The sequence below is a fragment of the Capnocytophaga sp. oral taxon 336 str. F0502 genome, assembly GCF_000411575.1.
In the GTDB taxonomy this organism is placed as follows: Bacteria; Bacteroidota; Bacteroidia; order Flavobacteriales; family Flavobacteriaceae; genus Capnocytophaga; species Capnocytophaga ochracea.
This window is the reverse complement of record NZ_KE150492.1, coordinates 40,349-97,501: the sequence shown is the minus strand read 5'-3', so window position 1 is coordinate 97,501 and position 57,153 is coordinate 40,349. Positions and strand designations below refer to the sequence as shown.

Genomic DNA, 57,153 nt, shown 5'->3' with positions numbered 1-57,153 from the left:
GCACGTGAGCAACGCCGAGTACAATACGAACAAGAACGTTTGCGCAAAACTGAAGAAATGAAACAACAGCGCGAACAGCTCAAAGCGAAACGCGAGAAAGAGCAAGCTGAGCGCCAGCAGAAATTCCAACAAGAACGAGACGCCCTTAAAGCGCAACGTGAGAAAGAACAAGCTGAACGTGTACAGAAATTCCAACAAGAGCGCGATGCTCTTAAAGCACAACGCGAGAAAGAGCAAGATGAGCGTCAGCAGAAGTTCCAACAACAGCGCGATTCTATAAAGGCACAACGCGACAAAGAGCAAGCCGAACGCCAACAGAAGTTACAAGAACAGAAAGAACAGCGTGAGAAGGAAATAGCTGAACGCCAAAAGAAACTTGAAGAGCAAAGGGTGCAACGTGAAAAAGAACAAGCCGAGCGCCTTAAAAAACAACAAGAGGCAAGAACACAAACGCCTACAACAAATCAGTAAAAATTTTTAAATAACTAATATTACAAACAGATGATGAGAAACATTAGAACGTTGATGATTGCATTGGCTCTATTCTTAGGAGCTACTACAATGCTTACTGCACAAGTGAAAATCGCTCATATTGATGTGCAAAAACTTTTAGAAGAAATGCCTGAAAGAAAATCAATAGAGTCACAATTAAAGAAAATGGAGCAAGGATATATGAACGATATTCAAGCAGCTATTAAAGAATTGCAAGCTAAGGCTCAAAAGTATCAGAATGAAGCTGCTGCTCTTACAGAGGCACAACTTAAAGCTCGTGAAGCAGAATTCCTCAAAAAATCAGAGGAAATTAAAACTATGGAAGAAAATATCCGTAAAACACAACAAACTGCTGCTGAGAATTTACAGAAAAAGCAACAAGAATTGGTAGAGCCATTGCTTAAAAAGGTAAAAAGCTCTATTGAGAAAATTGCTAAGCAAAGAGGACTTCAGTACGTATTGGATTCAAGTGCAGGCTCAAGCGTGATTGTAGCTACAGGAGATGACCTTTACAGTACAGTTAAAAAGGACTTAGGATTTTAGTTCGTAGGTTTTTAAAATTATTAGATATTTTTTCTTATGAAAAGTGTTCGCTAAGTGAACACTTTTTTTTATTTTTGCAACTGAAAAGAACCTTATTTTAAAATGACTCACTCAACATCGCGCACAGCACCTATTGGTTTGTTTGACTCTGGAGTAGGGGGGACTACTATCTGGAAAGAAGTAAACGCACTAATGCCTAATGAGAATACCCTGTTTATAGCAGATAATAAAAATGCTCCTTATGGTGAGAAGACTAAGGAGGAAATCATTGCATTATGCGATGCCAATACGCGTTTTCTGTTAGAAAATAATGCAAAAATTATAGTAGTAGCGTGCAATACGGGTACTACCAATGCTATATCGTATTTGAGGAATAAATATAAAGAAGTACCTTTTATAGGAATAGAACCTGCTATAAAACCTGCGAGTTTGCAGAGTGTTACTAAGAAAATAGGGGTATTAGCAACCCGCAGTACACTTGCCAGCGACCTTTTTGCTAAAACCAGTGAGCACCTTAAACAGGAAGAGCAAGTGGAAATTATAGAGCAAGTAGGGGAGGGGCTAGTAGATCTTATAGAAGCGGGACGTATAAAGAGCCCTGAAATGACGCTATTATTACGCAAATACCTCTTACCTATGGTTGCCGAAGGGATTGATTATTTGGTGTTAGGTTGCACTCATTACCCTTATTTGTTACCACAAATACAAGAGCTCATTCCTCCACACATAAAGGTAATAGATTCGGGGTATGCGGTAGCTAAACAAACGCGCAATATACTTTCTCAACATCATTTACTGAACGATGATGCTACTGCAGAGGCACAACACCTTTGGCTTGCTAATGGCAAGGTAGAAGTATTGCAACAGTTTGCACCCAAGAATGTCGAACACTTGAAAATTTCTACTTTCTAATATTTATTCTTAAAAACTATTTCTTGGGAATCCTGATATAATACGCTTTACCATCTATATTATCTAGCCTTTTATCGCGTAGCCAAGGATTATATAGTTTTAGGTCTTTATAAGTAATGTTCTGGCTCTTGGCGAATTGGGTGAGATTTTCAATGGTAGAATCTACCATTACATTGTAAGTGGGCAGTTCGTTATACAAATGTTTCTTCTCGAAGATGAAGCCGTACTTCTTAGGGTGCTTCATTATCTCTTTTAGGGCTAAAATACGAAATACATAGCGTGAAGTTTCGGGGCTTAGCCATAAATCATAATAATTATTAGTTTCTTGAAAAGAAGTTTGCTTATTCATTCCTGAGATACCGGCATTATAAGCAGCGGCAGCCATCGTCCACGAACCTGTACTGCGCTTGGCTTTGTTTAAATAATCGCAGGCAGCTTGGGTAGCTTTTTCTATGTGATAACGCTCATCTACTTGGTCGGTTACTTCTAAGCCGTATTCTTGAGCGGCGGGTTTCATAAGTTGCCAAAAGCCACTTGCACCGGAGGGTGATACCGCATTGGTGAGTCCGCTTTCTATGATGGCTAGATATTTGAAATCATCGGGGATATTATTGCGTTTGAGAATAGGTTCGATGATAGGGAAGTACTTATTAGCACGCTTGAGCACCAACAAAGTATTGGATTGCCAATAGGTATTTACGATAAGCTCTCGGTCTAAGCGCTCGTGTACATCGGGGTCTTCCAAAGGTACTCTTTCGCCAGCAAAGTCTAATTTTTCGGGTAAATCGATGGCAAAAACTCTGTAATCATTAGAGAAATCGCTTTTATGATGAGTTTCTTGAGCTGAAAGAGGGTTCTGGGCTACTTCGGCTTCTGCTTGTTCGTAGATATTGTTTTCTTCTTTTTTAACTGACATTGCATTGACCAAAAAACCAGAGAGCAAAACTACTCCTCCACCTGTGAGCAAATATTGTATCGTTCTTTTCATCATTTTTTCTTTTGTATAGATTGGGGCAAAGATAGTAAATAATTCTTTAATACCAAATAGTGTTAGAAATGAGAAAATTAGAGAATTAGAAAATTAGCAAATGAGGAAATGAGGCGTGAGCTTGAGTTAGAGGAATGAGGCTGTGCCTCAGAAATTAAACAAATTTTAAACAAAATCAAGGTTGCGCCTTGTGAAATGGGGAGAGAGATTCGTCGGAGTTTTTGGAGAATCTTAAAGAGGTTCTGAACTTTCGGAAGATATCGGAGAGATTCGGAAGAAGGTTAAGAGGGTTTTTGGTGAAAAAAGGGTGTAAGATGGGTGGGGTTAGCTTATAGAGAGCTTATAGGAAGCTTATACGAATCTTGGACGATTGGTATAGAAAGGGTATGTAAATAGTTGGTTCATAATATAATACAACAAGGCTAAAAACGGTAAAAATGGGGTTTCGAGGCGAAAGAAAGAGGAAGAGGCACTAGGCCTTAGGCCATAGGCACTAGGGGATAACCTCCCCCTAGCCCCCTCGGGGAGGGGGAATGTAGCGACGGAAAAAGGGAGAATGTAGCGAAGGAAAAGAGGAGAAATGACGAATGATGAGGGACAAAGGACGAATGTGAAACTTTGTTAAAGTAAAACAATAAAATAAGTTAATTCTTTTTGCGGAGTGTGTTTTTTATTTTACATTTGCACCATTATTCACCATAAACAATATTTTAATGAAAAGTTTTATTTTCTTTCTTGCTCTTTTTTGTGAGCTTACCCTTTCTGCTCAAGCACAATACACTGTAAAAGGCTTCGTCCATAACGCTTCGCTTGAGGGAATTCCCAAAGTAGCTATTAAAGTATTAGATGCTGATACGAACCTTATTGTAAGCGAACCTCTTACGGGAGCTAACGGACTCTTTAGCTTTACTTCTCCTCCTCGTAAGTTGCGCATTTATATTGAAAGTATGGGTGATTATTTGTCGTATACGGGAGAGCCTTTTCTGTTAGACAAGAATATTGATATGCTTGCTATTGCCCTGAGCACTGCGGTAGATTTGGAAGAAGTAGTACTTACAGCTCCTCAGAAGAAAGCAGCTGTGTATATGGAGCAAGGCAAGATAGTGTTTTCACCTAAAAACAGCCTAACGCACTCTTCGGGTACGGCACTTGATGCACTGAAAAGTACGCCCAATGTGGTGGTAGACAGCCAAAATCACTTGAGTATTGGCGGGAAAAGCAATGTGTTGGTGCTCATTAATGGGAAGCCTACTTATATGCAACCCGACGATTTGGCGAACTACCTGAAATCTATTCCAATGGCTCAAATTAAGAAAACGGAATTATTACTTAATCCGCCAGCCGAATATGAGGCACAGGGAGGAGCAGGAGCGGTGAATATAGTATTAGACAAAAAGACGGTGGAAGGCACGTTCTTCTCTTTAAATAACGGGGTGTCGTATTGGTGGAATCTGCGACAGAACACAGAACTCCAATTGCAACACAGCGTGAAGAAGGGTATTTTGCGTTTGGGTTATAATCATCAGTTGGGGCATTACGCAATGGATTACGGCAGTGAGCGCCTACAAAATGGCTTGCGCTATGAAAGTCCTACCGATGATACCGAAAAGCGCAAAACGATTGCAGGGCATATTGGTTATGACTATTTGCCCGATGAACAACATACCTTAGGGGTGCAACTTTCTGCCAACACGTTATTTGGCAAAGGAACTACCAGCACGACTACCCGCTTTTTCAATGCTGCTAATGTATTGGAAAAGACGCTATCGGGCTATAACGATTACTTTATGCAAAAAGCCAATCGATACAGTGCCAATGCTTACTACACGTTTACTCCTTCGGATAACGAACGCTATCAGTTGGACATAGATTACGCTTTCTTTGATGGGGGCTCGGGCAATTGGCAACCCAACACTTACCGTTCGCCTGAGGGTACTATACTTTCTCACGAGATGTACCTCTCCGAAAACGACCGTAAGATACATATCTTTGCTACTTCTTTTCGTTCGGAGCTACCGTTATGGGGAGGAAGTCTTACAGCAGGTGCTAAATATTCACAAGTATTTTCGGATAATAGTTTTCATTTCTTCAAGCACTTGCCTATCCACAATATCATAGATGTAAACCGCTCCAATGCTTTCGACTTCAAAGAACGTATTTTTGCCGTATATGCCCAGTATCACTACCCTATTACCGAACGCTTGAATGCTGAGGTGGGTGTGCGTAACGAGACCACTTTTTCTAAGGGAGTACTATTGCCCGTTGTGGGCAGTGCAAATAGCCAACAAGAACACAAAAAGCACTATACCAATTTCTTTCCTACCCTGAGTTTGCAATACCAATGCAACGATGACCTACAACTATTTGCAGGTTATAGCACGCGTATCAACCGACCTGAATACCAGAATCTCAATCCGTTTGAATACCTATTAGACGAATTATCGTATTGGAAAGGGAATCCGTTTTTAGCCCCTGAGAAGATACAAAAACTCACTTTTTCGGCTTCGTATAAAAAGACATCTTTTACAATGGCTTACAGCTATTCTACTGATTTTTTTAGCAGTATCAGTGAACCTTTTCAGCATAATAAGATTATTTCTATCCCTCAGAACATAGGTAGCCAGCACCATTTACTTTTTTCGCTTTATCAAGAACTCAACTGGGGCAAAGGCTATCAGACGACTATTACCCCTAACCTCAGTTATATGGAGAACAAAGGCACTGTGTTGGAAGGCACTGAGTTACATCTCAATCGTTGGCAGTACAGCCTAACGATGCAAAATTACTTTCGCTTGCCTTGGCAACTGAAAGGCGAACTCACGGCGGTTTACAATTCACGCAGATTAGCAGGCATCAACGAGATAGCTAAATCGTCAGGAGGTATAGACCTCGGTTTGCAACGCCTTTTCTTAAATAATCGTCTTACGGCTACCTTTAGTTTTACCGATATTTTCCACACCCAACGTTGGGACAGCGAGAGCCATTTGCCTAACTTAGACCTTTATGCTTACGGCAATAGCGAAAGCCGACAGCTTAAACTGAACTTCACTTACCAATTTGGAAAAGCTAAAGAGGCACACGTAAATGAACTGGAAGAAGTACAACGTTTGTGATTTTTTGGTGTTTTATTTCGCTATAATGGCAAAAAGCTATATCTTTGCATTTGAAATTATCCCTTGGAAATATATTTTTCAAGGCAATAAAATAAGCTAATGAAAAAAACACTTTTTACTATTATTGCCCTGTTACTTTCGGGCTACACTTTTGCACAGACGGATACTTCGGGGCGAAGCCTCTATCGTGCTACTCCTGAGAAGAAAACTGCCTTAAAGCACACGAAATTGAAGGTAGATTTTAACTTCACTAACCAAACACTCAATGGCGAAGAATGGCTTACTGCTTCTCCTTATTTCTATGCTACCGATAGCCTTATCCTCGATGCAAAGGCTATGCTTATCCACAAGGTGGCTTTGGAACAGAACGGCAAGCAACAGCCTCTTTCTTATAGCTATAAGAACGATATGTTGAGAATAAAACTCAACAAAACTTACCAAAAAGGAGAGACCTATACCGTGTACATTCGCTATACGGCACAGCCTGAAAAGGTAACCGATAAGGGCAGTCGTGCGATTACCGATGCCAAAGGGCTTTACTTTATCAACCCTAACGGAGAAGCCGACAAGCCTATGCGCCAAGTATGGACGCAGGGTGAAACGGAAGGCTCTTCGTGCTGGTTTCCTACCATCGACAAGCCCAACCAAAAGACTACTCAAGAAATAGAAATGACAGTGCCCGATAGCTTTGTTACCCTCTCTAACGGGGTGCTAAAAAGCAGTGATAAGAAAGGCAATATGCGCACCGACTATTGGGTGATGGACAAGCCTCACGCACCTTATCTTTTCTTTATGGGGGCAGGAGAGTTTGCCGTAGTAAAAGATACGCCTTGGCGCGGTAAGGTGCCTATTGAATACTATGTAGAAAAGGAATACGAGCCTGTTGCAAAACAGATATTTGGAAATACTTCCGAGATGATTACGTTCTTCTCTGAGCGTTTTGGCTATGACTATCCGTGGGCTAAATACGCCCAAATGGTAGTGCGCGACTTTGTGAGTGGAGCAATGGAAAACACTACGGCTGTAAGCCACGCCGAGAGTGCTTATCAGAGCGCAGAAGCTTTGGCTGACCAAAACTATTGGGAGCCTATTATCGCACACGAATTGGCACACCACTGGTTTGGCGATTTGGTAACTACCGAAAGCTGGTCGAATCTCACCGTAAACGAGTCGTTTGCCAACTACAGCGAATACTTGTGGTTGCTACACAAATACGGCAAAGATGCCGCAGAATACCACCTTAGCAATAACACCCTTCAATACCAACACCGCGCCAATGATTTTGCAAAAGATTTGGTGCGCTTTGGCTATGATTCACGTGAGGATATGTTCGATTTGGTATCTTACAACAAAGGCGGGGCTATCTTGCATATGTTGCGCAATTATCTTGGTGATGAGGCTTTCTTTGCAGGGCTTACCGATTACCTCAAAACGAATGAATACGGCACGGGGGAAGCTCACCAATTACGTCTTTCGTTAGAAAAAGTGAGCGGTAAAGACTTGAACTGGTTCTTCAACCAATGGTACTTTGGCAATGGTAATCCTACTGTGAATGTAGAAAAGACGTTTAGCAATGGTAAATTGACCTTAAAAATCATTCAAACACAAAGCGAAGACCTCTTGTTTCAGTTTCCGTTGGATATAGATATTTACAGAAATGGCAAGGCAGAGCGTCATAGTGTTTGGGTAGATGCTCGTAAAGAAAATACTTTTACTTTCGCAATGAAGAAAGCCCCAGAGTTGATAGATATCAACCCCGAAGGTGTGGTGCTGATAGATGAGCAATACCATAAAACGTGGGCAGAGTATTTGTACCAAATGCAACGCGCTAAATCGCTCAAGAGCAGAATGCAAGCGGTAAGTGCCCCAATGGCTCCTGACGGCAAAGATATTTTGCTCGCTGCTCTTAAAGACCCCTTTTTCCAAGTACGCATACAAGCATTGCAAAAACTCGCTAGTTATGAACTGAATGCCAAAGAAATGGCAATGGTAGAAAAGATTGCGTCTTCTGACCCTGAGAACTTAGCTAAATCGGCAGCGATATGGGTATTAGCTACCTCAAAAGACAAAAACAAATACGTTTCTTTATTTGAAAAATACCTTGGAACTCCTTCGGGGGCTATCAAGAATGCTGCTATCAACGGGATAGCTCGCACTGAGCCCGCACGCGCTAAGAGTATACTTGAAAAAGGAAGTGTTAAAGACTTTGATACCGACCAATTAGCGGGATTATCAGGAGTAATTGTAGACAACCAAATGGAGCAGTATCTCCCTGCGATACTTCCTTATTTTATATACTATCCTTTCTTTGAAAAAGACAATCCTGAAACAGCTGTCAACTTCAAAAAAGGCTATGAGTGGGCAATGCACTTAGACAATACTTCACACGTGGAGCTATTAGCTGAATCACTCAAAGAAATCGCTAAAGATATGGAGAACCCTGCTGCTAAAGAGATGCTCAAAAACGTATTGGACGAAGGTATTACTATCAAACGCGGCTTAAACCAAACTGAATCGGTAAAGAAACAGATTAAGATGTTGGAAGAGATTAAAGAAATGTTTAAGTAGTGGTTAGTGGTTAATGATTAGTGGTTAATGGTTAATGATAAACTTTGCCAAGTTATTTGCCCGTGCGGCTCGCACCTTTGGCAAAGTCTATTTATAAAATATTTAAGTTTATGGAAGCACTTCACACAATGCGTCTTTTGCTTCGTCCTTGGGAAATTACCGATGCCGAAGCCTTATACGCACAAGCGCACAATCCTATTATAGGCAAGAGGTGCGGTTGGAACCCTCACAAAAGTGTGGAGGAGAGCCGAGAGATTATTGAGGTTGTCCTTAGCAAGTCTCATAGTTTTGCTATTTGTTTAGCAAACAACATTCCCATAGGAAGTATAGGCTTGCTTTTACAAGGAGAGAGCAATCTTCCTGTAAGCGAAAATGAAGCTGAAATAGGCTATTGGCTTGGAGAAGACTTTTGGGGTAAGGGCTATGTTACTGAAGCTACCCTAAGAGTACTGCAATATGCTTTTGAAGAGTTGCACCTTACCCAGCTATGGGCAGGCGCATACGAGGAAAATATTGCCTCACAGCGAGTACTTGAAAAATGTGGCTTCCGTTATCATTATACCCTTGAAGATTTCTTGTTTCCACTTATAGGAGAAAGACATACAAGTTTGATATATACATTAAACAGAGAAAATTGAAGATGAATACTCAAGAAATCGACGCGCAAAGTTTACAAAATGCCTATCGTCTTTTTGAGAGTGGGACTATAGAGCAGATAGAAGTAGGTACCACTAAAGGATTATGCGAGATACATCGCTATCTTTTTGAGGGGCTTTACGATTTTGCAGGTGAGATACGTCGGCTAAACATCAGCAAGGGTGGTTTTAAGTTTGCCAATGCGATGTTTTTGCACGCTATCCTACCCGTAATAGACCAAATGCCTGAAAATACTTTTGAAGAAATTGTAGCCAAATATGTAGAGATGAATATAGCCCACCCTTTTATGGAAGGCAATGGACGTGCTACTCGTATATGGCTCGACTTGATACTCAAAAAACGCTTAGGCAAAGTAGTGAATTGGCAACTAATAGATAAAGCTCCTTACCTCCAAGCAATGGAGCGTAGCCCTATCAACGATTTGGAATTGCGCTTTTTGTTGCAACCTGCCCTTACTGATAAAGTAAACGACCGTGAAGTAATTTTTAAAGGTATAGAGCAATCATATTATTATGAAAGTAATGACTAAAACAATGAAAAGACTTCTATTGATAACTATTCTTTCTTTGGTAGCAATTTCTTGCCAGCAGAAGAAAGCAACAACTGAAAAAACAGCAGTTACTCTCACTTATTCTAATTTAGTAGATGCCGCTACCCAAGATGAAGTGCAAAAAGCCCTTACAGCAGCGGGGGTCTCTTCACAAAATGTAGCCTCTTTTTTGGAGAGTGTAGCCCTTTTCAACCAAACCGTAGGCGATAAAGCAGGCTTAGTACCCAAAGGATTTGTTACTATTGACAGCTTGCTACCTAAGTATGATGAGGTTGCTATACAAAACATTTGGACGGCTAAATACCCTATGTTTCAAGGCTATAATTGTCGTCTTACCTCTTTCACCCTCTTGCGTGATTTAATTTCTTTCCCTACGGATAAAAAGTTTGCTAGCAAAGAGGAAGATGAGGTGCTTTTTATAGACCGTGAGTCCTTGCACAATACCCCTAAGAAGTTCTTTATCCCTGAGGAAGAAAATAACTTTTTTACCCTCTTTACTGAGGTGCCCACTACTAATACCAAAGATATAAATACCCATTTGCAGGTGATGCAACAAGCGTGGAAAGAGCGCGGTATCAATTTCCGTTATAAAAACGACCCGACTAAGGCATCGCTTATCTCAGCAGTCTTCCATTCCCAAATCACCCCAGAGGAGAACACTCTTTTTGTAGGACACGTAGGGGTACTAGTACCTTTTGACGGCAAGCTACTCTTTATAGAAAAACTCGCTTTTCAAGAACCCTATCAGGCAATAAAATTAGAGAATCGCACCCAGCTCAGTGATTACTTAATGAACCGATATGATGTAGAATGGGAGCAACCCAATGCCATTCCGTTTATAATGGAAAACGATGCTTTAATGGACGGCTATCGCCCCAATCCATATAAAAAAGAACAGCGATTGTAAGAAGATAATTGCCATTTGTCAATTAATTTTTATCTTTGCAAAAAATAAGTAGGTGTATTATGAGTGCTATAGTAGCCATTGTGGGACGACCGAATGTAGGTAAATCCACTTTTTTTAACCGTTTGATAAAACGCCGTGAGGCTATCGTGGACGCTGTAAGTGGCGTAACACGCGATCGCCATTATGGTAAAACCGACTGGAACGGGGTCTCTTTTTCTGTTATTGATACAGGTGGTTACTTAGCGGGAGGCGACGATTCTTTCGAGAAAGAAATCAACAAACAAGTTGCCTTAGCCATAGACGAAGCCGATGCGATTATCTTTATGGTAAACGTAGAAGAAGGGCTTACTGGTATGGACGAATCAGTGGCTGAGTTGTTGCGTAAATGCCGTAAACCGATATTAGTAGCGGTAAACAAAGTAGATAGCAACAACCGTCGCAACGATATGCACGAGTTTTATGCCTTAGGTTTTGAACATCTCTACGCCCTATCAAGTGTAAATGGTAGTGGTACAGGAGAGCTACTCGACGATTTGGTCGCTCTCTTGCCCGAAAAAGAAAAACAAGAAGAAAATCCCTTGCCTCGCTTTGCTGTAGTAGGGAGACCTAATGCAGGTAAATCATCATTTATCAATGCTCTTATAGGTGAAGACCGCTATATTGTTACTGATATTGCAGGCACTACACGCGATGCGATTGACACTAAATATAACCGCTTTGGATTTGAATTTAATTTAGTTGATACAGCAGGTATCCGTCGTAAAGCCAAAGTGAAAGAGGACTTAGAGTTTTACTCGGTAATGCGTTCTATTCGCGCCATTGAACACTCCGATGTGTGTATTTTGATGCTCGATGCTACACGTGGTTTTGAAAGCCAAGATGCTAATATCTTCTGGTTGGCACAACGCAATCGCAAAGGCATAGTGATATTAGTAAACAAATGGGATTTGGTAGAGAAGGAAAACAATACTGCTAAACAGTACGAAGCAGCTATCCGCAAAGAAATAGAACCTTTCACCGATGTGCCCATCTTGTTTGTATCGGCATTGAATAAGCAACGCATCTACAAAGCCATAGAAACTGCGGTAGCAGTGTATAACAACCGCACCAAGCGTATCCCTACTCGCAAACTCAATGAGGTGATGTTGCCTATCATTGAGAACTATCCCCCTCCCGCTATCAAAGGAAAATACATCAAGATAAAATTTTGTACCCAGTTGCCTACACCTATGCCACAGTTTGCTTTCTTTGCTAATTTGCCTCAGTATGTAAAAGACCCTTATAGACGTTTTATCGAGAACAAACTCCGTGAGAACTTTGATTTTAACGGTGTGCCTATTGACGTGTATTTCAGACAGAAATGATACTATTGAAAAAAATGAAAAAGAATATAGCAATCATAATGGGAGGTTACTCTAATGAAGCTCCCGTTTCTTTAAAGAGTGCTGCAGTAGTAGCCAAACACCTCAACCAAGATAAATATGTACCCTACCCAGTGCGTATCGACCGTGATAAATGGGTGTATGTAGATACTCAAAACAACGAACATCCTATTGATAAAAACGACTTCTCGGTAACAGTAAACGGACGTAAAATTACTTTTGATGCTGTTTTCAATGCCATTCACGGTACCCCAGGTGAAGACGGTTATTTACAAGCCTATTTCAATTTGATTGGCTTACCGCTCACAGGATGCAGTATGTATGCTTCGGCTCTTACGTTCAACAAACGCGATATGCTATCAGTACTCAAACCTTTTGGCATTCTTTCAGCCCCTTCTTACTATCTCAACAAAGGTGAAGACTACAACACTGCTGATATTGTAGCCAAAGTAGGCTTGCCTTGCTTTGTGAAGGCTAATAAATCAGGGAGTAGTTTTGGAGTGTATAAAGTATATGAAGAGGAACAACTGCCTATGTATATAGACAAAGCATTTGAAGTAGACGACGAAATCCTCATCGAAAGTTTCTTGAAAGGTACTGAAATCTCTATCGGGGTAATCAACTATCGCGGGAAAATAAAAGTTCTTCCAATGACTGAGATTGTATCCGAGAATGATTTCTTCGATTATGATGCCAAGTATAACGGCAAGTCGCAAGAAATTACCCCTGCGCGTCTTTCTGCCGAAATGACGGCTAAAATCAATGCTTTGGCAGAACGTGTATACCGATTGTTAAAAATGGAAGGCTTCAGCCGAAGTGAGTTCATCATCGTAGATGATACACCTTATTTGCTCGAAATGAATACCACTCCAGGGCTTTCAGAAGCTAGTTTATTGCCTCAACAAGCTAAAGTAGCAGGCATCAGCCTTGAAGAACTATTCGAAAGCGAAATAGAACGAGTATTGAATCACTAACCATTAATCGTTAATCATTGAAAAGAGCTTTATTTCCAGGGTCGTTTGACCCCATTACCTTAGGTCATTACGATATTATCAAACGCGCTTTAGACCTATTCGATGAAATTGTGGTTGCCATAGGTGTTAATGGCGACAAGAACTATATGTTTACGGTAGAACAACGCAAAGAGTTTATCGAAAAAGCCTTTGCCGATGAACCCAAAGTAAAAGTTACTACTTACCAAGGACTTACGGTAGACTTCTGCAAAGAAATCGATGCTCAGTTCATCCTCAGAGGTTTGCGCAACCCAGCCGACTTTGAGTTTGAGAAAGCTATTGCACACACTAATCGTAAATTATCTCAAATAGAAACTGTCTTTTTACTTACGGCAGCACGAACTTCTTTTATATCATCGTCTATTGTGCGCGATGTTATTCGCAATCACGGTGATTATACCGTATTAGTGCCCGAAAGTGTAAGAGTTTAGAGATTAAGTCCTATAACTCAAATAATAATAAAACTTAAAAATATGTGTGGAATTGTAGGTTATTTAGGCAAACGTGCCGCTTTTCCCATCGTGATTGATGGGTTAAAACGCTTAGAATACCGTGGATACGACAGCGCAGGTTTTATCTTAAACGCTGAGAGTTTTTACGGAGAAAAAACCAAAGGCAAAGTATCCGATTTGCTAGCCAAGGCAGGAGAAAATGTTCCTACTTATGGCTGCGGTATGGGGCATACCCGTTGGGCTACTCACGGAGTGCCTAACGATATTAATTCACACCCTCACCGTTCTAACTCTGGCAAGATTGCTATTGTACACAACGGTATTATTGAGAATTATGAAAGTATCAAGCAAAACCTTATCAAAGAGGGGTTTGTATTTCATTCTGATACTGATACCGAAGTATTAGTAAACTTCATCGAATACTTCAAAGAAAAAGAAAACGTCAATTTAGAGACTGCGGTGCGCTATGCGCTCAACGAGGTGGTTGGTGCTTTTGCCATTGCTGTAATGGAGGAAAGTAAACCTGAGGAAATAGTAGTAGCCCGCTTGGGTAGTCCGTTGGTAATAGGGGTAGGTGATGGTGAGTTTTTCATCGCTTCCGATGCCTCTCCTTTTATAGAGTATACCCAAGACGCTGTGTATTTAGAAGATGGCGAAATGGCTACCATTCACCTCAACAAACCGTTGAAAGTGATTAAAATAGGCAGTAATGAGCAGGTGAGTCCGTTTGTACAACAACTCAAACTCAACCTCGAAGCCATTGAAAAAGGCGGATACGACCATTTTATGCTCAAAGAAATCTACGAGCAGCCTAAGTCTATCCAAGACACGATGCGCGGTCGCCTCTTGCCCAACCATACTACCAAACTATCAGGAATAGATAATCATTTAGAGACCTTCCTCAATGCCAAACGCATTGTTATTGTAGCGTGTGGCACTTCGTGGCACGCAGGCTTGGTAGGTGAATATCTGTTAGAAGAATACGCTCGCATTCCTGTGGAGGTAGAGTACGCCTCAGAGTTCCGTTATCGCAACCCTATTATCAATAAAGGGGATATCGTCATTGCTATTTCACAATCAGGCGAGACTGCCGATACCTTAGCAGCCCTCAAATTAGCGAAAGAAAAAGGAGCTTTTATCTATGGCATTTGCAATGTCGTAGGTTCATCAATTGCGCGTATCACCCATTCAGGTACTTACACTCACGCAGGTCCTGAAATAGGGGTAGCTTCTACCAAAGCCTTTACTACCCAACTCACGGTGCTTACTCTTATCGCTTTGCATTTAGGACATAAAAAGGGTACCCTCAGTACGGAAACCTATCACCGCCTTTGCAAGGAATTAGAACGTGTGCCCCAGTTGCTCGAAACCACTATCGAAACAGTCGATCACAAGATAGCCGAGATAGCCGAAAGCTATAAAACAGCTACCAATTGCTTGTATTTGGGTCGTGGTTTTAACTTCCCTACCGCTTTGGAAGGGGCTTTAAAACTCAAAGAAATATCCTATATTCACGCCGAAGGCTATCCAGCTGCCGAGATGAAACACGGACCTATCGCCCTTATCGATGAGAATATGCCGGTGATATTCATCGCACCGTCTAAAGGACATTATGATAAGGTAGTTTCCAATGCGCAAGAGATAAAGGCGCGCAAAGGTAAAATTATAGCCGTAGTAACCGAAGGCGATACCCAAATGGCGGGCTTAGCAAACCACGTGATTGAAATACCCGAAATCAGTGAGGCGCTTACCCCTATTTTAGCCTCAGTTCCTTTGCAGTTGCTGTCCTATTATATCGCTATTAAGCGCGGTTGCAATGTCGATCAACCTCGTAATTTAGCCAAATCAGTAACCGTAGAATAATTTGGTAATTTCCCAATTTCTCAATTAGAAAAAGAGTCAATTTGTATACTTACAAATTGACTCTTTTTTTGTTTGAAGTGAGCTCGATATAACAAAATTCTCTTTTTTATTTGCTTTTGTACTATATACCTTGCCAAAGTTTCTAACCGCTTTTTGCGCTACGCCCCTTACCAAAATAGAAATCCCTTAACTACCTTCTTTTTAGTTTTATCTTAGCTTTAACTTACTTCCTATTTAGGTTCGTCTTTTGTTCGTTGTAGACCCACTGTAGACCCACTGTAGACCCACTGTAGAGCCACTGTAGAGCCACTGTAGAGCCACTGTAGAGCCACTGTAGAGCCACTGTAGAGCCACTGTAGAGCCACTGTAGAGCCACTGTAGAGCCACTCTTCGTTCATCTTACTGCCGTTATACCTTGCTAAAGTTTCCGTTCCCCGTATAGCTCACGCCCTGTTGTGCTATGGCTTTTTCAAAGTTGGAATCATTGATAGTCAATCTCATTGGTATCACATTTATAGGGGCGCTTGTAAATGCCCCTATAAAAATAAAACTTTTTGAACAGCTTCTTTTTTGTGTTTTACTATTCAGTAAATTCGATTACGTCAGCTGAAACAGTTACTGTGTATTGGATTCCTACCCATATAAAAATCCAATGTGACTCAACGGTTTCATTGATAACGGCTCTTGAAGAGCCTACCAAATTGGCTTTTTGAAGCATTTTAGCTCTTGCTTTTTCCACCAAAGCACGTTTTCCACCTCCTATAATCAATAGAAAATATTGATTAGAAGCTTCTCCTTTAACGTGTTCTATTACTTTAAAGTTATTTTTAGCCAGTACCACTTGAGTAGTATGGTTGTTTACATTGTGTGATAACTCTCTTGTTACACCACAACTTGCTAACAGTAGTGCTAAAACACTGAATAATACGATTTTTTTCATTTGTTATTGATTTAATTTTGATGTTACGATATGAGTAAGGGCAACTTTTAGAGCATAAAAAAAGCGTGAATGTTTTGTTCACACTTTAAAAAGGCTCTGGTATGCCCGAAACAGGTATGTAACAAAAACAGTTCACGCCCTTATGAGGCGAGAAACCATTTGTTAAATTACCTCTGTTTCTATTGAATTTACCAGATTCTTTTTAAAAGGAATATTAACAACTTTCTCTTTAAATCTTATGTGTATTTTTCTATTCTTCTATATCTCAATTGTTTTTATTTGGTGCAAAAGTATGAATTAATTGTAAATTACAAATGATAAAAGACAATTTTTTTGCAGAAAAATAAAGTTTTTCCCTTTTTTCCTCATTCGTATTTCGTATTTCGTAATTATTTATTACTTTTGCCCTCTGTAACAAAAATTTAAACCAATGAATACCATAAATCGTTTATTCGATATACCTTATTATCAACAATCTAAACACCCTTTAGAGGTCGCTTTTGCTACCAAATACAACGGAGAGTGGGCAAAAACCTCTACCGCTGAATATATCCAAAAAGTGAATACCGTAAGCCGAGGCTTATTGCGCTTAGGTATTGAAAAAAATGATAAAATAGCAGTCATTTCAAGCACTAACCGCACCGAATGGCACGTGCTCGACATCGGGATTTTACAAGTAGGCGCACAGAATGTACCTATCTATCCCACTATCAACTTAGAGGATTTCGAGTATATCCTCAACCATTCGGAATGTAAATACTGTGTCGTTTCCGATAAAGAACTATGGGAGAAAATCTCTTCTATCCAAGATAAATTGCCTCATCTAAAAACTATTTTTACCTTCAACGATGTACCTTATGCCCACCATTGGCAAGAAATCCTCGATTTAGGTGCCGATGAGAGCAATCAAACAGAAGTGGAAGCGCGCAAAGATAGCATACAGAAAGACGATTTAGCGACTATCATCTACACTTCGGGCACTACCAGCCGCCCGAAAGGGGTAATGCTCTCCCACTGGAATATCATCTCTAACATACTGAACTGCCAAGACCGTTTGCCTATTACCGAAGGCTCTACAGCACTCAGTTTTTTGCCTGTGTGTCACGTGTTTGAGCGTATGCTTACCTATTTGTATCAGTACGATTGTCTAAGCATTTATTTTGCCGAATCTCTCGATAAAATCAGTGATAACTTACGCGAAGTAAAACCGCATATCATTACAGTAGTACCCCGACTTATAGAGAAGATTTACGACAAAATCTTCGCAAAAGGGGCAGAACTTAAAGGCATTAAACGCAAACTCTTCTTTTGGGCACTCAATTTGGGCTTTCAGTACGAACCTTATGGTGCTAATGGTGCTTGGTATCAGTTCAAACTGAAAATTGCACGCAAACTCATTTTTAGTAAATGGCGTGAAGCCTTAGGCGGACGCATACAGATGATTGTCTCAGGTAGTGCTGCCCTCTCATCGCGTTTGGCTAAGGTGTTCTCTGCCGCAGGACTCAAAATAATGGAAGGTTATGGTCTTACCGAAACCGCTCCCGTAATTGCTGTGAACCGTGAATCGGGTAGATTTTGGAAAATAGGTACCGTAGGGAAACCTATTGTCAATATAGAAGTGAAAATTGCCGAAGACGGTGAAATACTTGTGAAAGGCGAGAACGTAATGTTAGGCTACTATAAAGACCCCGAGCAAACGGATCAAAACATCACCGATGGTTTCTTCCACACAGGCGATATAGGTGAGCTTGACGCTGATGGCTTCCTTAAAATCACCGACCGCAAGAAGGAAATCTTCAAAACTTCAGGCGGTAAGTACGTATCGCCTCAGCTGATAGAAAACCAGTTGAAACTCTCTCGTTTTATTGAGAATGCGATGGTAGTAGGCGAAGGTGAAAAGATGCCAGCGGCTATTATTCAGCTGAACTTCCCGTTTGTAAAAGAATGGGCGCGCCGTCATAAAGTAAAATTAGGAAAGACCAACGAAGAGATTATACAAAACCAAGCCGTTCACGATCGTATTGCCAAAGAGGTAGAAAAGGTAAACAATCATTTAGGCAAGTGGGAACAAGTAAAACTTTTTGATTTCACCCCCGATGAATGGACGATAGACGGCGGTCATCTCACTCCTACTCTCAAACTCAAACGACGTGTGATTAAAGAAAAGTATATAGATATTTACAATAAGTTCTACAATAAGTGAGAGAAATAACCGATATTACTACTTTTACTACCCAACAACCTACGGTGCTCACCATAGGCACATTCGATGGTGTGCATTTGGGACATCAGGAAATCATTGAAAGGGTAGTAACAACAGCTCGCCAAGAAGGACTTTTAGCAACAATATTCACTTTCTTTCCGCATCCGCGAATGGTAGTGCAGCACGACAAAAGTTTGAAACTTATTCACACTTTGGAAGAGAAAAAGCAACTACTCCAGCAATTAGGCGTCGATTTGCTCGTGGTGCAACCTTTTAATGAGGCTTTTGCTCAACTTACTGCCGAGGAGTTCGTAAGTACTATTTTGGTACAGCATCTCAATGTGAAAAAGGTGATTATTGGTTACGACCACCGTTTTGGGCGCAATCGTACCGCAAATATAAGCGATATGCGTTTATTTGGTGAAAAGTATGGCTTTGCTGTAGAAGAAATATCGGTGCAAGAAGTAGATGAAGTATCGGTGAGTTCCACCAAGATAAGAGAGGCGTTGAATAAAGGCGATGTTACCACTGCTGAGCATTATCTCGGGGCTCCTTACAGCCTTACAGGCATTGTGGTACACGGACTCAAATTGGGGCGTACCTTAGGCTACCCTACTGCTAATATACAAGTAACTGAGGACTATAAGCTCATTCCCAAAGATGGCGTATATGCCGTGTATAGCTACATTGGCGCACAAAAAGTTTATGGAATGATGAGCATTGGCAAAAACCCTACTATCGAAGGTAAAGGAGCGTCTATCGAGGTGTATTTCTTTGACTTCAACGGCGACCTTTACGACCGTGAACTCACAATATATTTTGTAAAATATCTACGTGAAGAACGAAAGTTCTCTTCGGTAGCACTTCTTAAAAAACAATTACAAGATGACGAAACAACAGCGAGAAAAGCAATTGCGTTATGACAAAGCTTATATGCGTATGGCGATGGAATGGGCAAAATTGTCTTATTCACAGCGAAAGCAAGTAGGAGCTATAATAGTAAAAGACCGTATGATTATTTCTGACGGTTATAATGGTACACCCACTGGTTTTGATAACTGTTGTGAAGATGAGGAAGGCAATACTCATTGGTACGTGCTTCACGCCGAAGCTAATGCGATAATGAAAGTTGCTTCGTCTACACAATCGTCGGAAGGAGCGACGCTCTATATCACAATGTCACCTTGCAAAGAGTGCAGTAAGCTCATCTACCAATCGGGGATTAAGCGGGTGGTGTATAAGGAAGGCTATCGCGACAACGAAGGGTTAGCTTTTCTCGAAAAAGCAGGTGTAGAAGTCGTCCATTTAGAAGAGGTAAGTCAATAATCTTCTTTACTTAAATTTAATATTTACTCCAAGTAGCTGATATCCTTCCCAAGTGTTGGAGGTACAGAATTCCCAACTATATTTTACTTTATTAACTAAAAAAGTTTCTTCTTTTCTTATTTTGGTGATGCGTCTGTTAGCAATCGTTTTACCGGTGATATAGCCCACAAATAGGGCAATAGGGTAATCGGAAGCCCAGTGTACTTTACTTTGCATCATCTCGTAGCACATCAAACCTAAAGCTGTGTAACCTACGGGCTTTATCCATTTGTAGTCGGGGTAGTTTTCGGCAATCACTGTGAGTGCCGACATTGCAGTAGTGAGGTGTCCAGAGGGCATAGCGTCATACATAGGGGTATCCTCTTGGTAAGCTTTAAAGCTGGGAGCAAACGTCCACTGACTGTGCCAACGCCCATCGCCTGCGGTTATAAACGGACTCTCGCGCCCTGTAAGTCGCTTGATGGGTTGTACAAATGCCCCCGATACAATGATGCTTTCTAATATCTGCATAGCAGTACTTTTGGCACGATAATCACCTGTGATAAGACCATAAGTAGCCATTCCCCCACTGATGATGATAAAAGTCGTACCATTGCCAATAAAGTACATTGCTGAGTTTACATCGGCGGGAATAATCTTCAAAAAACCTAATTTTTTATAGGTATGTGCTTCATTTAGACCTAAATTCTCTCCCAAATTTCTACTCTCTCTAATGAGCCAAGGGTCAGCGGGTATAAGAGCAGCAGTTGCTCCAATAGCTGCCAATCCGTAAGGATAATTCGGTTTAGACACCATCTCCACTGCCGATTTACCTATGTTGCGTGGTATTTTGTTGAAGATATCCACAAAACGCGGTTTTTGGTATACATAGGTTAGATTATCATTGATTTTGTATTGTTTGCCTGATAAATCTGCTTCAGATGGGTGTGAGCCTTGCAAAGCATTTGCAATGCTATCCAATGTAGTTTGTGGAATAGAGTCGTTTTCCTGCGCTGTAACAGGATATAGGGAGAAAAGGAGAAAGGATAGTAAAAAGTATTTCATCGAATGAGTTCTGTTAAAAAGCTATCGGTGTTTTTGTTGTTATAGAAGGCTTTGATTTCTTCGGCGTTTTCTTTGAGCAATTGGCGAATGAAAGCATCGTAGGTAGTTTTACGGTCTTCTAAAAAGCCGTTGAAATAGCGTTCACTTACTTCCAAACCATTGGCTTTTTCTATCTTTAAAAGACGTTCGTACAAAGGGATTATATGCTCGCTGATGAGAGTTTTAGGCAATGCTTTGCGGTGTGAAACAAAGGCAGTAATTTCATCTTGCTCATTGCGTACTATTTCAAAATTAGTAATCACCCAATAATAGCGCCCGCCTTTAGAGAGGTTCTTGATGATAGCGTGGAAATTATTATGCCCTTTGAGGTTTTCCCACAGTATTTTGAAAACTACTTTGGGCATATCGGGGTGGCGGATAAGGCTATGAGGCTGGTCGTATAACTCAGCCTCAGTATAGCCTGATACTTCTTGAAATGCCTTATTGGTTTCCATTATATGTCCGTGCTTGTTGGTACGACTCATCAGGGTAGTGGTTTTATCCCACAACACTTCTTCGTCTATGGGCACGGGACGTTTGATTGTTGGATTTTCAGTCATTGTTACCTATTACTTGTTACTTAGTTTGTGAAGCCAATTGCGCATATCCACTTCTTTGGCAATAGTGTTGCGCAATTCGGGAATGGCAATGCGCACTTGCTCCATAGTGTCGCGGTGGCGCAAAGTAACGGTGTTGTCTTCCAAAGTTTGGTGATCGACGGTTACGCAGAAAGGTGTGCCTACGGCATCTTGGCGGCGATAACGGCGACCTACGGCATCTTTTTCGTCGTAAGCTACATTGAAATCGTATTTTAGCTCGTTCACGATTTGTTCGGCAACTTCTGGAAGTCCGTCTTTTTTGAGCAATGGCAATACAGCTACTTTGGTAGGTGCCAACACAAAAGGTAAACGCAATACGGTGCGAGTGTCACCTCCTTCTAAGGCTTCTTCTTGCAATGAGTTCGAGAATACCGCAAGGAACATACGGTCGAGCCCGATAGAGGTTTCGAGTACGTAAGGAGTATAGCTCTTATTTTCTTCGGGGTCGAAGTATTGCATTTTTTTGCCTGAATACTTTTCGTGGTTACCGAGGTCGAAATTGGTACGAGAGTGGATACCTTCTAATTCTTTGAAACCAAATGGAAAACGGAACTCAATATCGCAAGCAGCATCGGCGTAGTGAGCGAGCTTTTCGTGTGGGTGGTAGCGATAGTTTTCTTCACCCATTCCTAAGGATAAGTGCCATTTGAGGCGGGTTTCTTTCCAGTACTCATACCATTGCTGTTGGGTACCTGGTTTGATGAAGAATTGCATTTCCATTTGTTCGAACTCGCGCATACGGAAAATAAACTGACGCGCCACAATCTCGTTGCGGAAGGCTTTACCCGTTTGGGCGATACCAAAAGGAATTTTCATACGTCCGGATTTTTGCACGTTTAGGAAATTAACGAAAATACCCTGAGCGGTTTCGGGACGTAGGTATAAATCCATAGAGGCATCGGCAGAGGCGCCGATTTTGGTGCCGAACATTAGGTTGAACTGCTTTACATCTGTCCAGTTGCGTGAACCTGTTTCGGGGTCGGCAATTTCGAGTTCTTCAATAAGGGCTTTTACATCGGCGAGGTCTTCTTTCTCAAGTGATTTACCCAAGCGGTGTAATATTTCTTCGCCACGTTTTTTGTATTCTAACACACGAGGATTGGTAGTTATAAACTGCTCGCGGTCAAAAGCATCGCCGAAGCGTTTTTGAGCTTTAGCGATTTCTTTTTCAATCTTATCGTCGAGTTTGGCTACGTAATCTTCTACGAGCACATCGGCGCGGTAGCGTTTTTTAGAGTCTTTGTTATCAATCAGTGGGTCGTTGAAAGCATCGACGTGCCCAGAAGCCTTCCACGTAGTAGGGTGCATAAAGATAGCAGCATCGATACCCACAATGTTCTCGTTCATTTGCACCATTGCGCGCCACCAATATTCGCGGATATTCTTTTTTAGTTCAACGCCATTTTGCCCATAATCGTATACGGCACCGAGTCCGTCGTAGATTTCACTTGAAGGGAAAATAAAGCCATATTCTTTGGCGTGAGCAACAACTTTTTTGAATTGATCGTCTGTATTTGCCATATATTCAATTGATTTTCAGTTATAAAATATAGATTAAAGTTTGTTTGAGATTGAAAATAATTTGACAAAGATACTATTATTTTTTGGAAAAAGGAGTATATTTGCCGAAAAAAATTAGATTAATGGTTAGAGGTTAATGATTAATGGTTAATAGTGAAATTGGGAGAGGATTATACAAAGCTTATAGGATAGATGGACAAAGAGTGGGTCTACAGTGGGTCTACAGTGGGTCTACAACGAACAAAAGACGAACGATGAACGAAGGAACAACGAACCTAAGTAGAAGGAAAGTTGAAGCTAAGGCAGAGATAAAAAGAAGGTAATTAATCGATTTCAACTTTGCCAAAGATTCAAACTTTGGCAAAGTTCATACATATAAACCAATAAACAACGGTGCGAGCCACACGGGCAGGTGCGAGCCGCACGGGCAGATAATGAACAAAAGACGAATAAAAAATCCTCTCCTCAATCACATAGTTTCCTATTCGGAGACTACTCCCAAGGAGAGGGAGTGTAGTAACGGAAAAATAAGACGAACAATGAACGAACAATGAACGAGGAACGGAAGGAGAGAAGGTGGATTTAAGAGGAAGATATTAACGACCTATTAGCTAAAAGAATTATGATTTTATCGGATATACTTTCGGTGTTATCACCTGCTTATTGCAGGGGTTGTGGAAAATTATTGGTTACAGGCGAGCATTTTTTGTGTGTAAATTGTAGAGAAAAGTTGGAAGAAACGAACTTTCATTTGCAGGCGGAAAATTTGTTTACCCAGCGATTGACAGAAGAGTGCGAAGTGTTTGCGGCTACTGCATTATTTTACTTTAAAAAGGACAATATGGCACAACATTTGATACATTCTTTAAAGTATAAAGGAGAAGAGCAGATAGGGGAGTGGTTAGGACAATGGCTCGGTGAAAAGATAAAGAATGCGCCCCTATTTCAGCAGGCTGAGGTGGTGTTGCCTGTGCCTTTGCACAAAAGCAAAGAACGCAAGCGAGGATACAACCAAGTAGCCTTGTTTGGCAAGACATTGGCTTCGGTATTACACCTTAATTATATAGATGATGTATTGGTGAAAATTGAAGCTAATACTACGCAAACCCGAAAGGTAGTGTGGCGACGTTTGAAGGAGAGTGAACATATATTTTCTCTTCAAAACACTCATAGAATAGAAGGCAAGAAGGTGCTTTTGGTAGATGATGTGGTGACCACAGGAGCTACGCTCACAAACTGTTATGAGCTACTGAAAACCGTACCCAATGTGGAAATAGGCGTTGCTACAATGGGGTATGCGATGTTGGGATAAGAATGGAAATATATTGATAAATAGAAAATTAATAACTAAATATAAAATTGTATGAAGAACACTTTTAAATTAATTGTTGCAGCATTTGTAATGTTTGCATTTAGTACTAATGTAGGGGCTATGACCCTTAATGTAAATCAAATCGCTAAAAGCCTTATCGTAGACCAAGATGGTAACGGAGGAGTGAAAGTGAAGAAATCTTGCGATAAAGACGGCGAGAAAAAAGAGTGCAATAAAGATGGCAAAAAGAAATCTTGTTGCAAAAAAGACGGTAAGAAAGATGCTAAAAAGTCTTGCCACGAAAAAGGTGGTGAGAAAAAAGAAGTGAAAGCAGAAGAAAAACCTGTAGAATAATTTTTCACCCATTATAAAAACTTTTTTACACTGAAAAACCTTAGCATAAGTGGCTGAGGTTTTTTGGTATTAGTGTGATGTATGAAAAAACTTATTTATAGTCTGTTGAGTAGCGTAGTGCTATTGTTAGTAGCTTGTGGTACTGATATATTGCCTAAGCCTAAGGGAGTATTGCGATTGGAATACCCGCAAGCATCGTATCAGAAAGTAACCGAATTGCCTAATTGTCCGTTTACTTTTGAGGTAAATACGCTATCGGAATTGAAATACAAACCCCATTCGTGTGATGTTAATATAGAATATCCTGCGATGAAGGCTACGGTTTATCTCACTTATAAAAATGTGAATGGCAATATTCGTCAGTTGCTGAGTGATGCACAGAAGTTTACTTATGACCATACGATTAAGGCAGATAATATTGCTTCGACAGTATTTATGAACGATACGACCAAAGTGTACGGTATGTTTTACCAAGTGTATGGCAATGCGGCTTCGCAAGCACAGTTTTACGCTACCGATAGTGTGCGTCATTTTATATCAGGTTCGGTGTATTTTAGGGTAGTTCCTAATTACGATTCGGTACAACCTGCGAGTAATTATTTAGAAAAAGATGTGAGGAGGATAATGGAAAGCCTCCGTTGGAAATAAAAAACAGGGGTAAAAGTTGGCAGTTTACAAATATAGCATTACTTTTGCCCCACAAAACACTGGAAAATTATGAGTTTACAAACTAAAGTAATGGAGGCTCTCAAAGAAGCGATGAAAGCCAAGGACACAGTGGCATTAGAATCGTTGAGAGCTATTAAATCGGCTATTTTGTTAGCCAAAACAGAAGCAGGGGCTGCCGAAGAACTTTCGGAAGCTGATGAACTTAAACTGTTGCAAAAATTAGTAAAACAGCGCAAGGACAGTGCGGCTTTGTACACACAGCAAGGTAGGAATGACTTAGCTGAGCCTGAATTAGCCCAAATGGCGGTGATAGAGAAGTTCTTACCGGCTCAACTCAGTGAAGCAGAAGTAGAAACTGCTCTGAGAGGGATTATTAACCAAGTGGGCGCTACTACGCCTAAGGATATGGGCAAGGTAATGGGTGTAGCCACCAAACAATTGGCAGGTAAAGCTGATGGCAAGCTCATTTCGGAGATTGTAAAGAGATTATTGTCTTAGTAATATATAGTTTAAAAGAGGCCGCATAGTTCAACTGGATAGAATATCAGATTCCGGTTCTGAAGGTTGGAGGTTCGACTCCTCTTGCGGTCACGGAAAAAAAGCAGGTTGCTATATAGCAACCTGCTTTTTTATATACCTTATAAATATACTCTATAAAATGAAATCGGTGTTGATGAAGTTAGAAGCGCCAGTGCGGAGGAGGTTCTCTACTATCCTATCGTTGTAGTCGTTGTTTTGGAACGATACAAAGGTGCGGATAGAGAACGAGCGTAAGGCATCGTGTACGCTTAGGGTACCCACAGCTGAGTCTTTTCTACCAGTGAAAGGGAATACATCGGGGCCTCGCTGACATAAGCTGTTGAGGTTCACACGGCAGAGCATATTTACCAACATATCGATGAGAGGAGAGAGCTCGTGTGGGTCTTCGCCAAACAGGCTGATTTGCTGTCCGTATTTAGAATCGGAAATCTCATCTATAATCTCGTTGATATTGGAGAACGGTTTTACTGGAATAAGAGGCCCAAACTGCTCTTCGTTATACACTCGCATTTCCTTGGTAACGGGATAAAGTACCGCAGGGAAAATGAAGTTATCAGTGCGCTGACCACCTTTTTTATTCTGAATAGTAGCGCCTTTGGCAAGAGCATCATCTATGAGTTCTTGTAAGAAAGCAGGTTTATCGACCTCGGGTAGGGGAGTGAGAGCTACTTTTTCGTCCCACGGATTACCGAACTTCAGCGCATCGACCTTTTCGGCAAAACGCTTGAGAAACTCATCTTTTATCTTGGCGTGTACGTAGAGGATTTTTAGTGCTGTACAACGCTGTCCGTTGAAAGACAAGGCTCCTTTCACGCATTCGTTTACTGCCAAATCAAGATTGGCGTCAGGAAGTATTACCCCAGGGTTTTTAGCTTCCAACCCAAAGACAAGGCGCAAGCGGTTCTTCTTAGGGTGCTGGTCTTGCAGTGCAATAGCTGTCTTGCTGTTGCCTATGAGTGCCAATACATCTACCTTGCCACTCTCCATAATGGGTGGTGCAACGGTGCGACCGCGTCCGTAAAGAATATTAATCACCCCACGAGGGAAGGAGTTTTGGAAGGCTTCCAATAGAGGCGTGAAGAGTAATACCCCGTGTTTAGCAGGCTTAAAAATCACTGTATTGCCCATAATAAGCGCAGGGATAATCAGTGCAAAGGTTTCATTCAGTGGGTAGTTATAAGGACCTAAACAGAGTACAACCCCTAAGGGACCACGACGAATGAGGGCATAGACTCCATCGCGTTGTACGAATTTAGACGACTCGTTATCGAGTTCTTTATAAGCATTGATAGTGTCGTAGATGTACTCTACGGTACGGTCAAATTCCTTACGCGAGTCGTCCAGGTTTTTGCCGATTTCCCACATCATCAGTTTTACGACCTCATCGCGTTGCTTTTCCATTTGTTTTACAAACTTGAGCATTGCGGAGATGCGGTCTTTTACTTTCATTGTAGGCCACAAACCTTTACCTTTGTTATAAGCCTCGGTAGCCGAATGAAGGGCTTCTAAAGCATCAGCTTTGCCTAACGAAGGCACGCTACCCAAGAGGGTGCGTTCATACTTTTCAGTAGAAGAAATAGTGGAGTAGATATTGGTGAACTCACCTTTCCACTCACGGAGTTCGCCATCGATAAGGTAAGTATCTTGGCGAAAGGGTTTTACTTGAAATTGTTCTGGTATATTCATAATTTTTTAATTAGTAAATTAGTAAATTGGCAAATTGGCAAATGAGTAGGGTATGTACATTTGCTAATTATCACATTAACAAATTAGCAAATTGTCATACTCTTCCTTTGAGGGCGTTGAATACCCAAGCAATAGCAAAAAAGCCAATGCCTACTGCTCCGAATCCAAAGCCTGCTACTTCGTTGTATTTGAAGGCTCCTAAAGCGATAAGCCCTAAGCCTACTACTATCATTATGAGGGTTGCCCACCCTAATACAGCATTTTTATTCATTATTATGATTACAAGTATCGGTTATCAGTAGGCAAAAGTAGAAAATAATTAGCAAATGAACAAATTTTTGAATTAATGGTCAATGATTAATGGTTGGTGGTTAGTGGTTAATGGTGGAATTGGGAGAGGATTGTACAAAGCTTATAGAATAATTGAATAATGAGTGGGTCTACAGTGGGTCTACAGTGGGTCTACAATGAATAAAAGACAGTGTGAGTTACGCGGACAGATATAGAAAAGACAAAGGTAACCTCCCCCTTACACATACCCAGCTTTCGCGGTACACATACCCAGCTATCGCTGGCTACCTCCAAAGGGGGAATTGTAGCGATGCAAAGATGAAGAATGGACGAAGACTAATGATATTGCTGTAGGAAAATGGGTGCAAATTATCTTTACATATAAAGACTCTTTCCTTAAACTCTACATCAATGGCAAACTCATTAAAAACTACCAGCGTCCTAGTTTAAAAGTATCTCCTGGTATACGTATTAATATCGAAAATACCCAAACCTCTTACTCTGCTAATCGTTATTTCCGAGAGTTTAGAGTATGGAACAGAGTACTTACCGATGCCGAAATCGCAGATGGTCTATATCTACCTGTCGACCCTGATACTAAAGGTTTAGTAGCCTACTTGTCTATCACAAAAAAAGACGGCTTTAAAGATATGAGCAAGTACAATAATACCACTATCTATAGAAAAGGTACTTCTTCCTATAATACAGGAGAACAAGATGGTGATTCGTATGTAAAAGATATTGATGAAGCTACCTTTACTCCTACGGTAGAATGGAAAGAGAATGTAAAATTCCCATCTGAAATCTTAGATACAGAAGATTAGTAATAACAATGAGGCTATACTGTAAAGAAATAGCCTCTAAAAAATAAACACAATGAAAAAAATAATATTCAATAGTTTAACAGTCGCTTTCTGTTTTTCACTATTAGTATCTTGTAAAAAAGACGAGATTACTGTCGAAAAAAACGATAGCACTACTTGGGAAATTGATAAAAAATAGAAGACAACGATATTCGTACCCAATTAGGGTATGACCCTCGTCTTAACTATATTTATCTCAGACCCACTGTTGCCGATCTGCCAATGCTCTCTTTTGGTAATGTAACTATTAATAGAAACTATACCAAAGAAGTAGAAGTGAGATTGCTTGATAAACCCTATGACAAGGATATACAAGTGTCATTTGTTTATGATGCTTCTGCTTATGATAAAGTGAAAGCTGATTATTCAGGCTTTGAATTAGGGGAAGCAAACCTTGCTCAGTTAAGTGAAGCTACCAAAACCCTTAGTACAAGGTGAAACCTCTGTTACTTTTACACTTATTATTAGCAATAACTCTAATTTTAACAAAAAAGTTATTTTGCCTTATGTTTTGAAAGTAACTGATAATGGACTTACCCTTCCTAAAGGGAAAGATGTATTTGTACTAAAAGTCTTTCCAGAAGAGATAAAAATTAGTGTAGAATCTCAAAATGTATCTAAATTACTAGGTTTCTATAACGGTACAACCTACATAGGGAATAGAGATAAAGCAGTTACTTTTAACCTAAAAAGTTCTTATGAATTACCCTCTGGGTTTACAGTTGCGTTGGTACGTGATGAGAATCCTTCTTTAGGAAGCAAAAAAATAGCTCCTAATGGAGTAGAAGTTATACTGCCCGAAGAAAGTTTCGATGCTACTATGAAAGACCTTACGTTTGTTTTAGATGAATCAACTATTACTGATCAAGGAGAGTATGTATTACCACTTAAATACATAGTGAAAGATGCTTCAGGTGTTGAACAGCAATTGTCAAACAACAAAGTTTTTGTAAATTTAAATGTAAAAGAGTTAGTAGCTTCTAACAATAATGCAGAAGCAGGTACTCAACTATTAGGTACAAAAATAGATAGGAAAGGTATTAGAGCAACTGTTACTGGAGATCATTATTATGAACCTTCTTATTTATTAGATGGTGATGAAAGTAGCTATTCTTATGCTGCTGAGGGTGCTTATTATAATTTTACTTTCCCTAAAGTAAAACTTGTAAAATCAATAGTATTAAAACTTGTATCAGGCTATCCCCAAAAAAAAAGCAGTTGTATATGCTGCTATGGAACAAAATAATAAACAAATCCAAGGAACTGTAAACTATAGTGGCAGTGGAGATTTTGTGATAACTTTCAAAAAAGCTGTGCCTCTTTTACATTTATCATTAGGCGACTTTACAGATAGTAGTAGTGATTGGGTGGGATTCTCTGAAATTAATTTCTACGAGAAGTAGTAAAAATTAAATAAAATACTATTTTATTTTTAATAGAGTAGTTTCTTTTATAATAAAAAGGAATGTTTACTAAACATTCCTTTTTTTGTTTATCTATTTTTTCTCTAATTCCAACAAAAAAGCGTATTCTTTTGCAGTTTCTTTTAGGGCTTCGAAGCGTCCTGAGGCACCGCCGTGACCAGCTTCCATATTGGTATCTAAATACAGCGAATGGTCGTCGGTTTTGAGTTCTCGCAGTTTAGCTACCCATTTGGCGGGCTCCCAATACTGAACTTGTGAGTCGTGCAAACCGGTACTCACGTACATTGCTGGATAGGCTTGGGCTCGCACTTGGTCGTAAGGCGAATAGGAGAGCATATAATTGTAATATTCCTCGTTATTAGGATTTCCCCACTCGTCGTATTCGCCAGTAGTGAGTGGAATACTCTTGTCGAGCATTGTAGTTACTACATCCACAAAAGGTACAGAGGCGATAATGCCTTTATACAATTGCGGTGCCATATTCACCACGGCACCCATTAGCAAACCTCCAGCCGAGCCACCTTCGGCAAATAGATGTTCGGGAGAGGTGTAGCCTTCGGCGATGAGAAACTGAGAACAAGCGATAAAATCGGTAAATGTGTTTTTCTTTTTGAGGAGTTTGCCATCTTCATACCATTGGCGACCTAAATACTCTCCTCCGCGGATATGTGCAATAGCATAGATAAAACCGCGGTCTAACAAGCTCAAACGAGTGGTAGAAAAATAAGGATTGATGGTTACTCCGTACGAGCCATAACCGTAGAGTAACAAAGGATTTTGTCCATTTTTCACTATATCTTTGCGATATACGAGAGAGATAGGGACTTTTATTCCATCGGGGGCAGTTGCCCAAAGGCGTTCTTCTATATAATTATCTTTGTTGAAGTTCCCGCCTAATACCTCTTGTTCTTTTAGCAGATGCTCTTCGCCAGTGCGCATATTGTATTCTATAATAGAAGCAGGAGTTGCCAATGATTGGTAGTTGTAGCGGAGCCATTCGGTGTTGAAATCTATATTTTGAGTAGTATAAGCAGTATAAGTTTCGCTATCAAAGGGGAGGTAATGCACTTTTGAGCCGTCCCACGAGCGTATTTGTATACGTTCTAAGCCGTTGTACACTTCTTCGACTACTAAGAAATCTTTAAAAATCTCGATATCGTTGAGGCGTACTTCGGGACGATGAGCTATTACCTCTTCCCAATGTTCGGAAGTTGTAGCACTTTCGGGGGTACGCATCAGTTTGAAGTTGGTCGCACCGTCTTTATTGGTGAGAATATAAAAATACTCCTCATAATGAGCTATATCGTATTCCAAGCCTCGTGTGCGGGGTTGGAATACTTTGAAAGCCTCGAGAGGGGTATTGGCGTTTAAGATTTGATATTCGGATGTAAGGGTACTCTCGCTGCCTATCACAAGGTATTTGCGAGATTTTTCGCGGTAGACGAATACATCGAAAGTATCGTCTTTTTCGTGGAAAATCAATACATCGCCTTTGGGGTCAGTACCTAAAATATGGCGGTATACTTTGAAAGAACGCATGGTTTGGATATTGTTCTTCACGTAGAAAATGGTACGACTATCGGCTGCCCAAATTGCTTGTCCATTAGTATTCTTGATTTTATAGGGCAGTATTTCACCTGTGCTGAGGTTCTTGATTTGCAACGTATATTGCCGGCGAGATACCGTATCCACCCCAAAAACCGCCCACTGGTTGTCGTCGCTTATGGCAAAGCTATCGAGGTGAAAGTAGGCTTTGCCTTTAGCCATCGCATTACAATCGAAAAGCACTTCTTCTGGAGCATCGAGCGTTTCCTTGTAGCGCACATAAATAGGATAATCCTTACCTTCTTCATAACGAGTTTGATACCAATAACCGTTGTAAAAGTAAGGCACAGAACTGTCGTTTTCTTTGATGCGACTTTTCATTTCGGCAAAGAGCGTTTCTTGCAAAGGTTTGGTGTGTGCTGTTTGCGCCTGATAATAGGCGTTTTCAGCTTCTAAATAAGCAATAACTTCAGGGTTTTCGCGCTCGCGCAGCCAATAGTAATTATCGGTGCGCTTGTTGCCAAATTCGGTGAATATATGAGGTATTTGTTTAGCTTTAGGAGGGTGTGATTGAGGTTTATTCATTTGATATGATATATGTTTTTTTGTCAATTCCGATACCTTTTAAAGTGATTTTTTTCCAATGTGTGGGCATTACAGTTTTCAGTTGTTGTATGCCTTTTTCTTCGGATATATCTAAGCCTCCAAAGCCCATCATCACCGTTTGTAGTACGCCTCCTGCTCCGGTGAGGAAATAAGAAGTCTTACCATTTTTGGTTTCAGCCATTACTCTAAAAGGAGGTAAGAGGTTAGGGTGATAGGCTTCAGTGAAGTACTTATAAGCCTTTTCACGGTCGCCTAATCGGCTGTATAAGAGAGAGAATATAGCCTGAGTCATCGCAGGAGTATCGTTGTAAGGCACTTTGTCTTTGTAATACTCTAAATCTTTGTGTATTTGGTTTTTGTCGGTAATTACTTTTAACGGATAAGCTAATAGGTTTACATCGGCTTGCTTGATTGCTTGCCCCGTATAGCTATCGTGTTCACGGGTTACGCCATTATCCATTGTGCTGAAAACGAGCTGTTCGGCTATGGTTTTCCATTGAGGGTTAGCTTTTATCCCTAATACTTTAGCAGCAGCAGTAGCGTAGAGCAAATTCAGTTTAGCAGCTGCATTGGTATAGGCGTTGTTATCTACATTTTCAGCCCATTCATCGGCACATACTACGTTTTTAATTTGATAGGGAGCTTGTTCACTCACTCGGCTTTGCCAAAAGGTAGCGGTACTTTCTAAAATGGGATAGCCAATGCGGCGCAACCACTCTTTATCTTTAGTTACACAATAGTAATTCCATACAGCTATAGCTACATCGGCAGTGATGTGATGCTCGTAAGTACCTGTTAGTGCCCATACGGGGGTATCTTCTTCTCCTGATGTGGCACTTTCCCAAGGGAACATCGACCCTTGATAACCGTGTAGAGCAGCGTTGTGTTGGGCGCGTTCTAACCTTTGATAGCGATAGTTGAGGAGGTTTTTAGCTATTTCGGGGTGCAATAATAACAAAGGGGGATACATCCACATTTCGGTATCCCAAAATATGTGTCCCATATACCCTGTGTGGCTTAACCCATAAGGAGAAAGAGAAAAGGAATGGAGCTCACTTACCGAAGCGTATAAGTGGTATAACATATTGTGAATATCCTGATTAGCCTGTGCATCTCCCTCAATCTCAATGTTGCTTTCCCAGAGTTTTGCCCACTGTTTGTTATGTCCTGCAAGCAGCGCCTCGTGTCCCTGCAAGAAAGCATAAGTACAGAGTCTTTCGGCTTGATTATAAGGGTCGGCAGAGTGCTGAGAGGTTATTAGGTTGCCAATTAGTGAGAAAGAATAGGTTTCGCCTGCTTTTAGTTTATGAGTGAATTGCATTAGGTGACTATTGTAGTCTCTCATTTCGTGCAATATTTGGGGAGCGTTACCGTATTTTTTATCGAAAAGAAAAGCGTTACTCACTGCTACTTTGGCATTTTCTGCTGGTGTTTGAGCCACCGTAGTGAGCAATGGGATATGAGCGTGAGGCGGATTGATTTCATTGAAGTAGTTTTGAGGGTTGCGGAAGCCATCGGGGGTGGTTAGAATGTTCTCTGCCAGAAGTGTAATATCGCGCAAAGGGGTAATGCTGATGTCTAACAGCAAGGTGTGAGGCAAGTGCCTCAAGGCATAATAAGTGTAGGTAACTTTAGCTTTGTCTTTAAAATTGAAGTGACCTGAGAACGCCCCATTGCGCAATTCTAACTCTTGAGTGAAATCACTAACAGAATGAGTGTTGATATCCTCGTGATCAATAGCCATTCGCAGTTGTAATGGATTGATATTAGGCATAGCCGAAACTACCCTACTTTTGCCGTAATCGTACAACCCTGCTATAATTACTTGGTCTATTTGTAGGGGTGTAGCAGAAGAACGCATCCCTATCATTCCATTGCCTATTGTAACCCCGTAATAGTTAGTGGGGTTGATGGTCTCTGCTTTGAGCAGCCACGGGTCTTGGGCATTCAGTGAAGCACAGCAAATGAAGCCTATAATGAAAAAGAATTGTTTCATAATCACTTGATACTTATAGCCAAGCCACCACTGGGGGCAAGGCGTTGTTTGAGTTTGGTTTTTTGAGTTACTTTCATTGTTTTGATGGAGTAACTATTGGGATTGGTACGCCAATCGGCATTTTTACCGTCGGTGTAGAGGGTAGCGGTATAGGTTTTTCCTTTGGGTAGAAAACTGAAATCAACGAGAGCTTCACGGGCGTTTTCATCGGTAATAGCACCTACGAACCACTCGTTTTTACCTTTGGCTTTACGGGCAATGGTGATGTAATCGCCGGGTTCGGCTTCTAAAATGTAAGTATTATCCCAGTCGGCTGCCACATCTTTGATAAATTGGAAAGCATCGAGGTGTTTTTCGTAGTTCTCGGGCAAGTCGGCTGCCATTTGCAACGGACTGTACATTGTTACGTAAAGCGCCAACTGCTTCACAAGAGTAGTACTACGTTTGGCTTTGTTGTTGCCATATCGGCTCAAATCGCCTTCAAAAATACCAGGGGTATAGTCCATAGCGCCACCCATTAAGCGGGTGAAGGGGAGGATAGTAGTATGTTCGGGGTGATTGCCGTTGAACGATTCAAATTCGGTACCGCGTGCACTCTCTTGGGCTACCCAGTTAGGGTAAGTACGGCTCATACCGGTAGGTCGCACCGCCTCGTGTGAATTGACCATTATGCGGTACTTAGCAGCGGTTTCGGCTACATAGTTGTAGTGGTTTACCATCCATTGTCCGTCGTGGTATTCGCTACGCGGGATGATAGGTCCAACATAACCTGTTTTCACGGCGTCGTAACCATTGTCGTTCATAAAGCGGAAAGCCTCGTGCAGGTGGCGTTCGTAATCAACTACTGAGGAGGTAGTTTCGTGGTGCATAATCAGTTTTACTCCTTTGGCAGCGGCGTATTGGTGTAGTGCTTGCACATCAAAATCGGGGTAGGCTTTGGTAAAGCTGTAGATGCGCTCTTTGTTGTAAGCATAATTATCTTCCCAACCCTCGTTCCAACCTTCCACAAGAACGGCATCAAAACCGTGCTGAGAGGCAAAGTTGATGTATTTCTTCACGTGCTCGGTATTAGCACCGTGATGTCCGTTAGGTTTTAGTTTTGTATAATCGGTAACGCCAATGGTAATATCGCGGTCATCGGAGTAAGCCCACGTACTACCACCTCCTATAAAATACTCCCACCAAACGCCTATGTATTTGGTAGGGTGAATCCAAGAAGTATCGGTGATTTTGCAGGGGTCGTTGAGGTTGAGGATAAGGTTAGAAGCCAAAATATCGCGAGCATCATCGCTCACTACTATTGTGCGCCAAGGTGTTACGCTACCCGTTTGAATGTAGCCTTTTACCCCATTCTTATCGGGGACTAAATGAGCTGATAACTGATGTTTGGTAGCATTGACGTTGAGCATCATCGCAGGGTAATTCACCAAAGCAGCCTCGTGCAGATTAATGTACAATCCATCGCTCGATTTGAGCATCAAGGGAGTTTGTACGGCTACATTGGGAGTAGGTGCTTTGGCAGCCAAAGGCTCTTCGCGCACTTTATCTATAAGTTTTGGAATTTCCGAAATAGCAGAAGTGGTAATAGGAAACTCGTTCGTGTCGTAGTCAGCCGGAATCCAAAAAGCCTTGTGGTTACCCGAGAGTTGGAAAACAGTAAGCTCTTCTTGAATTCTAAAGTGACGGAAGTTGTCTTGCAAGGGGAACTCATAGCGGAAACCTAAACCATCGTTGAACAAGCGAAAACGCAAGAGCAATTGTCGTCCGCTGTTTTTCTGAGAGAGGTGCACTAACATTTCTTTGTGATGGTCGCGTATTTCTTTGTTTTCACCCAATACGGGTTGCCATACACTATTAGCTTCAGCAAACTGAACATCTGTGATTTCAAAATTACTGTTGAAATCCTCCTTTTGGTTGATTACAAAACCTAGTGCACTCTCGCTGATGACTGTTTTACCTTTGAAAGTTAAAGCATAAGTAGGTGTACCTTTTTCAGTGAGCCGAAATGAGAGTTTGAGGTTCTCGTTAGGAGATAAAAGGGTTTGTGCAAAAAGAAGAGGCGCAGCACACAACATACATACAATAGTGATAATAAACTTTTTCATTGGTTAAATATTTTTGCTGTCATTTTATCTTTTACTTGACTACTCATTGGCTCTCCCTGAAAGAAATTCCTGTAAGATAATTGTAGCACTAATTTCATCTATCAACGCTTTGTTCTGACGTTGTTTCTTTTTTAGTCCGCTATCAATCATTGTTTGGAAAGCAAGTTTGGAAGTAAACCGCTCGTCTTGACGGTGGATAGGTGTCTCTGGAAACTCCTGTTGTAACTTACTGATAAACTTTTGTATCTCAGCCTCTACGCAGGAATCCTCACTGTTCATTCGTTTAGGTTGCCCAATCACAAAGGCTTCTACGGCTTCCTCGGAAGTGTATTGTTTTAGGAAAGCGAGTAGGGTAGGGGTTTCTACTGTGCAAAGCCCCGAAGCGATGATTTGCAGAGGGTCGGTTACAGCAATTCCTGTGCGTTTGGTTCCGTAGTCTATAGCTAAGAGTCGCATAATTATTCTTCCTCTATGATTTCCTTAAATGTTTTCCAAGTAGATGAAGAAATAACAGACTTGTAGTTAGTTCGCTGTTTACCGATATTTTGTAGCAAATACTCTTTCCTATCCTTTGGGAAAGGATGAGTGCTTACCCATTTAAATGCCGAAGGCGGAGTATTTTTATCATCTATCACCCCTATAAACTCAGCAAAAGGTTTAGGGTCTATCTTCGCATTTTGTATATAGGTAAGTCCCACAAGGTCGGCTTCTTTTTCCATATTTCGGTTAAAAGCACTCGAAGACACGATTCTGCCTACTTCTGTAATCATCGAAAGGTCTGACCGCCCCGAAATAATAGCAAACAAAGTGCCTATCCCTAATTCTCTTACAAGCGACTGCATTACGTGATCTTTTTCAATATGCGCCAGCTCGTGCCCAATCACCCCACAAAGGGCTTCTGGGCTTGAGGTCTTTTTTACAAGTCCTGTATAAATCATCAGCTGGTGATTAGGCAAAGCAAAAGCATTTATCTCTTCACTATCTAATAAGTACACTTTCAGCTCCTTCTGGTCGATGTTATTAGCATCACATATTTTGGTCACCATACTGTCGATAGTCGCTACCGCAAGGCTATCGTCTACTACTGAGTTTCTGCTGGTGAAGTCCTCAAACATCATTTCACCCAGCTTTACCTCTATTTTCTTCACATATTCATTCCTTATCAGCGGGTTAATCTTAAAAATACCCAACCAGTTTACTTGTTGCAGTAAAAACCAACCGCCAAAGAAAATACACAGTAAAATAGTGCCTCTTGATATTACTTTATTCATTATTTTTTCACTATTAAATCTACAATATCACCGTAAAACCACCACGATAAATGTTCGCCCTTGCGTATCTTTATGGCAGAATAAAACGTGCCTATAATTTCATAGATATTAAAGATAAAGGCAATAATCAGCCAAGCAATATAAGCATTAGTTACTAAATTGCTCCCCAATACTATTGATACAGTCCACCAGAAAGTAGTGGTGTTTACAAAAAATAAGAAGAGTTGTGAAACGAAGGCTTGATAACAATGCCAACGCACAAAAAAAGAGCCTTTGCGATGTGCCACCAGAAAGAATATGGTAGCCAGTAGATTGATGATAGGCAAAGGCATTCCCGCCATAATAGCCACTATCGACATTATATAGCTATTGGCAGCGCGCTCCTTGTCACCATCGCTGATGCGTTCGTTTAATTGTTTAGTTTCTATCATAAACCTTTATAAATATTCCAAATCCAGTTCAGTGCTATGAGAATAAAAAAGGGAATATACACGTAAGGGTGTTTAAAGAATTGTTCAAACTTTATGTAAGCTCCCTGCAAAGTAGTTTTCTTTCTGCATAAATCATAAAGTAACCATAACGGAGTAATGATAAGTAATACCGATGCCAATACCCCAAGCGGATTGGTCAGTAACGCCTCTCCCCAGTGTCCTTCAAAAAAAGCCTCAACCGACCGCGTGGTACCACACGACGGACAGGGGTACCCCGTAACATTCTTTATTGCACAAACAGTAACCCCTATGTCCTGCCCGTGAAAAACATAGTGGCTAAGTAGCCACCCCCAACAGGCAAGACATAGGAGTGTGATGAAAGTATAGAACTTTTTAGTCGTCAATTAGTAACTAAGTGATGAAGCTAATAATTCGGCATTTTTGTCTCTTGTAGCGTCCATAATTAGGAACCAGTCCACAATACTCCAAATACCCAAACCTCCACAAGTAATCAATTTACCAACTCCCATACCTACATCACCGATGTAGAAACGGTCGATACCCAAACCACCTCCCAGGAGAGAGATGATAAGAGAAGTAGTAGGGTCTTTAAACTGTATCGTTTGTAGCATTACCCATTTTGATTCGTCCAAAGAAAGAAGCTTTTCACGAATTTGAGGAACGATTTCAGGTCTGAAAAATTTACCATTAGTTACGATAAACATATCCACTTTTTGTGCATCCATAGTGTGTAAAATTATGATATTAAAATTATGGCGCAATATTACAGCATTTTTTTGATATTGCCTAATATTTTAACAAAAAAAGTTATACTTCTCATTCAAATTCACAGATAGTGTCTTTAACAAGGTGTTTTTCTACAAAATTGCAACACTCGGACTTTTCTTTTCCCTTATCTTACCATTGCCTTGCCTTCGTCACTCTCCTCTCGTCATTAGTCATTTGTTCCCCGTTTGTGTAGCTTGTATCTGTCCGTCGTGCTATATCCTCACATTATCTTCGTTATTCATCACTCGTCATTTCTTCTCTTTTCCGTCATCACATTCCCCTTTTTCCGTCATACTCCCCCCCTAGTGCCTATGGCCTAAGGCCTAGTGCCTTTTCCCTTTCTTTCGCCTCGAAATCCTGTTTTTGGCGTTTTTGGCATTGTTGTATTATATTATTAATCAATTATTTATATACCCTTTCTATACCAATCGTCCAAGATTCGTATAAGCTTCCTATAAGCTCTCTATAAGCTAACCTCACCCAAATTACAGCTCATTTTTTATCTTCTACTTAAATTTGTCCTTCCGTTCTTTTCCGATATCTTTCTATCTTCTCAGTCTCTTCAATAAAGCCCTTAATCTCATCTGAATCGTCTGACTTGCCAGACCTCTCAAAAAACTATTTTCATCACTACTCATTTTCTCATTTCCAAATTTCCAAATTCTCTCATTTGCTAATTTCCAAATTTCCTACCCGCCTGGCTCGTGCTTATTTTATCAACTGAATCGCTAATACAGCTTCTATGGTTGTAAAATAAAAAGAAGGCAATAAGATGAAGAGCATTTCGTGTAAAGGGGAAGGACTTACAGTTTTTACCAGCGGAAGTGAGAGAATTACTACGGCTACAAAGCGCAATACAAAGCCCGCCATAAAAGCAAAGGCAGTGTGCTGTTTGCGTCTTTTGTTTACAATGAAGATAATACTAAATAAGAAGAAAGATAAACCACAATGGAAGATGAGCAAGGTATTTAGCGAATAGTACAAACTAACACCCTCTGTGTTTACGCAATAATCATATGGCCAAAAGAGTCCTACCCCTCCGGCAATAAGCAATAATAAATATTTTACAAACAGGAGTATGTTACTCTTCATCGCTCATCTGTTGGGCTTTCTTAATTACTGAATACATAGCTCCAAATACCCCAAAAAGCGAACATACCACTGTCCATAGAGAGTACTCATTAGGAAATTTACCGTCTAACCAAACACCAAAAAAGCTACAAATGGCTATGGTAATAGCCATTTGTAGCCCTATTTGTGAAAAGGTAATCCACTTATTTAGGTGGTTGTTTTTCGGCTGTAACTGGTGCTTGTGGTTTTTCATTGATGGTAAAGCTGTTTTTGCCTCCTTTCATCGAGCAAGAAACGTTAAATACCGCTCCTGGTTCTATAGAAAGCTTATCTACGTACACTTCGCCTTCTACAACTGCAGTAGATTTTAAACTTAAAATACTACTCACTTTGAGGGTACCTGTTATTTTACCTTCAATATCGGCGTTTTCGCAAATCACAGTGCCTTTTATTACACCGGTTCTGCCTACTACTAATTTACCTGAAGTTTGGAAAGTTCCTTCCACTTCACCATCAATTCTAAAATCAGATTTTGAATTGATTTCTCCTTTGAATTTTGTTTCAGTAACAATACGGTTGCTACTTCCTGTGGGATTTTCTGCTGCCATAATAATCTTTTTATTATCTCTCTCTTTATTAAATATAGCCATTTGTATTTCTATTTAAAATACAGCCCCAAAAGTACAATAAATATTTTTAAACTGCAATTTTTTTAATGATTCTTTTTTTATTATTTTTCTTAATAAATTGTTTCTTAATAGTTTAAGCTAATTAGTATATAAGAAAAAACTCTGGTAAAATTCAAGAATTACCAGAGTTTACTTCTTTTTATATTTGTTCTTTAATTAAATGCGTAGGCAGTCCCATTACGTTGTTATAAGAGCCTTCAATAGTGGTAACTCCTATATGTCCTATCCACTCCTGTATACCATAAGCTCCTGCTTTGTCAAATGGCTGATAGTGACTGATGTAATAGGTTATTTCGTCATCGGAAAGTTCTTTAAAGGTTACTTTCGTAATGCAGTGTTCCGTTATTTGCTTTTCATTAGTAGTAAAACATATAGAGGTAATTACCTCGTGAGTCTTCCCCGAGAGCGAACGCAACATTGCAAAGGCTTCGGTAGTGTCTTTGGGTTTACCAAGGGCTTTACCTTCGTGCCACACAATAGTATCAGAGGTGAGAAGCACACAATCCGTAGGTATTTCACCCGCAAAGGGCGTAGCTTTCAGCTGGGCGAGATAGTCGGTGATTTGCTCTCGCTTTAAGTGTTTAGGGTAGGTTTCGTCTATGGGTTTGAGAACTACCTCATAAGGGATATCTAATTCTTTCAAGAACTGCTGACGGCGCGGTGAGCCTGAGGCTAATATAATCTTTTTCATTATCGGTTGATGGTAAAAGGCAATCCGCTATAAGGCTTCATATATTCGTCTTCAAGACTCTTTTCGAGCATTTGCTTTTCGAGGTCGCAGCGGTATACTTCCCCTTTCAGGTATTTTTCAATCATTAGTGAGGCGATGGGAGCAGCTACTCGTGCTCCGTAATATCCGTTTTCCACAAATACGGCAATAGCAATCTTAGGGTCTTCTATGGGGGCAAAAGCTACAAATATAGAGTGGTCAGTAAGTTGCATACGCTTGCCATTCACTTTTATAAAGTTTTCGGCGGTACCTGTTTTAGCAGCGATATTAATACCTTCAATTTGGGTACGGCGTGCAGTACCTTGCTCATATGCCATATTCATACCTCTAATCACAGGTTCAAAGTTCTTAGGGGCTATTGTAGTGTGTTTAGCAACGGTATACTCTTGAAATGGAGTAATTTTATTATCTATTTTTTTTACGATATGAGGGGTATAGTAATAACCTCTATTAGCGATGGCTGCCATCACATTAGCAAGCTGTATAGGAGTGGTGAGCAATTCTCCTTGCCCAATAGCATTAGAAATATTGGTTGTGCCGTTCCAGCGACCACCATATTGTTTGTCATACAAAGCAGTATTAGGCACTTTCCCTGCACGTCCTGTCGGTAAGTCTGCACCTAAAAAGCTTCCCAATCCAAAACTTCGTACGTGAGCATTCCACTTGTCCATACCCACTGCCGAAGTGGTTTTCATATCAATAGCACGCTTATAGGTATTTGCAAAATAAGAGTTACAAGAAAAAGCTATCCCGTGTAATAAGTCATTAGAACTGCGCCCGCAGTGGCAACGCATTATACGCCCTCCAAAACGATAACCTCCTCCACAGCTGAACACACTACCTGGTGTTATCACACCTTCCTGTAAGCCTATGAGTGCGTTTATTACTTTAAATGGCGACCCTGGTGGGTATTCTGCTAATAGTGTGCGGTCGTAAAGAGGTTTAGCAATCGAATCGTTATAAAGGGCTGTGTAGTTCTTAGAGCGTTCACGTCCTACCAACAGAGCAGGGTCAAAAGTAGGCGCTGATATCAATGCGAGAATCTCACCTGTTTTAGGTTCTATAGCTACAATTCCGCCGTGTTTGTGTTGCATCAGCATTTCGCCATAGGCTTGCAAATTGATGTCTATGGTTAGTTGCAAAGGTTGTCCAGTGATAGGCAAAGTATCCATTGCGCCATTTTTATAGCGTTCAATGGCAGCGTTGTGTTTGTCCTTTTGGAAGAATTGTACACCTTTTTTACCTCGTAAGAATTCCTCGTATTGTTTTTCTACCCCACTGCGCCCTATCAGTTCACCAGCTAAGTAATAAGGGTTCTTTTTTAGTTCCCATTCATTTACCTCGCTGATATATCCCAATACATTCCCCGCATTGTGGGTGAGGTAACTGCGGAGCATTCGCTTCTGTATATAAAATCCTTGAAACTTGCGCAATTTTTCTTGTAGTACGGCATAATCGTCTTTGGAGAGCTGGTGTACGATTACCGAAGGTTTTTTGCGTGAGTAATCACTTGCTTTTATGAGTCGTTCCCTAAACTCTTCTTTACTGATTTCAAGGAGTCCACAAAGCTCTAAAGTATCGAGAGTTTTCACCTCACTGGGCACAACCATCACGTCATAGGCAGGTTGGTTCGATACCAATAGTTCTCCATTACGGTCGTAAATATACCCGCGTTCGGGGTAATCGTATACCGTTTCAATAGCAATGTTGTCAATTCCTGTATTTTCCTCGTGAAATATTACTTGTAAGAAGAATAACCGTACTAAGAACACCACTGCCACAAAAAGAATAATAATGGGCAACAGATATTTTCTCATTTCTTATTTTTACTAAACAGATAGATGAATAGCAAACAAACGATGATAGTGAAGATAGATGCTCCTACAATCTTTGCTAATGTAAGAAACAAGTGATTGAAGTTAAAGACTTCTAAGAAATAAAACAGTGTGTGATGCACTACCACCATCAAGGTTGTATAGCTAAAAATCTTAGAAAACGGATAAGCGAGCAAATCCAATTCTTGATACTCAAAATTCTTGCCAAATACTGTTAGTAGTATCGGATTACGCAAATAAGCTATGAGTACACTACTGGCAGCGTGCAACCCTCCCGTATTAGAAAAAATGTCTATACACAACCCTATTAAAAATGCTGCTACCAATGAAGGCATTCTGTTTTCACGATAGGGTAATAACAGTATAAACACTATGTAAACCATCGGATTTACATAGCCCCAATACTCCACATTGTTGAAGATGAGTACCTGCAACAACACTAAGAATACAAATAAGTATACATTTCTTACTACGGGGTGACTCATTTTGGATTCTGTTTTTCTAAGTCAGAAACGGCTGCTCTATCTCTATCTTCAATAATATACACATATTCAAGGTTTGACATATCAGCAAATAGCTTTACATCAATGATATACGTATTATCCTTTTTGCTCTTTTCAAAATGAACTATCCTGCCAATAGGAATTCCCTTGGGGAATATGTTCGACATACCCCCTGTTACAATCGTATCTCCATTCTGTATAGGGGCTATATTAGGTACTTCTAACAGCTGTACTTTATTCACCTCTCTAGTATCCCAACGCAATGAACCAAAGTGTTGTGTGCGCTTCACCATTGCATTCAGTGCCGATCTAGTATTCAGTACACTTTGTACAGTAGCAAACCTCTCCGAAGTATTCTCTATTATTCCCACAACTCCCTGTGGCGAGAGCACTCCCATATCTTGCTTTACACCGTCTTTCGTACCTTTGTCGATAGTGAGGTAGTTGTTTTTTAAACGGAAACTATTTTTTATCACATTTGCTTTAAGTACCTTGTATTTCAGTGAATCGGTAGTGGGGAATGACACCGAATCTACAAGAGATATATTGCGGATTTGCTGTTCCATCCGTAAGAGTTGTGAGCGCAGAGCTCGATTCTCCTCAGTAAGGGTTTCGTTCTGACCGCGTAAGCTAAAATATTGTGCCCAGTAGTCTGTGAAACTGTAAAGCCTACCCGATACTGCATTCGCTGAGTTTATGTAAGCACTCTGAGGATAATAATTGCTGTTAAAAACCAAACCAATAGCGCATAAGAACAGTGCGAGGAACACAAAAAAATCCCTCGACCTCATAAAGAATTGAATGATTTGGTTCATACCTCTTGTTTCTTATCTCTTACCTCTATCTATTTTTACTTTAATAAAATACTTCTGAATTTGTTAATGTTTTTTAGAGTGATACCTGTTCCACGTACTACGGCACGCAAAGGGTCTTCGGCTACGTATACAGGGAGGTCAGTTTTCATAGAAATACGTTTGTCTAATCCCCGCAACATCGACCCACCACCTGCCATATAGATACCTGTATTATAGATATCGGCAGCCAATTCAGGAGGCGTTTGCGAAAGTGTCTCCATTATAGCATCTTCTATACGAAGAATAGACTTATCCAGTGCTTTCACCATTTCGCGGTAGGATACTTGCACTTGCTTAGGTTTACCGGTGAGCAGGTCACGCCCTTGTACCATAATATCATCTGGTGGGGCATCAAGGTCTTCAGTAGCAGCTCCTACGGTCATCTTAATGTTTTCTGCAGTACTTTCCCCTACGTAAAGGTTGTGTTGCGTACGCATATAGTGCACAATATCCGAGTTGAAAATATCCCCTGCAATTTTTACCGACTTGTCGCATACAATACCCCCTAAGGCAATCACCGCAATCTCGGTAGTACCCCCACCTATGTCGATAATCATATTACCCTTAGGTTGCATAATGTCAAGCCCTATACCAATAGCCGCTGCCATCGGTTCGTGTACGAGGTAAATATCCTTACCGTTCACACGTTCGCACGACTCGCGTACCGCACGCGTTTCCACCTCGGTAATTCCTGAGGGAATACAAACTACCATACGCAACGAAGGCGAGAAAAAGCGTTTGCGCAACGCAGGTATACTCTTAATGAGCATTCCTATCATCTGTTCCGAAGCGTCAAAGTCGGCAATTACCCCGTCTTTTAGCGGACGAACAGTCGTGATATTAGGGTGTGTTTTCCCTTGCATTAGCCGTGCTTCTCTACCTACGGCTATAATTCTTCTGGTTGTCCTATCTATTGCTACAATCGATGGACTATCAATCACTACCCTGTCATTGTGAATAATGAGGGTGTTCGCAGTACCCAAATCAATGGCTATTTCTTCTGTCAAGAAATCAAAAAAACCCATATTATTTTTCTTTCTATTATATATTTACCTTATAAATCAGTTATTTAAGTGTTTTGTAGACACTACTTTTTGCGGGTGCAATTTTACGATTTTTTTTTGACCTACACAAATATTCTTGTACTTTTTCTCAAAACTTTATGGCTAACCTCCTCTTATCTCACTGTTTATCAGTTCATATGAATTTCTATTAAATAATGTCTATTCGATATAATATAACATCTTTTGGGTATACGTAAAACTAATTTCTAATCTCGTATAGCGTTCTACAATAGCTCACCTACTTTTGAGTAAGCCCCGAGTTCCTATCCTTATCCATTACTCATTCCCTTTTCTTTCGCCTCGAAACCCTGTTTTTAACATTTTTAGCGCTGTTGTATTATATTATTAATCAATTATTTATATACCCTTTCTATACCAATCGTCCAAGATTCGTATAAGCTTCCTATAAGCTCTCTATAAGCTAACCCCACCCAAATTACAGCTCATTTTTTACCTTTCATCTGAATTGCCTCTTCCGTTTCTCTCCGATACCTTCCGAATCCCTCAACCCTCTCCCATTTGCTAATTTCCTAATTCTCCAATTTTTCCACCTGTCCGTCGCTTTTCCGTCACTACATTCCCCCTTTGAAGGGGGCTAGGGGGATGTTTATACAACAATAACTACTGTCGCTTCTCCACCCTATCGTCTGTGACCTAAGGACTCATACCTCCTCATTTGCTCATTTTCTAATTTACTAATTAATCTGCCCGTACGACTCGCACCCGCCTGTCGTGCTACGACCTTTGGCAAAGTTAATCCCCTCCGCTAGCACGTTTCTTGTAACTCCACCTCATTTCCTCATTTCCTAATTTTCAAATTTTCTTATCTCATTGTTTTTAAGTATTTATCATTAGGTAGTCGTACTTTTTTAAGATAAAAACGCATCAGGGCATTGCAGTTTGCATTTTGTTTTATATCTTTGTAGCGTTAAAAAGAGATAAAAATGAACGATTTTCTTAACACTCAGGAAACCCGAAAGAACAAACGCACTAAAAACATTATGGCACTAATAGTGGGTGTGGTGTCTTTTGTTGTGGTATTTTTAGCGGCATTTTTTACGACGCGCTATCTCACAAATTCCTTCTTTTCAAAAGGTAAACACAATTTAGTTACCGATGAAATGAAGAATCAAGTAGCCGAAATGAACCAGCAGTTACCACAAATAATAGAAGAGGGGGTACGCTTAGATAGTGTTGCCCTAAAAGGAGAAAAAACTATGGGGTATTATGTAACCCTCTTTAATTTCGATTCCGAAGGAGTAGAGTTTGACGCATCGGTAGCTAAGGAAGCTATTGTACAAAAACTAAAAAGCAATCGCGGAAAGATGCGCTTTTTCATTGATAACAATATAACGCTGTACTATTATTACTACGATAAAAACAAAAAAGTTGTAACCGAAATAGAAATAGCTCCATCACTCTACAAATAACTAACGATTAAAAACTAATAACTAAACACTAATGAATATTATCATTGCCATTGATGGCTATTCCTCAACAGGAAAGAGTACTACTGCCAAAGCCGTAGCCAAAGCGTTGGGCTACGTCTATATCGATACAGGTGCGATGTACCGCGCCGTTACTTATTTAGCCTTAGAAAAAGGCTATGTTTCTACCTCGGGCATCGAAGTAAAACCGCTGATGAAAGCCCTGCGAAAGTCGGAAATAAAGTTCGTATACAACCCTGAGTTAGGATTTTCTGAAATTTATTTAGACGGTAAGAATATCGAAAACGAAATACGCGGTATTGAAATAGCCAATTGGGTGAGCGAAGTTGCCAAACAACCCGAGGTGCGCACTTACTTAGTAGACCTTCAACGCAAAATGGGTAAAGACAAAGGTATTGTAATGGATGGACGCGATATAGGTACAACGGTATTCCCGAATGCTGAACTTAAAATATTTATGACCGCTAGCGAACAGGTGCGCGCCCAGCGCCGTTATAAAGAGTTACAAGCCAAAGGCGATAAAGCATCGTTCGACGAAGTGCTTGCCAATATCCAGCACCGCGACCATATCGATACTACCCGCAAAGAGTCACCTCTCAAAAAAGCCAATGATGCCATAGTTATCGATAATACCAATCTTACGATAGAGGAACAAGTACAAAAAATCTTAGCATTTGTTAATTGTTAATTGTCAATTGTTTTGTATCTTTGCCCCCGAAATAAAGAAAAGAACTATGTGCGAAAATCAACATACGTGTGGCTGTAGCAATGCCGAAACTCGTCATAATTGGACGAAAGAAGAAATAATGGCTATTTACAATAAACCCCTAATGGAGTTGCTCTACGAAGCCGCTACCGTGCACCGTAAATATCACGACCCTAACTCGGTACAAGTCTCTACACTTCTCTCTATTAAAACCGGAGGTTGCTCCGAAGACTGTGCTTACTGTCCGCAATCGGCGCGTTACGAAACCGAAGTAAAAATAGAAAACGCCGATATGATGAGTGTTACTCACGTAAAAGCCCAAGCCCTTCGTGCTAAATCAGCAGGAGCTTCACGTGTGTGTATGGGGGCAGCGTGGCGTAACGTAAAAGATGGTCCCGAATTTGAACAGGTGCTCGAAATGGTGCGCACTATCAATAAGCTGGATATGGAAGTGTGCTGTACACTCGGTATGCTTACCGAAAACCAAGCCAAACGTTTGGCGGAAGCAGGCTTGTATGCTTACAATCACAACCTCGATACGTCAGAAGAATACTACAAAGAAATCATTTCTACCCGTAGTTATGACGACCGCCTTAAAACGATTGACAACGTGCGCAAAACCAATATCACTGTGTGCAGTGGAGGGATTATTGGTATGGGTGAATCACTCGAAGACCGCGCCGGAATGCTCGTAGCACTCTCTACGCTCAATCCACAACCCGAGTCGGTGCCTATCAATGCCTTAGTGCCCGTAGAAGGAACACCTTTGGAAGACTGTGAGCCCGTAGATATCTTCGAGATGGTGCGTATGGTAGCCACCGCGCGTATCGTGATGCCACAATCGCAAGTGCGCCTTTCCGCAGGTCGTACCCAAATGAGCCAAGAAGGACAAGCTCTCTGTTTCTTTGCGGGAGCCAACTCTATCTTCGCAGGCGATAAGCTCCTCACCACTCCTAACCCCGATATCAATGAGGATATGCAAATGCTCGGTGTACTCGGTATGCGTATTCAGAAACCTTTTGAAACGCATCCACAGCCTAAAACGGTAGAAGCAGCCGATTCTCAATATCATTCCTTAGGTGAAAACCCTAAATGGACGCGCCCTAACCATAAAATAGAGCGCAACGAAGGAAAAAGAGTACGAGCTACACACTAATATCACAATTGCTTTGCGAATTTACGCCCTACACTTTGCCAAAGTTTCTTGCCAGTGTGGCTCTTACCTTTGACGAAGTTGAAAAATCGCCTAATTAATTCACAGATTTGTTAATTTACAAAGAAATAGACAACTTTTAATTGTTAAACTATGGATACAACCACATTAAAAATAACTTTTAATCCCACAGAATTATCCATATTTCAACCATTGTTTGATAAGTTTAAACTAAAAACAACAGTTGTAGAAAGAGCAGATGATTTTAGTGAGCTTACTGAAGAAGACCTTAGAAGTTTAGCTCTTTCAGAAGAACAATCAAGATTAGGAATGTTAGTGGATAGTTCTGAAGTACACAGAAGGGCTACAGAACGAAGAAGACAACGTTATGAAAGTAAAGTGGACTCAAGAAGCTGAAAGAAATTATAACGATACACTTGATTATTGGGACGAAAGAAATGGTAGTTTTTCTTATTCCGATAAAATTACTAAGGCTTTGATAGATTTAGAAAAGGAGATTTCAATAGATCCGTATGCATTATCGTATTATAACAAAGACCTAAATATTTATAGGCGAACTATTCTAAAAGGAAAATTTCTTGTTTATTACAAAGTTGATAAAGAAAAAAATATAATAGAAATACGCCATTTTAGAAGTTCTAAACAGAAACCTTTGTTCTAAATTGCCTGATTAATTCAAAAATTTCCTAATCTGCTAATTTTCTAATTTTCTCTATGAACTCTGAAATTCTCAAAGAAATCATCACAACCCCAATGCCTTATGGCAAGTACAAGGGTACTATGATTGCTGATTTGCCTTCCTATTACCTCGAGTGGTTTAGCACCCAAGGATTTCCCAAAGGAAAATTAGGAATGCTATTGGCTACTACTTTCGAGATAAAAACTAATGGTCTACAAGAGATAATCGATAAACTAAAAGAATATGTTAGTCAAGAAAGTTAACGGAAAGCAACCTACCTTTGGGGAAGGTTGCTTTTTTGCTGAAAATGCTACTCTTACCGGTGATGTGCACTTAGGCGACCACTGTACGGTGTGGTATAATGCGGTTATTCGTGGCGATGTAAACACTATTTGCATAGGTGATGACACCAATATCCAAGATGGTGTAGTGATTCACGCTACCTATCAAACACACCCCACAACCATTGGCAATCGCGTGTCTATAGGGCATAATGCTATTGTACACGGCTGTACTATCGAAGATGATGTGCTTATAGGTATGGGAAGCATCGTAATGGACGGATGTGTGGTAGAAAGCCATAGCATTGTAGCTGCTGGAGCCGTAGTACCTCCTAATACTCATATAGAAAAAGGGAGCCTCTATGCTGGCGTTCCTGCTAAAAAACTCAAAAATATTACCGATGAACAGAGGACTCTCATCGAGCGAACTGCCCTAAACTATCCCAAATATGCAAGTTGGATAGAAAAATAGAGAATATGCTACGTGTTGATTATCAGTATTAAATATATGTTATTTAAAATTATTCTACTATTTATTTGGATGTATTCAAAATAATATATACCTTTGCCCCACTATTAGTAAAGGAATATAATAGTAGTAAAGTCTTTATATTTCGTTTGCGATTCCTTGTGAAGTCTGTATTCTTTTTTAGTGTTTTTAATAGTTGTTACCTTTTCTTCACAAGTGAATTAGTTAGTTTTACATATAAAAGTCCAGTGTGCTACACACTGGACTTTTTTGATTTTATAGTATTATTTTTGTGTATTAGCATAAAAGTAGTATCTTTGCCATTATTTTTAAACTAAGAAAACCGATGAAAAAAATTATTGTAGCTGTAATGCTTATGTTTTTCTCAGCAAAAACATTTGCCCAAAGTGATTTCCACCAACATCAAGTAAACTTGAATATCTTGAATGTTATATGGTTAGCTTCTGTAGAGTTAGGTTATGAATATTACATAGCTCCTAATCAGTCTATCGAAGGAACTATTTTCTTTAACGACCGCTTTTCTGTATTCCCTAAAAAGAGTGGAGAAAAGTATAAAGCTACTAGTATTCAAATAGGATATAACTACTATTTTGAAGAAGATGGAGGCACAGGGCTCTATGTAAATCCTTTTATTAAACAACGTTTTGGAACATTCTCTGAAGATGGAGTAAAAACGCGTTTAGATAGTTTTATCTTAGGTGTAGGAGCAGGTTATCAATGGAACCTCGACGATACCTTTATCATTGCTCCTTTTGCAAATATTGCACGAAACTTTGGTAAACAAGTTAATGAAAATAAGAAGTTCTGGGCTATCGAACCTAACTTTGGTATTAAGATAGGATATAAATTCTAAATCTATTATCTATTAAAAAGGCTACCTTTTGGGTAGCCTTTTCTATTTTATATCCTCATCACTTTTCTTATACAGAAACTCCATATTCTCTTAGAGCATCATTTAGTGAAGTTTTCTTATCGGTTGAGGCTTTACGCTGCCCGATGATAAGGGCACAAGGCACTTGATAATCGCCAGCAGGGAAGTGCTTGGTGTAACTACCAGGGATCACTACTGAGCGTTCGGGAACATAGCCTTTCAGTTCTTTAGGTTCACTGCCCGTTACATCAATGATTTTAGTAGAGGCTGTAAGTACTACATTAGCACCAAGTACCGCTTCTTTGCCTACGCGCACTCCTTCTACCAAGATACAACGCGACCCGATGAAAGCCCCGTCTTCTACTATCACAGGGGCTGCTTGCAAGGGTTCTAATACGCCTCCTACACCTACGCCACCACTCAAGTGCACGTGCTTGCCTATTTGGGCACAACTACCCACAGTAGCCCACGTATCTACCATTGTACCTTCATCTACATACGCCCCTATATTCACATAGCTGGGCATCAGTATAGCTCCTTTGGCAATAAAAGCACCACGACGTGCTACAGCAGGTGGTACTACGCGCACTCCTTTCTCGTCGTAGTTGTGTTTGAGCGGAATCTTATCGTGAAACTCAAAGATACCCACTTCTACGGGTTTCATATTTTGGATAGGGAAGTAAAGCACTACAGCTTTTTTCACCCATTCGTTTACTTTCCAGCCATCGGCAGTAGGCTCTGCCACTCGCAATTTACCTAAATCCAAGAGGTGAATCACCTCACGGATAGTCTGTTGTACAATTTCCTCACGAAGCAGTGAGCGATTCTCCCACGCCTCATCTATCATTTGTTTTAAGTGTTCCATTTATCTAATTATCAATTGTTAATTGCTTTTATCGCTTTTTCAAGTGTTTCAATTTTCGCTAATGCATCAGCTTCTTTTTTACGCTCGTTATCTACTACTTGAGCAGGTGCTGAGTTTACAAACTTCTCATTAGAAAGTTTCTTGCGTACCGATGCTAAAAAGCCTTGTGTATAGGTGAGTTCCTCTTGTAGTTTTTTAAGTTCCTCTTCTACATTTACAGCCCCCCCGATAGGAATAAAGTATTCATTAGCTTTTACGCGGAAAGACATTGCGCCTTCTATGGCTGTACTTACTTCGGTAATAGCATCAAGTCCGCCCATTTTGCTAAGTACCACATCAAAACGATTGCTCACTTGCTCTTTGTTTAATACTGAAAGGCTAAGCGGTGTTTTGAAAGGTATATTCTTCTCTTTGCGCACCGTGCGGATACCTGCTATTACTTCGGCAGCAAAGTCAAATTCAGCCAATAGTTTTTCGTCGTACGGCTGTACGGTGGGGTAAGTAGCCACGATAAGGGCTTGTTCAGGGGTACGAGGTGCTAAACTTTGCCATATTTCCTCGGTAAGGAAAGGCATAAAGGGGTGGAGGAGTTTTAGTAAATTCTCAAAAGCGGCTACCACGCCCTCGTAAGTTGCTTTGTCCATCGGTTTGCCGTATTCGGGTTTTACCATTTCCAAAAGCCACGCACAGAAGTCGTCCCAGGCGAGTTTATAAATTGCCATTAGAGCATCGGAGATGCGATATTTCTCAAAATGGTCTTCTACTTCGGTGAGCACTGCGTTGAACTTAGCTTCAAACCATTGCAAAGCGAGCTGAGCAGCTGCAGGTTGTGCTACCGAGTTATCCACTTGCCAGCTTTTTACCAATTGGAAGGCATTCCACAATTTGTTGCCAAATCCTTTTCCTTGTTGACAAAGGGCTTCGTCAAACAGCAAGTCATTACCTGCTGCTGATGAGAGCAAGAGCCCCACGCGCACGCCATCAGCACCGTAATTGGCGATGAGTTTGAGTGCATCGGGTGAGTTGCCTAAAGATTTAGACATCTTGCGGCGTTGTTTGTCGCGTACCAATCCGGTGAGGTACACATTGCTAAACGGACGCTCGCCTTTGTACTCAAAGCCTGCTACAATCATTCGGGTTACCCAGAAGAAAAGGATATCAGGTCCTGTTACCAAATCGTTGGTTGGGTAATAATACTCAATTTCAGGATTATTAGGCTCTAAAATACCGTTGAAAACGCTCATTGGCCATAACCAAGACGAGAACCAAGTATCGAGAGCATCTTCATCTTGTCGCAAATCGGCTTCAGTAAGATGTGCATTGCCGCTCTTTTCTTTAGCCAAAGCGAGGGCTTCTGCCTTAGTTTCGGCTACTACAAATTGGTCTTTACCTTCGCCGTAGTAGTAAGCAGGAATTTGTTGCCCCCACCACAATTGGCGTGAGATATTCCAATCGCGTACGTTTTCTACCCAATGGCGATAAGTATTTTCGAATTTCTTAGGATATAGTTTAATGCTTTCGTCTTCCAATACCGCCTTGATAGCTGGCTGGATAAGGGTGTCCATTTTTAGAAACCACTGGTCAGAAAGACGGGGTTCTATCACAGCTTTGGTACGCTCTGACGTCCCCACTTTGTTAGTATAAGTCTCTTTTTTAGCGAGTAAGTTTTTTTCTTCTAATTCGGTTACTATTTCTTTGCGCACTAAAAAGCGGTCTTTGCCAGCATAGTGCAAACCGTAGTGATTAAGGGTTGCATCATCATTGAAAATGTCAATTACTTCCAACTGATGTTTGTCACCCAACACCTTGTCGTTAGGGTCGTGGGCAGGGGTTACTTTCAGGCAACCTGTACCAAATTCCATATCTACGTACTCATCTTCAATAATCGGAATCACGCGGTTGCAGATAGGCACAATAGCTTTTTTGCCTTTGAGGTGTTGCCAACGCTCATCGTTAGGGTTGATGCAGATAGCCGTATCACCAAAAATCGTTTCAGGGCGCGTTGTAGCGATTATAAGGTACTCATTCGTCCCTTCAATTTGATATTTCAAATGATATAAAAATCCTTGTCGTTCTTCATAAATCACCTCTTCATCAGAAAGGGTGGTTTTAGCCTCTGGATCCCAGTTCACCATACGGTGACCGCGGTATATTTGTCCTTTGTTGTACAAATCCACAAACACTTTGATAACCGAAGCCGAAAGCTCCTCGTCCATAGTGAATTTAGTGCGTTCCCAGTCGCAAGAGCAACCTAATTTTTTGAGTTGTTCGAGGATTACCCCACCGTATTGGTGTGTCCATTCCCACGCGTGTACGAGGAACTCTTCGCGAGTGAGGTCAGATTTCTTAATGCCTTGTTCTTTGAGTTTTGCCACCACTTTGGCTTCTGTTGCAATAGAAGCGTGGTCAGTACCTGGTACCCAGCAAGCATTGAAGCCTTTGAGGCGGGCACGACGAATAAGTACATCTTGAATGGTGTTGTTGAGCATATGCCCCATATGGAGCACCCCTGTAACGTTAGGAGGCGGAATCACAATGGTATAGGGCGTACGCTCATCGGGGGTTGAGTGAAAATAGTTGTGGGCAAGCCAATAGGCATACCATTTTTCTTCTAAATCAGTAGGGTTGTATTTTTTGGGTTCTGTCATATGTGCTAATTTGCCAATTTCTATTCTGACTGCAAAAGTAGTAAAAAAATACCAATTACCAATTTTTAAACTACTTTTGCTCTGTCTTACTTTCTTTTTCCCTCTGTCTTACTTTGGTTTGTTTAACTCTTTTTAACAATTCACTTTTAGCTTTTAATCATTAATAATCAACTCTTTGTATATTCTTTCTATACCAATCGTCCAACATTCGTATAAGCTTCCTATAAGCTTTCTATAAGCTAAGTATACTCTCCTACTACCTTCGACTATCTCCGATATTCTCCGAATCCGTACGAATTTTTACTGTATGCTCAGAAAACTACAATTTCCGCATTTCTGGTATTATTGGCATTATTGGCATTTTGGGTATTAAAAAATTATCCCTATTTTTGCACCTTAATCAGCAGTTCGAAGAGTCGGCAAAATGAAAAAACTCTTACTTCTTACTTTTTACCTCCTGCTCACCTCTTGCGGTATTTTCTACAAGAAAATCACTCCGCCTGAGGTAACCTATCCGTACCAGAAACCTCAAATTACTGCACTAAATGATACGTTGCAGTATTTTCAGGATAACTATATTGCAAAAAATCAACAAGGCTTGTGGGAGCTCTACCTTTCAGGAAATCCCTATCAGTTAGGGCTCAATTCGGGTGCACTTACTGAGCCTTTGTATCACCGTCAGGACAGTCTGCTCTTTGTCAAACTCAATCAGTTTGTGCCTTCAGAGCGCAAACAGCGTTTTTTGCGCAAGTTCGTCAAGTGGTTCAATCGAGATATCAATAATTGTGTGATCCCCCCCTTCCGGCAAGAACTCTGGGGACAAGCGCAGTACTCCGATACGATTTTTAACTACATAGCCCCTGCTTATCAGCGTACCCTTTACCTGCATTCGGCTCACGATTTAGGGCACGCTTTGCAAGATTTGATGCTCGTAGGCTGTTCTTCATTAGCGGTTTGGGGCGATAAAACCGAAGATGGTCAGCTCCTCATAGGGCGCAATTTCGATTTCTATCTCTCCGATGACTTTGCTACTGAAAAAGTAGTGCGATTTGTGCGCCCTGAGGAAGGCATTCCTTTTATGAGTTACGCTTGGGGCGGAATGATAGGTGTGCTCTCGGGTATGAATCTCGAAGGTCTTACGGTTACTATCAATGCGGGAAAGTCGTCTATTCCGCTGAAAGCTCGCACCCCTATTTCGCTCCTCTGCCGTGAAATCTTGCAGTATGCCAAAAATATCGATGAGGCGATTGCCATTGCTAAAAAGCGAAAGGTATTCGTGTCCGAAGCTATAATGGTGGGGAGTGCTACCGACGGCAAAGCAGTAATCATCGAGGTATCACCCAAAAAGTTTGGGGTGTACGAAGCTCCTAATGCAGTGCTTTGCACCAATCATTTCCAAAGTGAAGTGTACAAGAAAGATAAGAAGAATCTCAAACAGATACGCACTTCGCATTCAGCGTATAGATATGCCAAAATGCAGGAGTTCCTAACAGAAGAACCTAAGCTGAACCCCTCTAAAATAGCTACACTCCTCCGCAGTACCGAAGGCTTACACGCCGATTCCATAGGCTATGGCAATGAGAAAGCGCTCAACCAGCTATTGGCACATCACGCAGTAATTTTTAAACCTCAAGAACGCTTGGTATGGGTATCGACAGCTCCTTATCAGTTGGGCACTTTTGTAGCCTATGATTTGAAGCAGATATTTGCTACCAAAGCTTATCCGTCGCACAGCCCTTATCCTCAAACTTCCTTAAATATTCCGCCCGACCCTTTTATGTACACCCAAGCGTTTAAGGATTACGAAGCGTATAGGGTATTAGAGCAACAGATAGAAACACATTTGCGCGAACATACCCCTATTGTAATAGACGAAGTAAAGCCCATAACAAGTCTCAACCCGCATTATTGGAAAGCCTATTACTTATTAGGGCGAGCTTATCAAACACAAGGTAACAAAGAAACCGCACACCAACTCTTCCAAAAAGCCCTCCAATGCGAAATACCGTATAGTGAAGAACGAGAAAAGATTCAAAAGTTAGTCAATAAAAATTAATAACTCGTATTAAACTTGCTTTTGCAGAAATCCAAAAAGAATTATCTTACTAAAATTAGCATTAGTCTGATATATATATATAACACTGATTTACGATTGTGTTTACGTTATAATCAGTGAAATTTAAGCAACTCGTTGCTAAAATCCGTGCACTTTTGTTCTATAATATTGAAATCAATCGGGGTCTAAATCCGC

57 protein-coding genes, 1 tRNA gene and 1 pseudogene (1 of these 59 running past the window's edge) are annotated in these 57,153 nt (G+C 40.7%); 33 read left to right on the top strand and 26 right to left on the bottom strand.

Annotated elements, in window-relative coordinates:
* The 3 genes from HMPREF1528_RS10355 to murI all read left to right on the top strand — a co-directional run.
* Positions 1-471, top strand: partial view of an OmpH family outer membrane protein gene (locus tag HMPREF1528_RS10355; protein WP_016479700.1) — the final stretch only. It extends 624 nt beyond the left edge of the window; 471 of the gene's 1,095 nt are visible here — the last part of the coding sequence; its start codon lies beyond the left edge, outside the window; its stop codon occupies positions 469-471.
* A gap of 30 nt (positions 472-501) precedes the next feature.
* Positions 502-1,035: an OmpH family outer membrane protein gene (locus HMPREF1528_RS10350; protein WP_016479699.1), complete on the top strand. Its 534-nt coding sequence runs from the start codon at positions 502-504 to the stop codon at positions 1,033-1,035.
* Positions 1,036-1,137: 102 nt separating this feature from the next.
* On the top strand, positions 1,138-1,947 hold the full coding sequence (murI, locus tag HMPREF1528_RS10345; protein ID WP_002675385.1) for a glutamate racemase: 810 nt from the start codon (positions 1,138-1,140) through the stop codon (positions 1,945-1,947).
* A 16-nt stretch (positions 1,948-1,963) separates the two neighbouring features.
* Here murI and HMPREF1528_RS10340 read toward each other — a convergent pair whose 3' ends face one another.
* Positions 1,964-2,938 (bottom strand): lytic transglycosylase domain-containing protein, encoded by a 975-nt coding sequence (locus HMPREF1528_RS10340; RefSeq protein ID WP_016479698.1) that lies wholly within the window; start codon positions 2,936-2,938, stop codon positions 1,964-1,966.
* A 710-nt stretch (positions 2,939-3,648) separates the two neighbouring features.
* On the opposite strand from HMPREF1528_RS10340, the gene HMPREF1528_RS10335 reads away from it, so the two are divergent.
* The 9 genes from HMPREF1528_RS10335 to glmS all read left to right on the top strand — a co-directional run bounded on the left by HMPREF1528_RS10335 (position 3,649) and on the right by glmS (position 15,440).
* Positions 3,649-6,048, top strand: a complete 2,400-nt coding sequence (locus HMPREF1528_RS10335; RefSeq protein WP_016479697.1) for a TonB-dependent receptor domain-containing protein — start codon at positions 3,649-3,651, stop codon at positions 6,046-6,048.
* A 99-nt stretch (positions 6,049-6,147) separates the two neighbouring features.
* Positions 6,148-8,616 carry a M1 family metallopeptidase gene (locus HMPREF1528_RS10330; RefSeq protein WP_016479696.1) on the top strand — a complete coding sequence of 823 codons (2,469 nt, stop codon included), beginning with the start codon at positions 6,148-6,150 and terminating at the stop codon, positions 8,614-8,616.
* Between the two features lie 110 nt (positions 8,617-8,726).
* Entirely contained in the window at positions 8,727-9,254 is a 528-nt protein-coding gene (locus tag HMPREF1528_RS10325) for a GNAT family N-acetyltransferase (protein ID WP_016479695.1), read from the top strand.
* Between the two features lie 2 nt (positions 9,255-9,256).
* Positions 9,257-9,802 (top strand): protein adenylyltransferase Fic, encoded by a 546-nt coding sequence (gene fic / locus HMPREF1528_RS10320; protein WP_016479694.1) that lies wholly within the window; start codon positions 9,257-9,259, stop codon positions 9,800-9,802.
* A gap of 4 nt (positions 9,803-9,806) precedes the next feature.
* Complete coding sequence (locus HMPREF1528_RS10315; RefSeq protein WP_016479693.1) at positions 9,807-10,730, top strand: DUF4300 family protein; 924 nt, start codon at positions 9,807-9,809, stop codon at positions 10,728-10,730.
* Between the two features lie 59 nt (positions 10,731-10,789).
* Positions 10,790-12,094: a ribosome biogenesis GTPase Der gene (gene der / locus HMPREF1528_RS10310; RefSeq protein ID WP_016479692.1), complete on the top strand. Its 1,305-nt coding sequence runs from the start codon at positions 10,790-10,792 to the stop codon at positions 12,092-12,094.
* Between the two features lie 14 nt (positions 12,095-12,108).
* Positions 12,109-13,086, top strand: a complete 978-nt coding sequence (locus HMPREF1528_RS10305; RefSeq protein WP_034568054.1) for a D-alanine--D-alanine ligase — start codon at positions 12,109-12,111, stop codon at positions 13,084-13,086.
* A gap of 17 nt (positions 13,087-13,103) precedes the next feature.
* Positions 13,104-13,556 (top strand): pantetheine-phosphate adenylyltransferase, encoded by a 453-nt coding sequence (gene coaD, locus HMPREF1528_RS10300; protein WP_002677379.1) that lies wholly within the window; start codon positions 13,104-13,106, stop codon positions 13,554-13,556.
* A 42-nt stretch (positions 13,557-13,598) separates the two neighbouring features.
* Positions 13,599-15,440, top strand: a complete 1,842-nt coding sequence (gene glmS / locus HMPREF1528_RS10295) for a glutamine--fructose-6-phosphate transaminase (isomerizing) (RefSeq protein ID WP_016479690.1) — start codon at positions 13,599-13,601, stop codon at positions 15,438-15,440.
* A gap of 230 nt (positions 15,441-15,670) precedes the next feature.
* Here the strand turns inward: glmS and HMPREF1528_RS12770 are convergent, their stop codons facing one another.
* Together HMPREF1528_RS12770 and HMPREF1528_RS10290 are read right to left on the bottom strand one after the other, a co-directional pair.
* Complete coding sequence (locus tag HMPREF1528_RS12770) at positions 15,671-15,838, bottom strand: hypothetical protein (protein WP_016479689.1); 168 nt, start codon at positions 15,836-15,838, stop codon at positions 15,671-15,673.
* A 182-nt stretch (positions 15,839-16,020) separates the two neighbouring features.
* Positions 16,021-16,380 (bottom strand): DUF6567 family protein, encoded by a 360-nt coding sequence (locus HMPREF1528_RS10290; protein WP_016479688.1) that lies wholly within the window; start codon positions 16,378-16,380, stop codon positions 16,021-16,023.
* 430 nt (positions 16,381-16,810) lie between these two features.
* Between HMPREF1528_RS10290 and HMPREF1528_RS10285 the strand changes: the two genes are divergently transcribed.
* The 3 genes from HMPREF1528_RS10285 to HMPREF1528_RS10275 are packed head-to-tail and all read left to right on the top strand — an operon-like array spanning position 16,811 to position 19,909.
* The gene (locus HMPREF1528_RS10285; RefSeq protein ID WP_016479687.1) at positions 16,811-18,583 is read left to right on the top strand and encodes an AMP-dependent synthetase/ligase; all 1,773 of its coding nucleotides are present in this window, start codon (positions 16,811-16,813) and stop codon (positions 18,581-18,583) included.
* Positions 18,580-19,506, top strand: coding sequence for a bifunctional riboflavin kinase/FAD synthetase (locus HMPREF1528_RS10280; RefSeq protein WP_016479686.1), 927 nt, complete (start codon positions 18,580-18,582; stop codon positions 19,504-19,506). Before HMPREF1528_RS10285 ends, HMPREF1528_RS10280 begins: the two co-directional genes overlap by 4 nt.
* Positions 19,469-19,909, top strand: coding sequence for a deoxycytidylate deaminase (locus HMPREF1528_RS10275; protein WP_009417611.1), 441 nt, complete (start codon positions 19,469-19,471; stop codon positions 19,907-19,909). The genes HMPREF1528_RS10280 and HMPREF1528_RS10275 overlap by 38 nt, the downstream gene beginning before the upstream one ends.
* A 6-nt stretch (positions 19,910-19,915) precedes the next feature.
* On the opposite strand, the gene HMPREF1528_RS10270 is transcribed toward HMPREF1528_RS10275, so the two are convergent.
* Genes HMPREF1528_RS10270 through HMPREF1528_RS10260 form a run of 3 tightly spaced genes read right to left on the bottom strand, consistent with a single transcriptional unit; the run spans position 19,916 to position 23,112 of the window.
* On the bottom strand, positions 19,916-20,953 hold the full coding sequence (locus tag HMPREF1528_RS10270) for a phosphatase PAP2 family protein (protein ID WP_016479685.1): 1,038 nt from the start codon (positions 20,951-20,953) through the stop codon (positions 19,916-19,918).
* Positions 20,950-21,552, bottom strand: coding sequence for a PAS domain-containing protein (locus tag HMPREF1528_RS10265; protein ID WP_016479684.1), 603 nt, complete (start codon positions 21,550-21,552; stop codon positions 20,950-20,952). Before HMPREF1528_RS10265 ends, HMPREF1528_RS10270 begins: the two co-directional genes overlap by 4 nt.
* Before the next feature lie 9 nt (positions 21,553-21,561).
* Complete coding sequence (locus HMPREF1528_RS10260; protein ID WP_016479683.1) at positions 21,562-23,112, bottom strand: glycine--tRNA ligase; 1,551 nt, start codon at positions 23,110-23,112, stop codon at positions 21,562-21,564.
* Positions 23,113-23,734: 622 nt separating this feature from the next.
* Here HMPREF1528_RS10260 and HMPREF1528_RS10255 point away from each other — a divergent pair.
* The 5 genes from HMPREF1528_RS10255 (at position 23,735) to HMPREF1528_RS10235 (ending at position 26,038) form a co-directional block, all read left to right on the top strand.
* Complete coding sequence (locus HMPREF1528_RS10255; protein ID WP_016479682.1) at positions 23,735-24,424, top strand: ComF family protein; 690 nt, start codon at positions 23,735-23,737, stop codon at positions 24,422-24,424.
* A gap of 51 nt (positions 24,425-24,475) precedes the next feature.
* Complete coding sequence (locus tag HMPREF1528_RS10250) at positions 24,476-24,778, top strand: hypothetical protein (RefSeq protein WP_016479681.1); 303 nt, start codon at positions 24,476-24,478, stop codon at positions 24,776-24,778.
* A gap of 81 nt (positions 24,779-24,859) precedes the next feature.
* Positions 24,860-25,426: a gliding motility lipoprotein GldD gene (gldD, locus tag HMPREF1528_RS10245; RefSeq protein ID WP_002675426.1), complete on the top strand. Its 567-nt coding sequence runs from the start codon at positions 24,860-24,862 to the stop codon at positions 25,424-25,426.
* 69 nt (positions 25,427-25,495) lie between these two features.
* Entirely contained in the window at positions 25,496-25,945 is a 450-nt protein-coding gene (locus HMPREF1528_RS10240; protein WP_009411286.1) for a GatB/YqeY domain-containing protein, read from the top strand.
* Between the two features lie 19 nt (positions 25,946-25,964).
* A tRNA-Arg gene (locus HMPREF1528_RS10235) sits at positions 25,965-26,038 on the top strand.
* 60 nt (positions 26,039-26,098) lie between these two features.
* Here HMPREF1528_RS10235 and HMPREF1528_RS10230 read toward each other — a convergent pair.
* Positions 26,099-27,673 (bottom strand): NADP-dependent glyceraldehyde-3-phosphate dehydrogenase, encoded by a 1,575-nt coding sequence (locus tag HMPREF1528_RS10230; RefSeq protein ID WP_016479680.1) that lies wholly within the window; start codon positions 27,671-27,673, stop codon positions 26,099-26,101.
* Positions 27,674-27,767: 94 nt separating this feature from the next.
* Positions 27,768-27,944 carry a CAL67264 family membrane protein gene (locus tag HMPREF1528_RS12765; protein WP_002675432.1) on the bottom strand — a complete coding sequence of 59 codons (177 nt, stop codon included), beginning with the start codon at positions 27,942-27,944 and terminating at the stop codon, positions 27,768-27,770.
* 355 nt (positions 27,945-28,299) lie between these two features.
* Between HMPREF1528_RS12765 and HMPREF1528_RS10225 the strand changes: the two are divergent.
* The 4 genes and pseudogenes from HMPREF1528_RS10225 to HMPREF1528_RS13000 all read left to right on the top strand — a co-directional run.
* A pseudogene (locus tag HMPREF1528_RS10225) lies at positions 28,300-28,788 on the top strand (LamG-like jellyroll fold domain-containing protein); the annotation flags it as partial.
* Between the two features lie 261 nt (positions 28,789-29,049).
* A complete protein-coding gene (locus HMPREF1528_RS13010; protein ID WP_016479677.1) occupies positions 29,050-29,265 on the top strand; it encodes a hypothetical protein in 216 nt (71 codons plus the stop codon).
* Positions 29,234-30,073, top strand: coding sequence for a hypothetical protein (locus HMPREF1528_RS13005; protein WP_016479676.1), 840 nt, complete (start codon positions 29,234-29,236; stop codon positions 30,071-30,073). The genes HMPREF1528_RS13010 and HMPREF1528_RS13005 overlap by 32 nt, the downstream gene beginning before the upstream one ends.
* A complete protein-coding gene (locus HMPREF1528_RS13000; protein ID WP_016479675.1) occupies positions 30,060-30,230 on the top strand; it encodes a hypothetical protein in 171 nt (56 codons plus the stop codon). Before HMPREF1528_RS13005 ends, HMPREF1528_RS13000 begins: the two co-directional genes overlap by 14 nt.
* A 93-nt stretch (positions 30,231-30,323) precedes the next feature.
* Here the strand turns inward: HMPREF1528_RS13000 and HMPREF1528_RS10215 are convergent, their stop codons facing one another.
* The 16 genes from HMPREF1528_RS10215 to HMPREF1528_RS10140 all read right to left on the bottom strand — a co-directional run bounded on the left by HMPREF1528_RS10215 (position 30,324) and on the right by HMPREF1528_RS10140 (position 45,701).
* The gene (locus HMPREF1528_RS10215) at positions 30,324-32,381 is read right to left on the bottom strand and encodes a S9 family peptidase (protein WP_016479674.1); all 2,058 of its coding nucleotides are present in this window, start codon (positions 32,379-32,381) and stop codon (positions 30,324-30,326) included.
* Entirely contained in the window at positions 32,374-34,398 is a 2,025-nt protein-coding gene (locus tag HMPREF1528_RS10210) for a glycoside hydrolase family 65 protein (protein ID WP_016479673.1), read from the bottom strand. Before HMPREF1528_RS10210 ends, HMPREF1528_RS10215 begins: the two co-directional genes overlap by 8 nt.
* 2 nt (positions 34,399-34,400) lie before the next feature.
* Positions 34,401-36,503, bottom strand: a complete 2,103-nt coding sequence (locus HMPREF1528_RS10205) for a glycoside hydrolase family 97 protein (RefSeq protein ID WP_016479672.1) — start codon at positions 36,501-36,503, stop codon at positions 34,401-34,403.
* A gap of 39 nt (positions 36,504-36,542) precedes the next feature.
* Positions 36,543-36,959, bottom strand: coding sequence for a Holliday junction resolvase RuvX (ruvX, locus tag HMPREF1528_RS10200; protein ID WP_016479671.1), 417 nt, complete (start codon positions 36,957-36,959; stop codon positions 36,543-36,545).
* Positions 36,960-36,961: 2 nt separating this feature from the next.
* Positions 36,962-37,774 (bottom strand): M48 family metallopeptidase, encoded by an 813-nt coding sequence (locus HMPREF1528_RS10195; RefSeq protein WP_016479670.1) that lies wholly within the window; start codon positions 37,772-37,774, stop codon positions 36,962-36,964.
* On the bottom strand, positions 37,774-38,205 hold the full coding sequence (locus tag HMPREF1528_RS10190; RefSeq protein WP_016479669.1) for a hypothetical protein: 432 nt from the start codon (positions 38,203-38,205) through the stop codon (positions 37,774-37,776). The genes HMPREF1528_RS10195 and HMPREF1528_RS10190 overlap by 1 nt, the downstream gene beginning before the upstream one ends.
* Positions 38,202-38,609: a DUF2752 domain-containing protein gene (locus HMPREF1528_RS10185; RefSeq protein WP_034568041.1), complete on the bottom strand. Its 408-nt coding sequence runs from the start codon at positions 38,607-38,609 to the stop codon at positions 38,202-38,204. Before HMPREF1528_RS10185 ends, HMPREF1528_RS10190 begins: the two co-directional genes overlap by 4 nt.
* The gene (locus HMPREF1528_RS10180; RefSeq protein ID WP_002675459.1) at positions 38,610-38,951 is read right to left on the bottom strand and encodes a TM2 domain-containing protein; all 342 of its coding nucleotides are present in this window, start codon (positions 38,949-38,951) and stop codon (positions 38,610-38,612) included.
* Positions 38,952-39,702: 751 nt separating this feature from the next.
* The gene (locus HMPREF1528_RS10175) at positions 39,703-40,086 is read right to left on the bottom strand and encodes a hypothetical protein (RefSeq protein ID WP_016479668.1); all 384 of its coding nucleotides are present in this window, start codon (positions 40,084-40,086) and stop codon (positions 39,703-39,705) included.
* Complete coding sequence (locus HMPREF1528_RS10170) at positions 40,076-40,318, bottom strand: AtpZ/AtpI family protein (protein ID WP_016479667.1); 243 nt, start codon at positions 40,316-40,318, stop codon at positions 40,076-40,078. Before HMPREF1528_RS10170 ends, HMPREF1528_RS10175 begins: the two co-directional genes overlap by 11 nt.
* Positions 40,269-40,715 (bottom strand): polymer-forming cytoskeletal protein, encoded by a 447-nt coding sequence (locus HMPREF1528_RS10165; protein ID WP_015782535.1) that lies wholly within the window; start codon positions 40,713-40,715, stop codon positions 40,269-40,271. The genes HMPREF1528_RS10170 and HMPREF1528_RS10165 overlap by 50 nt, the downstream gene beginning before the upstream one ends.
* Positions 40,716-40,893: 178 nt before the next feature.
* Positions 40,894-41,445, bottom strand: a complete 552-nt coding sequence (locus HMPREF1528_RS10160) for a Maf-like protein (protein WP_016479666.1) — start codon at positions 41,443-41,445, stop codon at positions 40,894-40,896.
* On the bottom strand, positions 41,445-43,301 hold the full coding sequence (gene mrdA, locus HMPREF1528_RS10155; RefSeq protein ID WP_016479665.1) for a penicillin-binding protein 2: 1,857 nt from the start codon (positions 43,299-43,301) through the stop codon (positions 41,445-41,447). The genes HMPREF1528_RS10160 and mrdA overlap by 1 nt, the downstream gene beginning before the upstream one ends.
* Positions 43,298-43,804, bottom strand: coding sequence for a rod shape-determining protein MreD (gene mreD / locus HMPREF1528_RS10150; protein WP_009411304.1), 507 nt, complete (start codon positions 43,802-43,804; stop codon positions 43,298-43,300). Before mreD ends, mrdA begins: the two co-directional genes overlap by 4 nt.
* Complete coding sequence (gene mreC, locus HMPREF1528_RS10145) at positions 43,801-44,637, bottom strand: rod shape-determining protein MreC (protein WP_002675472.1); 837 nt, start codon at positions 44,635-44,637, stop codon at positions 43,801-43,803. Before mreC ends, mreD begins: the two co-directional genes overlap by 4 nt.
* Positions 44,638-44,672: 35 nt before the next feature.
* Positions 44,673-45,701 carry a rod shape-determining protein gene (locus HMPREF1528_RS10140; RefSeq protein WP_002675473.1) on the bottom strand — a complete coding sequence of 343 codons (1,029 nt, stop codon included), beginning with the start codon at positions 45,699-45,701 and terminating at the stop codon, positions 44,673-44,675.
* A gap of 983 nt (positions 45,702-46,684) precedes the next feature.
* On the opposite strand from HMPREF1528_RS10140, the gene HMPREF1528_RS10135 reads away from it, so the two are divergent.
* The 8 genes from HMPREF1528_RS10135 to HMPREF1528_RS10100 all read left to right on the top strand — a co-directional run bounded on the left by HMPREF1528_RS10135 (position 46,685) and on the right by HMPREF1528_RS10100 (position 51,371).
* Positions 46,685-47,170, top strand: a complete 486-nt coding sequence (locus HMPREF1528_RS10135; RefSeq protein ID WP_016479664.1) for a hypothetical protein — start codon at positions 46,685-46,687, stop codon at positions 47,168-47,170.
* Positions 47,171-47,201: 31 nt separating this feature from the next.
* Positions 47,202-47,876 (top strand): (d)CMP kinase, encoded by a 675-nt coding sequence (gene cmk, locus HMPREF1528_RS10130; RefSeq protein ID WP_002675478.1) that lies wholly within the window; start codon positions 47,202-47,204, stop codon positions 47,874-47,876.
* 46 nt (positions 47,877-47,922) lie between these two features.
* Complete coding sequence (bioB, locus tag HMPREF1528_RS10125) at positions 47,923-49,050, top strand: biotin synthase BioB (RefSeq protein ID WP_002675483.1); 1,128 nt, start codon at positions 47,923-47,925, stop codon at positions 49,048-49,050.
* A gap of 150 nt (positions 49,051-49,200) precedes the next feature.
* Positions 49,201-49,464, top strand: coding sequence for a hypothetical protein (locus HMPREF1528_RS10120; RefSeq protein ID WP_002675485.1), 264 nt, complete (start codon positions 49,201-49,203; stop codon positions 49,462-49,464).
* On the top strand, positions 49,436-49,729 hold the full coding sequence (locus tag HMPREF1528_RS10115; protein WP_002675487.1) for a type II toxin-antitoxin system RelE/ParE family toxin: 294 nt from the start codon (positions 49,436-49,438) through the stop codon (positions 49,727-49,729). The genes HMPREF1528_RS10120 and HMPREF1528_RS10115 overlap by 29 nt, the downstream gene beginning before the upstream one ends.
* A 53-nt stretch (positions 49,730-49,782) precedes the next feature.
* Positions 49,783-50,010, top strand: coding sequence for a DUF3820 family protein (locus tag HMPREF1528_RS10110; protein WP_002675489.1), 228 nt, complete (start codon positions 49,783-49,785; stop codon positions 50,008-50,010).
* Positions 49,991-50,500, top strand: coding sequence for a gamma carbonic anhydrase family protein (locus tag HMPREF1528_RS10105; RefSeq protein WP_015782541.1), 510 nt, complete (start codon positions 49,991-49,993; stop codon positions 50,498-50,500). Before HMPREF1528_RS10110 ends, HMPREF1528_RS10105 begins: the two co-directional genes overlap by 20 nt.
* A 343-nt stretch (positions 50,501-50,843) precedes the next feature.
* The gene (locus tag HMPREF1528_RS10100; protein WP_016479663.1) at positions 50,844-51,371 is read left to right on the top strand and encodes an outer membrane beta-barrel protein; all 528 of its coding nucleotides are present in this window, start codon (positions 50,844-50,846) and stop codon (positions 51,369-51,371) included.
* Positions 51,372-51,438: 67 nt separating this feature from the next.
* Here the strand turns inward: HMPREF1528_RS10100 and HMPREF1528_RS10095 are convergent, their stop codons facing one another.
* Positions 51,439-52,254, bottom strand: a complete 816-nt coding sequence (locus HMPREF1528_RS10095; RefSeq protein ID WP_016479662.1) for a 2,3,4,5-tetrahydropyridine-2,6-dicarboxylate N-succinyltransferase — start codon at positions 52,252-52,254, stop codon at positions 51,439-51,441.
* An 11-nt stretch (positions 52,255-52,265) separates the two neighbouring features.
* Complete coding sequence (locus tag HMPREF1528_RS10090; protein ID WP_016479661.1) at positions 52,266-54,902, bottom strand: valine--tRNA ligase; 2,637 nt, start codon at positions 54,900-54,902, stop codon at positions 52,266-52,268.
* Positions 54,903-55,326: 424 nt separating this feature from the next.
* Here HMPREF1528_RS10090 and HMPREF1528_RS10085 point away from each other — a divergent pair, with 424 nt between their 5' ends.
* A complete protein-coding gene (locus HMPREF1528_RS10085) occupies positions 55,327-56,958 on the top strand; it encodes a C45 family autoproteolytic acyltransferase/hydolase (protein WP_016479660.1) in 1,632 nt (543 codons plus the stop codon).
* Positions 56,959-57,153: the final 195 nt, after the last annotated feature.

Excerpts from the sequence above, each read along its gene's own strand:
- murI (WP_002675385.1), top strand. The coding sequence starts at position 1,138 with ATGACTCACTCAACATCGCGCACAGCACCTATTGGTTTGTTTGACTCT.
- HMPREF1528_RS10350 (WP_016479699.1), top strand. The coding sequence starts at position 502 with ATGATGAGAAACATTAGAACGTTGATGATTGCATTGGCTCTATTCTTA.
- HMPREF1528_RS10085 (WP_016479660.1), top strand. The coding sequence starts at position 55,327 with ATGAAAAAACTCTTACTTCTTACTTTTTACCTCCTGCTCACCTCTTGC.
- HMPREF1528_RS10240 (WP_009411286.1), top strand. The coding sequence starts at position 25,496 with ATGAGTTTACAAACTAAAGTAATGGAGGCTCTCAAAGAAGCGATGAAA.
- HMPREF1528_RS13010 (WP_016479677.1), top strand. The coding sequence starts at position 29,050 with ATGCTCTCTTTTGGTAATGTAACTATTAATAGAAACTATACCAAAGAA.
- HMPREF1528_RS10305 (WP_034568054.1), top strand. The coding sequence starts at position 12,109 with ATGAAAAAGAATATAGCAATCATAATGGGAGGTTACTCTAATGAAGCT.
- HMPREF1528_RS10160 (WP_016479666.1), bottom strand. The coding sequence starts at position 41,445 with ATGAAAAAGATTATATTAGCCTCAGGCTCACCGCGCCGTCAGCAGTTC.
- HMPREF1528_RS10170 (WP_016479667.1), bottom strand. The coding sequence starts at position 40,318 with ATGAAAAACCACAAGCACCAGTTACAGCCGAAAAACAACCACCTAAAT.
- HMPREF1528_RS10335 (WP_016479697.1), top strand. The coding sequence starts at position 3,649 with ATGAAAAGTTTTATTTTCTTTCTTGCTCTTTTTTGTGAGCTTACCCTT.
- fic (WP_016479694.1), top strand. The coding sequence starts at position 9,257 with ATGAATACTCAAGAAATCGACGCGCAAAGTTTACAAAATGCCTATCGT.
- HMPREF1528_RS10215 (WP_016479674.1), bottom strand. The coding sequence starts at position 32,381 with ATGAATAAACCTCAATCACACCCTCCTAAAGCTAAACAAATACCTCAT.
- HMPREF1528_RS10195 (WP_016479670.1), bottom strand. The coding sequence starts at position 37,774 with ATGAATAAAGTAATATCAAGAGGCACTATTTTACTGTGTATTTTCTTT.
- HMPREF1528_RS10105 (WP_015782541.1), top strand. The coding sequence starts at position 49,991 with ATGTTAGTCAAGAAAGTTAACGGAAAGCAACCTACCTTTGGGGAAGGT.
- HMPREF1528_RS10270 (WP_016479685.1), bottom strand. The coding sequence starts at position 20,953 with ATGAAATACTTTTTACTATCCTTTCTCCTTTTCTCCCTATATCCTGTT.
- mreD (WP_009411304.1), bottom strand. The coding sequence starts at position 43,804 with ATGAGTCACCCCGTAGTAAGAAATGTATACTTATTTGTATTCTTAGTG.
- HMPREF1528_RS10095 (WP_016479662.1), bottom strand. The coding sequence starts at position 52,254 with ATGGAACACTTAAAACAAATGATAGATGAGGCGTGGGAGAATCGCTCA.
- HMPREF1528_RS10275 (WP_009417611.1), top strand. The coding sequence starts at position 19,469 with ATGACGAAACAACAGCGAGAAAAGCAATTGCGTTATGACAAAGCTTAT.
- glmS (WP_016479690.1), top strand. The coding sequence starts at position 13,599 with ATGTGTGGAATTGTAGGTTATTTAGGCAAACGTGCCGCTTTTCCCATC.
- HMPREF1528_RS10165 (WP_015782535.1), bottom strand. The coding sequence starts at position 40,715 with ATGGCTATATTTAATAAAGAGAGAGATAATAAAAAGATTATTATGGCA.
- HMPREF1528_RS10115 (WP_002675487.1), top strand. The coding sequence starts at position 49,436 with ATGAAAGTAAAGTGGACTCAAGAAGCTGAAAGAAATTATAACGATACA.
- HMPREF1528_RS10210 (WP_016479673.1), bottom strand. The coding sequence starts at position 34,398 with ATGAAACAATTCTTTTTCATTATAGGCTTCATTTGCTGTGCTTCACTG.
- HMPREF1528_RS10230 (WP_016479680.1), bottom strand. The coding sequence starts at position 27,673 with ATGAATATACCAGAACAATTTCAAGTAAAACCCTTTCGCCAAGATACT.
- HMPREF1528_RS12765 (WP_002675432.1), bottom strand. The coding sequence starts at position 27,944 with ATGAATAAAAATGCTGTATTAGGGTGGGCAACCCTCATAATGATAGTA.
- HMPREF1528_RS10100 (WP_016479663.1), top strand. The coding sequence starts at position 50,844 with ATGAAAAAAATTATTGTAGCTGTAATGCTTATGTTTTTCTCAGCAAAA.
- HMPREF1528_RS12770 (WP_016479689.1), bottom strand. The coding sequence starts at position 15,838 with ATGAACGAAGAGTGGCTCTACAGTGGCTCTACAGTGGCTCTACAGTGG.
- HMPREF1528_RS10290 (WP_016479688.1), bottom strand. The coding sequence starts at position 16,380 with ATGAAAAAAATCGTATTATTCAGTGTTTTAGCACTACTGTTAGCAAGT.
- ruvX (WP_016479671.1), bottom strand. The coding sequence starts at position 36,959 with ATGCGACTCTTAGCTATAGACTACGGAACCAAACGCACAGGAATTGCT.
- HMPREF1528_RS10315 (WP_016479693.1), top strand. The coding sequence starts at position 9,807 with ATGAAAAGACTTCTATTGATAACTATTCTTTCTTTGGTAGCAATTTCT.
- HMPREF1528_RS10180 (WP_002675459.1), bottom strand. The coding sequence starts at position 38,951 with ATGGATGCACAAAAAGTGGATATGTTTATCGTAACTAATGGTAAATTT.
- HMPREF1528_RS10135 (WP_016479664.1), top strand. The coding sequence starts at position 46,685 with ATGAACGATTTTCTTAACACTCAGGAAACCCGAAAGAACAAACGCACT.
- mreC (WP_002675472.1), bottom strand. The coding sequence starts at position 44,637 with ATGAACCAAATCATTCAATTCTTTATGAGGTCGAGGGATTTTTTTGTG.
- HMPREF1528_RS10190 (WP_016479669.1), bottom strand. The coding sequence starts at position 38,205 with ATGATAGAAACTAAACAATTAAACGAACGCATCAGCGATGGTGACAAG.
- HMPREF1528_RS10205 (WP_016479672.1), bottom strand. The coding sequence starts at position 36,503 with ATGAAAAAGTTTATTATCACTATTGTATGTATGTTGTGTGCTGCGCCT.
- der (WP_016479692.1), top strand. The coding sequence starts at position 10,790 with ATGAGTGCTATAGTAGCCATTGTGGGACGACCGAATGTAGGTAAATCC.
- bioB (WP_002675483.1), top strand. The coding sequence starts at position 47,923 with ATGTGCGAAAATCAACATACGTGTGGCTGTAGCAATGCCGAAACTCGT.
- HMPREF1528_RS13000 (WP_016479675.1), top strand. The coding sequence starts at position 30,060 with ATGGAACAAAATAATAAACAAATCCAAGGAACTGTAAACTATAGTGGC.
- HMPREF1528_RS10330 (WP_016479696.1), top strand. The coding sequence starts at position 6,148 with ATGAAAAAAACACTTTTTACTATTATTGCCCTGTTACTTTCGGGCTAC.
- HMPREF1528_RS10250 (WP_016479681.1), top strand. The coding sequence starts at position 24,476 with ATGAAGAACACTTTTAAATTAATTGTTGCAGCATTTGTAATGTTTGCA.
- HMPREF1528_RS10265 (WP_016479684.1), bottom strand. The coding sequence starts at position 21,552 with ATGACTGAAAATCCAACAATCAAACGTCCCGTGCCCATAGACGAAGAA.
- HMPREF1528_RS10175 (WP_016479668.1), bottom strand. The coding sequence starts at position 40,086 with ATGAAGAGTAACATACTCCTGTTTGTAAAATATTTATTATTGCTTATT.
- HMPREF1528_RS10110 (WP_002675489.1), top strand. The coding sequence starts at position 49,783 with ATGAACTCTGAAATTCTCAAAGAAATCATCACAACCCCAATGCCTTAT.
- HMPREF1528_RS10255 (WP_016479682.1), top strand. The coding sequence starts at position 23,735 with ATGATTTTATCGGATATACTTTCGGTGTTATCACCTGCTTATTGCAGG.
- HMPREF1528_RS10325 (WP_016479695.1), top strand. The coding sequence starts at position 8,727 with ATGGAAGCACTTCACACAATGCGTCTTTTGCTTCGTCCTTGGGAAATT.
- HMPREF1528_RS10340 (WP_016479698.1), bottom strand. The coding sequence starts at position 2,938 with ATGATGAAAAGAACGATACAATATTTGCTCACAGGTGGAGGAGTAGTT.
- cmk (WP_002675478.1), top strand. The coding sequence starts at position 47,202 with ATGAATATTATCATTGCCATTGATGGCTATTCCTCAACAGGAAAGAGT.
- HMPREF1528_RS10285 (WP_016479687.1), top strand. The coding sequence starts at position 16,811 with ATGAATACCATAAATCGTTTATTCGATATACCTTATTATCAACAATCT.
- HMPREF1528_RS10260 (WP_016479683.1), bottom strand. The coding sequence starts at position 23,112 with ATGGCAAATACAGACGATCAATTCAAAAAAGTTGTTGCTCACGCCAAA.
- mrdA (WP_016479665.1), bottom strand. The coding sequence starts at position 43,301 with ATGAGAAAATATCTGTTGCCCATTATTATTCTTTTTGTGGCAGTGGTG.
- HMPREF1528_RS10140 (WP_002675473.1), bottom strand. The coding sequence starts at position 45,701 with ATGGGTTTTTTTGATTTCTTGACAGAAGAAATAGCCATTGATTTGGGT.
- HMPREF1528_RS10090 (WP_016479661.1), bottom strand. The coding sequence starts at position 54,902 with ATGACAGAACCCAAAAAATACAACCCTACTGATTTAGAAGAAAAATGG.
- HMPREF1528_RS10120 (WP_002675485.1), top strand. The coding sequence starts at position 49,201 with ATGGATACAACCACATTAAAAATAACTTTTAATCCCACAGAATTATCC.
- gldD (WP_002675426.1), top strand. The coding sequence starts at position 24,860 with ATGAAAAAACTTATTTATAGTCTGTTGAGTAGCGTAGTGCTATTGTTA.